The organism is Planomonospora corallina (assembly GCF_042650625.1).
GTDB lineage: Bacteria > Actinomycetota > Actinomycetes > Streptosporangiales > Streptosporangiaceae > Planomonospora_B > Planomonospora_B corallina.
The window spans coordinates 81,272-131,108 of record NZ_JBHSBM010000040.1; the positions used below are offsets into that span (position 1 = coordinate 81,272).

Consider the following 49,837-nt stretch of genomic DNA (forward strand, 5'->3'; position numbering starts at 1 on the left):
CCGTCGCGGACGCCGGACGCCACCGGCCCGCGGGCCCGGGCGTCGGCTGCGAGGAACAGCAGCGGCGGGACGGCCAGCAGGAGGGCGAGCCGGCCGCTCGCACCGGCGGCGTCGAGGGCGCCGATGGCGGGCGGGCCGAGCAGGGCGCTGACGCTCGCGGCGGCGTTGGCGCGGGCGAGACCGGCCGCGGCGTCCGGGCCGCGCAGCAGGGCGGGCGTGACCAGGACCAGGCCGGCCGCCCCCAGGCCCAGCAGAAGTGCCCCGGCCGCGACCGGCGGCGCGGCGGACGCGGTGGCGAGCAGCGCGGCCCCGGCGGCGGCGAGCAGGGCGGAGGCGAGCAGCGCCGGTCGCGGACCCGGCCGGAGGACCGGCCGTCCGGCGGCTCCGACCACCAGCAGACCGACCCCGAAGGACGACGACAGCCACGCCAGCTCGCCGGGAGGCGTGCCGAGGTCACGGGCGAGCAGCACCAGGCACGCGCCGAGGCTGTTGACGGTGAACCCGAGCGCCGCCTGCGCGAATCCGACCTGCCGGACGACCCGCCGTCGTTCCCGTGCGCCTCCGTGCCCGCCCGGCACGGTCTCATCCCCGCCCGATGCGGTTCCGTCACCGTTGCGCACGGCGTCCCCGCCGAGGCCCGGTGCGGTCCCGTGTCCGCTCCGTACGGCCTCCGCGCCGGGGTCCGGTCGTCGTCGCACAGGGTCTCCCTCCGATAAACTCGTGGCGCGAGGATAAAGGGGGTGACCGTACCCGTGGCAAGTCCCGCGGACCGCAGGCCGTCCGTCCGCACGTCGTCCGTCCGCGCCCGGGACGCCCGCTGGCGCGGCGCGCTGGCGGTGCTGGAGGAGATGCGCAGGGAGCCGGGCGTCACCCGGGCGCGCGTGGCGCAGCGGCTCGGCCTGACCACCGGCTCCGCCACCGAGATCACCGCGCGCCTGCGCGAGCTGGCGCTGCTCTCCGAGGCCCCGGCCGCCGCCTCCGGACGGGGACGGCCGACGACCGTGCTGCACCCGCATCCGGACGGCCCGGTCGTCATCGCGGTCGACATCCGGCAGGAGGACTGGCGGATCGCGGTCGCGGCGCTCGACGGCAGGCCCCGCGTCGCGGAGGAGGGCACGCACGCCAGCCGGGACCCCGGCCGCGTGGCCGAGGCGATCGCGGCGGCGGTGCGGCGCCTCCACGGACGCCTCCACGGACGGCTCCCCGGACGCCACGGCGGCCGCGTCCGGGCCGTGTCGGTGGGCGTCGCCGCGACCGTCCGGAACGGCGGGGTCACGCAGTCCGCCGCGCTGGGCTGGGACGCGGTGGACCTGGCCGGGCTGCTACCGGATCCGCGCCTGCCGCTGTTCGTCGGCAACGACGCGACGCTGGCCGGCGCCGCCGAGGCCCGCTACGGCGCCGCCGCCGGAGCCGGCACGGCGCTGCACGTCACGATCGAGGTCGGCGTGGGCGGCACCCTGGTCCTGGACGGCCGCCCCGTCGCGGGCGCGACCGGCGCCGGGGGCGAGTTCGGCCACCTGCCGTTCGGCGACCCCGCGCTGCGTTGCCCGTGCGGCGCGTCAGGCTGCTGGGACCTCACCGTCGACGGCCGGGCCATCGCCCGCCACCTCGGGGAGCCGCCCCCCTCCGACCCGCGCACTTACGCGCAGGCGGCCCTGGCCCGGGCGGCGGAGGACCCGGCCGTCCGGTCCGCGGTGGGCCGCGCCGCGGCCGGGTTCGGGCGCGGGCTCGCCGGGCTGGTCAACGCCTTCGACCCCGAGATCGTCACCCTCGGCGGTTTCGCCGGGCCGTTGCGCGCCGCGGCCGCTTCCGAGTTCGAGGCGGCCGTCACAGGCGGCCTGATGCGGTTCCACCGTGAGGCCCCGCCGCCCGTGGTGCCCGCGGCGCTCGGCGGGGACGGCGTGCTGTACGGAGCCGCGGCCACCGCGCTCGACCACGTCCTCACCGAGGAGGGGCTCAGCGCGTGGGCGGCCGGAAGGGGACGGCCTCACAGCGAGTCGTCCAGGGCGAAGGAGAGGTAGCGGTCGGCGGAGCGGCGCACGGCCTCGGCCCCGTCGGTGCGCACGACCCGCTTCCACCAGCCGCCGTAGACGCGCTCGAAGCGGTACGGCTCCAGCAGCGCCAGCGCCCGGCGGACGGTCCGGGGGCGCTCCGGGATGAGGTTCGGGTAGCTGTACATGAAGCTCACCCAGCGGCGGTCGGGGACCACCTGGAGGATGTCGCCGGACAGCAGCGCGCCCCGCCCGTCCCCGCCGTCGCGCCAGTGCAGCACCTGGCCGCCCGCGAAGTGCACGCCCGCGTTGACCAGCGTCAGCCCGTCGAGGATCTCCAGCGTCTCTCCCTCCCAGAAGACCACCGAGTCGTCGGGCCGGGCCACCCACTGCGCGTCGGCGGCGTGGATGTGGACCGGCGTGTCGAAGGCGTGCGCCCACTCGACCATCGAGCCGTAGAAGTGCGGGTGGCTGATCGCGATCGCGTCGATCCCGCCGAGCTCGTTCACCTGGTGGACCAGGTCGTCGTCGAGGTGGCTGACCATGTCCCACAGCACGTTCCCGGCGGGCGTGCGGACCAGCAGGGCCCGCTGGCCGATGGCGGTGGCGGGGTCGGTGCCGATGCCGACCACGCCGGGCCCCTCCTCGGCGATCCGCATCCGGTGGCCGGAGGCGCGCAGCTCGTTCAGGGAGGTCCAGCGCTGGCCGTCCCAGCCGACGTACTGCCTCTCGTCCTCGCAGATCGGGCAGTTCTCGCGCGGGGCGCCGTACTGGACACCGCAGGTCACGCAGATGGGCAGATCGTTCACGGCGCCTCCCCGGCCCGGTGTCACTCGGTCACCGGGCCATGGTCCCACCGGCGCGCCGGATCCCGCCGGACCCCCGGACGGGCCGGGTGTCGGAGCCCTTCCGGTCACCCGGCTGGACCCGGGCGCCGGTGGTCACTTCCGGGCGTCACCGGTCGCGCCCGGGTACCGGTGGTCGCGCCCGGGCCGCTCGCGGAGTTCCTTCCGGCCGCCCGGCCGGGCCCGGGCCGCCTACAGGCCGCCCAGGCGTCCGGTGACGTCGCGGATCGCCGTCTGCAGCCCGGCGTCGCCGGGCACCTCCTCGATGAAGTACCACCAGAAGCCACCGCCCAGGCTCCACTCGTAGCCGAGCGCGGCCGCGTAGTAGTGGCCCGCCAGTGCGCGCCGGGCCGCCGCGGTGTCGCCGGGGTCGAAGGCCCAGAACGCCTTGGTGGTGTCCTCGCTCCAGTAGCCCAGCTCGCCGAGCGCGATCCGCTGGTCGGGGAACTCGGCGTGCAGGGTGTTCATCACCTGGTCGAAGGCGAGTCCCATCGGCGCGTCCTCGGCGTAGACCGAGAGCGCGACCACGTCGATGTCCCCCCGGACCTCGGCGGGCAGGTTCTCCCTGGCCCAGGTGAAGACCGACCACTCGGCCGCGTCGGTGCCCAGCTGCCAGTAGAGCGTCACGACGGTCTGCGCCTGCGGCCGGGTCGCGCGCACGTAGGCGGCCGCGTCGGCGACCTTGTTCGCGATCCGGTCGTCCTCCTCGACGGCCTTCCCGTCCTGGCAGTCGCCGTCCACCCAGCAGCCGTTGACCTCGTTGCCCACCTCCCAGGCCTCGATGTCGGGGTAGGCGTCGACGTAGGCCTTGACCCGCGCCAGGTAGGCGGCGCGGCTCAGCTCGTGGGCGTAGTCGGAGTCCACCGGCTGGCCGAGCACCTTCAGCCCGGCCGCGTGGGCGGCCTGGACCGCGGCCCGGTAGTGCTCGACGTTCCCCGCGTCCTTGTCCGGCTCGAAGATGATCCGGACCCAGCCGTTCGCGCCGGTCAGCCACTTGGCGAGCCCCGGCCAGCTCACCGGCGTCCTGATGTCGGCCACGGTCAGCCCCATCCAGGGCCCGGCGCCGCGCGCCGCGGCGGAGGCGGGGCCGTACTCGCCGAGCATCAGGTCGCCGGCCGTGTGCACCGCGTCCAGCGCGCGCTGGCCGTACTTGCCGCGCCCGGCGTCGGTGGCGGCGGCGCGGGCCCGGTCCAGCTCGGCGGCGACGGTGGCGTAGGCGCGTTCGAACGCCTCCGAGCGCCGGTAGTCACCTCGTACGGCCAGCGCCGCGTCGAGCCTGCGCTTGGCGTCCAGCGCCGCCTGGTAGTTGAAGACGACGGCTCCCTGGCCGGTGAACCCGGTGCCGCCGTTGTCGACGATCACGGTGGAGTAGCCGCGCGAGGTCGGCCAGTTGACGGCGAAGGCCACGGGCCGGCCGGGGACGTCGAAGCGCCAGCGGAGGGGGGTGCCGCCCTCGTAGAGCGGCCACTCCTCGACCACCTCCAGGGTCGCCGGGTCGAGCAGCGCGTCGCTCTCGGAGCCGTCGCTGCCGTTCATGGCCTGCCTGACGGTCTGGCCGGTCAGCTCGGTGCCGTTCCCGGCCGTGTCGTAGAACTTCAGGACGACGGTCTCGGGGCTACGGGTGAACACCACGATCCCCGCGACGAGCAGGAGCAGCGCGGCCAGGAGTGCGCGCAGGGCCGGCGAACGGCGGCGGCCCGGCCGGGTGGCCCTGCGGTGGCGTCGCCGGGGCGGGGCGGCCGTCTCCAGAGCGGCCGTCTCCGGGGCGGGCACGCGGCGGCCGGCGGAACGCGGGGAGCGGTGGTCGCGCATGCACTTCGATCTCCCGGTCTCGGCGATGACCGATGCATGTTATGCGTTAATACCGTTTAGTCCTATTTGACCTTGTTTGTCGAGAATTTAAGAGAGCAGTCGCCCCGGTCAGTGCACCCGCTCCCCGCCGACGAAGGTCATGGCCACCCGCGTCCGCCAGATGTCCCCGGGCGGCTCGGTGAACGGGTCGCGGTCCAGCACGACCAGGTCCGCCCGGTTGCCGGCCGCGATCGAGCCCGCCTCCCCGTCGTGGTTGACCCACGCGGACCCGGCCGTGTAGGCGGTCAGCACCGTGGCCAGGTCGAGCGCCTGACCCGGCAGGAACGGCGTGCCCGCCGTCGGGTAGTCCGCGTGCACGGACCCGCCCGGCTCGGTCCGGTTGACCGCCACGTGCATGCCCTGGACCGGGTCGGCGGTGGAGACCGGCCAGTCGCTGCCCGCGCACAGCCGGGTGCCCGCCCTCAGCAGGTCGGCGAAGGGGTACTGCCAGGCCGACCGCTCCTCGCCCAGGAACGGGATGGTCAGCTCGTCCATCTGGGCGTGGTGGGTGGCCCAGAGCGGCTGCAGGTTGGCCGCCACGCCGAGGCGGGCGAAGCGCGGCACGTCGTCCGGGGTGACGATCTGCAGGTGCGCGATGTGGTGCCGGCGCTCGTGCCGGGTGGCCGGGTCGGTGCCCTCCAGCGCGTCCAGCGCCTCCCGCACCGCCCGCTCGCCGATCGCGTGGAAGTGCACCTGGAAACCGTGCCGGTCCAGCTCGGCGACGTACCCCTTCAGCGCCTCCGGGTCGACGTAGGACAGGCCGGTCCCGCCGCACCGGCAGTAGGGCTCGATCACCGCGGCGGTGAAGTTCTCGGCGATCCCGTCCTGCATGATCTTCACCGAGGTGGCGCGGAACGTCTCCAGCCCCTCGGCGGCCTTCCGCCGCTCCAGCAGCTCGCCGATCTGCTCGGCGCCGCGCGTGCGGTCCCACCAGAGGGCGCCCACCACGCGCGCCTTCAGCCTCCCGGAGGAGGCGGCGGAGAGGTAGGCGGGCAGCTGGTCGTCCGAACCGGCGTAGGAGCCGACGATCGCGTCCTGCCACCCGGTGATGCCCAGGGAGAACAGGTACGACTGGGCCGAAAGCAGCGCGTCGACCAGGTCCTGCCCGGTCGGGCGCGGGGTGAGCAGGCCCACCAGGTCCATCGCGCCCTCGTGGAGCACGCCGCTGGGGGTGCCGTCGGCGTCGCGCTCGATCCGGCCGTCGGCCGGGTCCGGGGTGTCGCGGGTGATCCCGGCGATCTCCAGGGCCCGGCTGTTCACCCAGGCGGCGTGGTGGTCGCGCTGGATCAGGTAGACCGGCCGGTCCGTGAAGTCGAGCTGCGAGCGGTGCGGCAGCCCGCCGGGGAAGGCCGACATGTCCCAGCCGCCGCCGTCGATCCACTCCCGCTCCGGGTGGGCCGCCGCGTAGGCGGCGACCTTCTCCACGTAGGCGTCCAGACCGTAGACCTCCGCCAGGTCGCACCTGGCCCGCTCCAGCCCGGCCTGGACCGGGTGCAGGTGCGCGTCGGTGATCCCCGGGACCAGCAGGCCTCCGTCCAGGTCGACGGTCTCGCAACGGGGGGCCGCCAGCCGCGCCAGGTCGGCCTCGGCGCCCGCGGCCGCGATCCGGCCGCCGCGGACCAGCACGGCCTCGGCGAAGGCGCCGCCGGGCAGGAAGGCCCGGCCGCCCCGGAACAGCAGGTCCGTCATGAGTCCACCCTCCGCGTGCGCGTTCTCGTCCCGGCGGCCATGATCTCAGCATCCGGCCCGTGGCCGTCAGGTCCGCCGAAGGCCGGTCCGCCGCCGGCCGGTCAGAGCCGGTCCGCCGGCGGCCGTGACCCGGTGCCGGGCCCGCCGGCGTCGTGTCCCGGCCGCTCCGTCAGCGCCCGGAGACGGAGTCGGCCAGCCGCGCCAGCAGCGAGGTACGGCCCAGCCCGGCCCGCTCCCGGGCGTCGGCCCGGCGGTACAGGTCGTACATGGCGTGCACCCCGGCCCAGCGCAGCGGCTCGACCTCCCAGTTCCGCACCCGGCGGTCCACCCACGGCAGCGCCGCCTCCTCGGTCCCGCGCCGCAGCACCAGGTCCCGCAGGGTACGGCCGGCGAGGTTGGCGGCGGCCACCCCGTGCCCGGTGTAGCCGCCCGCCCAGCCGATCCCGGTGGCGTGGTCCACGTGCACGGTCGCGCACCAGTCGCGCGGCACGCCCAGCACCCCGGACCAGGCGTGGGCCACCCGCGAGGCCCGCACCGCCGGGAACATCTGCGTCAGCAGCTCCCACAGCGCCTCGACCGTCCAGTCGTGCGTGCGCCCCCGGTCGTCCACGCGCGAGCCGTACAGGTACGGCCTGCCGCGCCCGCCGAAGGCGATCCGCCCGTCGGCGGTCCGCTGGGCGTACATGTAGTAGTGCGCCATGTCGCCCAGGAGCTCGCAGCCCTGCCAGCCGATCTCGTCCCAGATCCCGCCGAGCGGCTCGGTGACGATCATCGAGCTGTTCATCGGCAGCCACGCCCGGTGGTACTGCCGCATCTCCGCGGTGAACCCCTCGGTGGCCCGGATGACGTAGTCCGCGCGGACCGTCCCGTACGGCGTGCGCGCGGCGCGCGGCGCGATGCCGGTGACCGGGGTGCCCTCGAAGACCTCCACCCCGAGTCCCCGCACGACGTCGGCCAGGCCCCGCACCAGCTTGGCCGGCTGGAGCCGGGCGCAGTGCGGGCTCCACACCGCGCCGACCGCCCCGCTGACCCGCAGGCGCCGCTCCCGCTCGTCCGGCTCCAGCGGGCGCAGGTCCTCCTCGGTCCAGCCCCAGCGGCGGGCGTGCGCGACCAGCTCGTGCAGGCGCCGCTCCTGGGCGGCGTTGGTGGCGACCGTGGTGACGCCGCCCTTGACCACGTCGGCGTCGACGCCCTCGGCCGCGGTGACGGCGACGACCTCGTCGACCGCCTCGAACATCACCCGCTGGAAGCGCCGGGCCGCGTCCGCGCCGTGCGTGGCGGCGTAGCGCTCCGGCGTCCCGGCCAGCTCGCCGACCAGCCAGCCGCCGTTGCGGCCGGAGGCGCCGTATCCTGCGAACTCCTTCTCCAGGATCACGATCCGGAGCGCGGGGTCCGCCTTCTTCAGGTAGTACGCGGTCCACAGGCCGGTGTAGCCGGCGCCGACGATCACCACGTCGGCGTCGCGGTCCCCTGGGAGGGGAGGGCCCGCCTCGGGGAGACCCGGAGAACGGAACCAGAAGGAAACGTCACCATTGACGAAGTCCGTAGAAAGGGGGACACGCGTACTCATGGCGTCATATCCTGCTATATCCGTCGGGCTCGCCGTGCCTTCCGACGGAAAGCGTTGCGCAACCGCGTCATGAACGATCACCGCAGACGTAACGGCGGCCTCACTCCCGTGTAGCAGTGCCGTAACAACCCTCCGGCATGATTTCCGCAGATGGAGGGAGTGGTTGCGATGGGGTTCCTGCGGATACGGACGACGGTGGACGAGCGACCGGGACGGCTGGCGTCGCTGGCCGCGGCCCTCGCGGAGAAGGGCGGCAACATCCTGGGCCTCAGCGTCCATCCGGACGCCGACGGCACGGTGGACGAGTTCGTCGCGGAGATCCCCGCCGCCCCCGAGGCCGTACGGCAGGCGCTGGAGGCGGCCGGCGGCCGCCGGGTCCAGGTCGTCCCCGCCACCGCCCACGAGCTGACCGACGAGCCCACCCGGGTGCTCCTGCTCGCCTCCCGGCTGCGCGCCACCCCCTGGCGCCTGCCGGAACTGCTCAAAGAGCTGCTCCGCGCCGACGACGCCCGCTGGGTCTACGGCACCGAGATGAGCGACCTGCCCGACCCGACCATGCTGACCGTGCCGGTGGCCTCCCGCCGCGCGATCCGGCTGCGCCGCGCCGAGCTGCCCTTCACGCTGACCGAGGCGGCCCGTGCCGCGTCCTTCGTCCGGCTGGCGCAGCCCCCGGCCGAGGAGCCGGGCTCCACCGAGCGGGTCGTCAAGCTCTCCGACGGCACCGAGACCGAGGTCAGGCCGCTCACCTCGGGCTACCGCGAGGCGGTCCGCGACCTGCACGAGCGCTGCTCGCCGGAGACCCGCCGCTTCCGCTACTTCACCGCGATGCCCGCGCTGCCGCGCAGCGTCTTCGACCGGCTCTGCGACCGCGGCCGCGGCCACTCCGTCGTCGCCGGACGGGACGGGCAGGTGGTCGCGCTGGCCAGCCTGATGTTCACCCCCGACCCCGGCATCGCCGAGCTGGCCTTCCTGGTCGAGGACCGCTGGCAGGGCAGAGGGCTGGGCGCCGCGCTGGCGCGGATGCTCGTCGCCGAGGCCCGCGACCTGGGCTTCGCCGAGGTGAAGGCGACCATGCTCTCCGACAACGCGCGCATGCGCAGGCTCATGCTCTCGCTCGGCGCGACCCTGAGCTACACCGATGACCCCGGCGTGGTGGAAGCCAGGCTGGCCGTGGGCGTGATGGCGACGGCGTCCCCGAGCTGAACCCGTCACACCGTGCCCCTGGTCCGAGGGGGGCTCAGGGCCCCTCGGACCAGGGGCACGATCCTGTCCCGGCGCGTGCGGTCTGATGGGCGCGATCTGATGGGCGCGGTCCGTCCGGCCCGCCGAGGCGAAGCTCACATCTTTCTGTCAGATTCGACCTCTCAGCCTGTCTTCGTCCGGTCCGGCGTGCGTATGGTCGCGGCATGAAGATCCATGACTTCATCGACGCGCTGCCCAAGGCCGAGCTCCACGTCCATCTCATCGGCTCCGCCTCCGTGCCGACGGTCCTGGAACTGGCCCGCCGCCACCCCGGCGGCCGCGTGCCGACCACAGAGAAGGAACTGCGGGCCTTCTACGCCTTCCGGGATTTCGCCGACTTCGCCCGGGTCTACGGGACGGTCAACGCGCTGGTCCGCGAGCCCGAGGACGTGGCGACCCTGGTGACCGGCCTGGCCCGCGACCTCGCCGGGCAGAACGGCCGCTACGCCGAGGTGACCGTCACGCCGTACGCCCACCACGTGGTCGGCATGCCGCGCAGGGCCGTCACCGAGGCCCTGGACCTCGCCGCCCGCCAGGCCCTCGACGAGCACGGCGTCCGGATCGGCTACATCTTCGACATCCCCGGGGAGTTCGGCGCCGAGGCCGCCCGGATCACCCTGGAGCACGCCCTCACCGAGCCGCCGCAGGCGCTGGTCGCCTTCGGGCTGGCCGGGATCGAGCAGGAGCGCGTCCACCACCGCGACGCCTTCCGGGACGCCTTCCGCGCCGCCCGGGCCGCCGGTCTGCACAGCGTCCCACACGCGGGGGAGATGACCGGCCCCGAGACGATCTGGGAGGCCGTCGAGCACCTCGGCGCGGAACGGATCGGCCACGGCATCTCCTGCCTGGACGACCCCCGCCTCGTCGCCCGCCTGCGAGCCGAGCGCATCCCCCTGGACGTCTGCCCCACCTCCAACGTGCGCACCGGCCAGGTCGCCCGGATCGAGGACCATCCGCTCCCGCGCCTGCTGGCCGAGGGCCTGACCGTCACGCTGGGCAGCGACGACCCGCCCATGTTCGCCACCACGCTGACGAACGAGTACCGCGTGGCCGCCGACGTCTTCGGTCTCGACCGCCACGCCCTCGCCTCCCTCGCCGGGAACGCCGTCACCGCCTCCTATCTCGACTCCGAGACCAAGAAGACCCTCCTCGCCGAGATCGACGCCCTGCTCTGACCGGTGACTACGGAGCCCGCCCGTCCGTCTCCGGCGGACCGCACTCACCCAGGTAGGCGTCCAGATGCTCGGCCACGAAGCGCTCGGCGTCCCAGTCGTCGGGGGCCGCCGCCGCGGGATCGACGGTGACGTAGGCATGCCCCCGCCGCCCGTCCGTCAGCTCGACGGGCCGCAGCTCGTACATCGGGCCCTCGTACTCGTCCAGGACACGCCACTCGGCCGCGGTCAGACCGGTGATCAGCAGTCCGCGGGCCGTCCCCTCCCCGGCGGGCACGAGCACGGGATAGACCTGGCCCGGCAGGCGGGCGGCCCGCCACCCCTCGGCCACCGCCGGAGCGCTCTCCGGCACCCGGCCGAGCAGCGCCCGCAGCACCTCGGGGAACATCAGCGTCCCGTACACGAACAGCGCCCGCTCCTCGGCGGACTCCCCGGAAGGCCCGCGCCCCATGTCTCCCGCGCCTCCAGCGCCCACCCGCACCTCCCCGGCGTCCTGCACGCCCCGGCATCCTAGACGGGACGGGCGGTGGAGCGGGCGACCGCGCCGGGGACCGGCCCGTTCCGCGCGGACCCCCGTACCGGTGCGACGCCGTCCCCCGGCGTGCCCGGGCCGGCGGCCGGCGCCGGTCCCGATCCGGTCAGCTCGGCGGGGGCTGCTGACGGTAGGAGGCCAGGGGCGCGGCCGTCCTGGTGGCGAGGAACTCGGTGATCCGGTAGTCGGCCACCTTCTCGACGCTGAAGGGGTCGGTCGCCACGAGGGCCTCGACGGCCGCGCGGTCCTCCCCGACGGCGACGATCACTCCGCCGTCGCGCGGGACCTTGCGGCCCGAGGCGATGAAGACCCCGGCCTCGTACTGCTCGTCCAGCCACGTGACGTGGTCCGCCAGGACGGCGTCGACGCGTTCGAGGGGGGCGGTGTAGGTGAGCTCGAGGATGAACATGGCCGCCAGACTAGCCAGGTCGCCCGGGCCGCCCGGCGCCGGCTCGGCCCCCGCCCGCCCGGAGGGGCCGGCCGGGAGGGGGAGCGGCTCAGGGGGAGGAGATCCGGCCGAGCGAGGCGGGGATCTTCGCGGCGGAGGCCCGGTCCAGCAGGAACAGGGTGCGCTGACGCCCCCGCGCCCCGGCCGCCGGGACCTGCACCGGCCCCGAGTCGTCCGCCAGCGCCAGCCGTACGGCCCCCGCCTTGTCGGCGCCCGCCGCGACCACCCACACCTCGCGAGCCCCCTGGATGACCGGCATGGTCAGCGAGATCCGGGTGGGCGGCGGCTTGGGGGAGCCGTGCACGGCCACCGCGGGCCGGGTGTCGTACAGCGCGGGCATCTCGGGGAAGAGCGACGCGACGTGGGCGTCCGGGCCCATGCCCAGCAGCAGCACGTCGAAGGCGGGCGCCGGCGCGTGGTCCTCCGGCCGGGCGGCCCGGCGCAGCTCCTCGGCGTAGGCGTCCGCCGACTCCTCGGCGGACATGCCCGAGTCGGGGCCGCGCATCACGTGCACGCGGGCCTCGTCGACGTCGACGTGGTCGAGCAGGGCCTTGCGGGCGCCGGTCTCGTTGCGCTCCGGATCGCCGGAGGGCAGGAAACGCTCGTCGCCCCACCAGATGTCCAGGTTGCGCCAGTCGACGGCGTCACGGGCCGGGCTGGCGGCGATCTCGGCCAGCGTGGCGATGCCGACGGTGCCGCCGGTCAGGACCAGCGAGGCCGAGCCCTTGGCCGACTGGGCGTCGACCAGGCGGGTGATCACCCGGGCGGCGACGGCCTTGGCGAGCATGTCGGCGTCGCGGTGGACGACGACGTTGGGAACACTCACAGCGCGATCTCTCTGACTCGGGAGCTCAACGACTCGGGGAGCTCGAGGACTCGGGGACAGGGAACGGGCCGCCCGCCCGGGCGGGCGCCCGGGGGGGCGGCCCCGCGGCGCGCTCCGGGCGCGCCGGACGGGCCCGTCAGGGCTTGTGCGTGCGGGCCACCCGCCGGATCGCGGCCTCGTAGATCTCGTCCGGGTCCAGGCGGCGCAGCTCCTCGGCGAGCAGCTCCTCGGTCGGCCGCCGGGCCAGGGCGACCTTGCGGTCCGGCTGGCCCGGCCGGGAGAACGTGGCCAGGAGGGCGTCGGAGCGGCTGATGGCGATGTCGCCGTCGGAGGTGGTCAGCCGGACGCAGGTCAGGCCGGGACCGCCGGACTCGGCGACCTTCACCGGCGCGCCGAGCCGCTCGCCCAGCCAGGCGGCCAGCAGCGGGGCGCTGGCGTGGTCGGCGGAGGCCTCCACCACCCCCTTCCTGACCTTGCCCACCGGCTGGTCGAACGCGGCGGCCAGCAGGCTCCGCCACGGCGTCAGCCGGGTCCAGGCCAGGTCGGTGTCGCCCGGCACGTAGGAGCGGGCCCGGCCCGCGATGGCCCGCACCCGCTCCGGGGCCGCCCGCGCGTCGAGGATCCGGCGCTGGGCGAGCGCCCCGATCGGGTCCTTGGCCGGGACCTCCGGGCAGCTCTTCGGCCACCAGGCGACCACCGGCGTGTCGGTGAGCAGCAGCGGGCTGACCACCGAGTCGGCGTGCCCGGTCAGCTCGCCGTACAGGCGGAGCAGGAGCACCTCGCCCGGCGTGGTCTCCCCGACGCGCAGCTCCGCGTCCAGCCGGTTCGGCTCGGCGGGGTCGCGGGTGATGACGACGAGGATCCGGGACGGGTGCGCGCGGGCGGCCTCGGTCGCGGCGCGCGTCGCGTCGTACTGGCTGGCCTCGTCGCAGACCACCACCAGCGTCAGCACCATGCCGACGGCGGGGCTGCCCAGCTGGTGGCGGAGGTGCGTGAGATGGGCGGAGATCTTCGACGCGGTGGTGTCGGTGAGCATGAAGCTCGGCATCTACAGCCTCCTCCAGACGCGCCCGTCGCGGGCCATCATCTCGTCCGCCGAGGCGGGACCCCAGGTGCCGGCGGGGTAGTCCTCCGGCGGGCCCTGCGTGGCCCAGAACTCCTCGATCGGGTCGAGGATCGTCCACGACAGCTCCACCTCGCGCTGGTGCGGGAAGAGCGGCGGATCGCCGATCAGCACGTCCAGCAGGAGCCGCTCGTAGGCCTCGGGGGAGGACTCCATGAACGACTCGCCGTAGGCGAAGTCCATCGAGACGTCCCGAACCTCCATCGCGGTCCCCGGCACCTTCGAGCCGAACCGCACCGTGACGCCCTCGTCCGGCTGGACCCGGATGACCAGCGCGTTGTGCCCGAGGATCTCGGTCTCGTCCTTGCTGAACGGCAGGTGCGGCGCCTTCTGGAACACCACGGCGACCTCGGTCACCCGGCGGCCCAGCCGCTTGCCGGTGCGCAGGTAGAACGGGACCCCGGCCCAGCGGCGGTTGGCGATCTCCAGCTTGATCGCGGCGTAGGTCTCGGTGACCGAATCGGCTCCGATGCCCTGCTCCTCGGTGTAGCCGACGACCGGCTCGCCGCCCTGCCAGCCGGCCGCGTAGCGCCCGCGCGCCGTACTCGCCGCCAGGTCCTGCGGGAGCTGCACCGCCCGCAGGACCTTCTCCTTCTCCCGGCGCAGCGCGTCGGCGTCGAAGGAGGTCGGGTCCTCCATCGCCACCAGCGCCAGCAGCTGGAGCAGGTGGTTCTGGATCACGTCGCGGGCCGCGCCGATGCCGTCGTAGTAGCCCGCCCGGCCGCCGATGCCGATGTCCTCGGCCATCGTGATCTGGACGTGGTCGACGTACCCGCGGTTCCAGATCGGCTCGAACAGGTTGTTGGCGAACCGCAGCGCCATGATGTTCTGGACGGTCTCCTTGCCCAGGTAGTGGTCGATGCGGAACACCGAGCTCTCCGGGAAGACCGCGCTGGTGATCTCGTTGAGCTCCCGGGCGCTGGCCAGGTCGTGCCCGAAGGGCTTCTCGATCACCACCCGGCGCCAGGACCCGGCCGGGCCGTGCGCCACGCCGGTCCGCTTGAGCTGCTCGACCACGACCGGGAAGAACTTCGGCGGCACCGACAGGTAGAACCCGTAGTTGCCGCCGGTGCCCCGGGTCTCGTCGATCTCGGTGAGCATCATCGACAGCGCGTCGAACGCGCCGTCGTCGGTGAACTCACCGGGGCAGAAGAAGATGCCCTCCGACAGCTGCTTCCAGACCTCCTCGCGGAACGGCGTGCGCGCGTTCGCCTTGACCGCGTCGTAGGTCAGCTGCGCGAAGTCCTGGTCCTGCCAGTCGCGGCGGGCGAAGCCGACCAGGGAGAAGCCCGGGGGCAGCAGCCCCCGGTTCGCCAGGTCGTAGATCGCGGGGAGCAGCTTCTTGCGCGCCAGGTCGCCGGTCACGCCGAACAGAACCAGCACGCACGGCCCCGCCACGCGGGGCAGGCGCTTGTCCCGCGGATCGCGCAGCGGGTTGGCCGCCACGCGCTCCTCGGTGGTGGCGGCGACCGCGGCCGCCGAGGCGGCGGCCACGCTCTCCTCCGCCTCTCGCGCCTCTCCCGCCGGGCCCGCCTGCCCGGTCTGCTCCTGATCCGTCATCGGACCTCCCGCTCCTCCCCGGTCGTCGCACGCTCCGCCCCCGCGCCGGCCATCAGACCTCCCGCGCCGCCTCGAGCAGCCGCGCCACCCCGGCCACCCGGTCGGACAGGTGCAGCCGCACGGTCGGGCGGCCCCGGCCGGTCAGCGCGCCCTGGTCGCCCAGGGCCTGCGCCAGCTGGAGCCGGCCCAGGGTGTAAGGCCTGCCCGGGACCTCCAGGTCGACCGGGTTCTCCCCGGTGATCTGCAGGAACACCCCGTTCTGCGGCCCGCCCTTGTGGTACTGGCCGGTGGAGTGCAGGAAGCGGGGCCCCCAGCCGAAGGTGACGGGCCGCTCGGTCCGGACCGCCAGCAGGCCGCGGAGCGTGGCCGGGTCGGCCGCGCTCCAGGCGTCGGTCATGGCGTCGAACGAGGCGCCCTCGGCCACGGGGGCGTCGAAGGCCGCCTCCCGGTCGAGGTAGGCCATGACCGCCAGGTAGCCGTCGTCCGGGATCGCCTGCAGCAGCCGGGTGAGCACGTCGGACAGGTCCTTGGCGTCGGCGAGGCCCTCGCCGTACACCTCGACCGGCCCGTCGACCAGCGCGGGCGTGCCGAGGGGGAGGTCACCGGCGGCCAGCAGCCTGCTGGTGTTCTCCTTGGACTCGGTCACGTTCGGCTGGTTGAACGGGTCGATGCCGAGGACCCGGCCGGCGACCGCCGTGGCGTACTCCCAGACGAGGAACTGCGCGCCCAGCGGGCCGGCGACGGTCACCGAGCCGTCGGAGTCGATCCCGGCGACCAGCTCGTCGCCGGTCTCGTTCGGGTCGGCGCCGACGACCGGCAGGATGCCCTTGCCGGACTTGCCGGTGGACTCGGCGACCAGCTGCTCGATCCAGTCGGGCAGGCCGTTGATCTCCGACATGCCGTCCTCGAGGACGAGCTTGTCGCGCCCGGCCAGCGCGGCGGCGCCCAGGGCGGCGCCGAGCTCCAGGCCGGGGTTGCCCTCGGCCTGCGCCAGCAGCGGCCGGACCGCGTCGGCGTCGTCGAGGAGCTTCAGCACGTCGGCCCCGGCCAGCGCGCTGGGCACCAGGCCGAAGGCCGACAGCGCGCTGTAGCGCCCGCCCACGTTGGGGTCGGCGAGGATGACCGGGTAGCCGGCGTCCATGGCGGCCTGCTCCAGCGGCGAGCCCGGGTCGGTGACCACGACGATCCGCTCGGCCGGGTCGATCCCGGCGTCCCGGAAGGCCTGCTCGTAGACGCGGCGGTGGCTGTCGGTCTCGACCGTGCCGCCGCTCTTGCTGGCCACCACGACGATGGTCCGCTCGAGCCGGTCGTTCAGGGCGCGGCGGACCTGGCCGGGGTCGGTGGTGTCGAGCACGGTCAGCGGCACGTCGGCGCTGGCGCAGATGACCTCGGGGGCGAGCGAGGAGCCGCCCATGCCGGCCAGCACCACGTGGTCCAGGCCCTGCGCCCGGGCCCGCTCGACCAGGATGCCGATCTCGGGGAGCAGCTCCCGGCTGGTGAGGGGGAGGTTGAGCCAGCCGAGGCGGACGGCCGCCTCGGCCCGGGCCTCCTCGCCCCACAGGGTGGCGTCGCCCGCGGCCAGGCGCTCGTGGACCCGGTCGGCCACCAGCGCCCTGACCGTCTCGGCGGCCTGCCCGGCCAGGCGCTCCTCGTTGAACGTCACGGACACTGCCATGGGCGTCACGCCTTCCCCAGCTCGGCGCTGACGGTGGCCAGGAGCTCGGTCCAGGACGCCTCGAACTTCTCCACGCCCTCCTCCTCCAGCACCCGCACGACGTCGTCGTAGTCGATGCCGGCCTCCTTCAGCGCGGCCATGGTGTCCCACGCCTGCCGGTAGGAGGCGCGGACGGTGTCGCCGGTGATCCTGCCGTGGTCGGCGACGGCGTCCAGGGTCTTCTCCGGCATGGTGTTGACCGTGCCGGCGGTGACCAGCTCGTCGACGTAGAGGGTGTCGGGGTAGCTGGGGTCCTTGGTGCCGGTGGAGGCCCACAGCGGGCGCTGGGGGCGGGCCCCGGCGGCCTGCAGCGCCTGCCAGCGCGGGGAGTTCACGACCTCCTCGAAGGCGGCGTAGGCCAGGCGGGCGTTGGCGACGGCCGCCTTGCCCTTGAGGGCCTTCGCCTCGGGGGTGCCCGTCTGCTCCAGGCGCTTGTCGATCTCGGTGTCGACGCGGCTGACGAAGAAGGAGGCGACCGACTCGATGGCGGCCAGGTTGAGCCCGGCGGCCTGGGCCTGCTCCAGACCGGTCAGCCAGGCGTCCATCACCGCGCGGTAGCGCTCCAGGGAGAAGATCAGCGTGACGTTGACGCTGATGCCCTCCGCGATGGCCCGGGTGATCGCGGGCAGGCCCTCGACCGTCGCCGGGATCTTGATGAACAGGTTGGGCCGGTCGACCATCCACCACAGCGCGCGCGCCTCGGCGATCGTCTTCTCGGTCTCGCGGGCCAGGCGCGGGTCCACCTCGATGGAGACCCGGCCGTCCACGCCGCCGGTGGCGTCGTAGACCGGGCGCAGCACGTCGGCCGCCCAGCGGATGTCGTAGGTGGTGATGGCGCGCACCGCCTCCTCCACGCCGATCCCGCGCACGGCCAGGTCGTGCAGCTGGGTGTCGTAGGCGTCGCCCTTGCTCAGCGCGGAGGCGAAGATCGTCGGGTTGGAGGTGACGCCGACCACGTGCTTGTCGCGGATCAGGGCGGCCAGGTTGCCGCTGCGCAGGCGCTCGCGGCTGATGTCGTCCAGCCAGACGGACACGCCCTGACCGGAGAGGGTCTTGAGGATCTCGCTCATGATGATCAGTTTCCCGTCGTCTCGCCCTTGTCGGCCCCGGTCTTGGCGAGGCTGCCCTTGGCGGCCGCGACCACGCGCTCCGCGGTGAGGCCGAACTGCTGGAAAAGGGTGCGGTAGGGAGCGGACGCGCCGAAGTGCTCAAGGCTGACCACTACCCCGTCGTCCCCGACGAACTCGCGCCAGCCGAGCGCGATGCCCGCCTCGACGGCGACGCGCGCGCGCACCGACGGCGGCAGCACGGTCTGCCGGTAGGCGGCGTCCTGGGCGTGGAACCACTCGACGCACGGCATCGACACGACCCGCGTCGGCACGCCCTCGGCCTCCAGGGCCTTGCGCGCCTCGACGGCCAGCTCGACCTCCGAGCCGGTGGCGATCAGGATGACCCTAGGCTGGCCGTCGGAGGCGTCCTGGAGCACGTAGCCGCCCCTGGCGACCTTGCGGTGGTCGCCGGTGCCCTCGTAGACCGGCAGGTTCTGCCGGGTCAGCGCCAGCGCGGCCGGGCGGTCGGTGTGCTCCAGCACGACCCGCCACGCGGCGGCGGTCTCGTTGGCGTCCGCCGGGCGGACCACGTCGAGGCCCGGGATCGCGCGCAGCGACCACAGGTGCTCGACCGGCTGGTGGGTCGGGCCGTCCTCGCCCAGGCCGATGGAGTCGTGCGTCCACACGTAGGTGACCGGCAGCTTCATCAGCGCCGCCAGCCGTACGGCGGGGCGCATGTAGTCGCTGAAGACCAGGAACGTGCCGCCGTAGGGGCGGGTGCCGCCGTGCAGCGCGATGCCGTTGAGGATCGCCCCCATGCCGTGCTCGCGGATGCCGAAGTGCAGCGTGCGCCCGTACGGGCCGCCGGGGAACGCCTTGGTCTGGTGCTCCTCGGGGATGAAGGACGGCTCGCCCTTCATCGTGGTGTTGTTGGACTCGGCCAGGTCGGCCGAGCCGCCCCACAGCTCCGGCAGGACCGGGGCCAGGGCGCTGAGCACCTCGCCGGAGGCCTTGCGGGTGGCCACCGAGGAGCCGGGCTCGAAGACCGGCAGCGCCTTGTGCCAGCCGTTCGGCAGCTCCCGCTGGGAGATCCGGTCGAACTCGGCGGCGCGCTCCGGGTTGGCCTCACGCCAGGCATGGTAGGACTTGTCCCACTCGGCGCGGGTGGCGCGGCCCCGCTGCACGACGCGGCGGGCGTGCTCCAGCACCTCGTCCGGGACGTCGAAGGACTTCTCGGGGTCCATGCCCATGACCTTCTTCGTCGCGGCGATCTCCTCGTCGCCGAGCGCCGCGCCGTGGACCTTGCCGGTGTTCTGCTTGCCCGGCGAGGGCCAGCCGATGATCGTGCGCAGCCGGATGAAGGACGGCTTGTCGGTGACGGCGCGGGCCGCCTCCAGCGCGTCGTACAGCTCCTGGACGTCCTCGACGTACTCGCCGGTGCGGGTCCAGTCGACCGTCTGCACGTGCCAGCCGTACGCCTCGTAGCGCTTGACGATGTCCTCGCTCAGCGCGATCTGGGTGTCGTCCTCGATGGAGATGTGGTTGCTGTCGAAGACGACGACCAGGTTGCCGAGCTTCTGGTGGCCGGCCAGGGCGCTGACCTCGTGGCTGATGCCCTCCTCGATGTCGCCCTCGGAGGCGAAGCACCAGATCATGTGGTCGAACGGGGAGGTGCCGGGGGCCGCGTCCGGGTCGAACAGGCCGCGCTCGCGGCGGGCCGCCATCGCCATGCCGACCGCGTTGCCGATGCCCTGGCCGAGCGGGCCGGTGGTGGTCTCCACGCCGGCGGTGTGGCCGTACTCGGGGTGGCCGGGGGTCAGGCTCTCCCACTGGCGCAGCATCTCGAGGTCGTGCAGGGTCAGCCCGTAACCCGACAGGTAGAGCTGGATGTAGAGGGTCAGGCTGGAGTGCCCGCAGGACAGCACGAAACGGTCCCGCCCCGCCCAGCAGGTGTCGGACGGGTCGTGGCGCATCACGTGCTGGAAAAGCAGGTATGCGGCGGGGGCCAGGCTCATCGCGGTGCCGGGGTGGCCCGATCCCGCCTTCTCTACCGCGTCCATCGCCAGGGCCCGTACGACGTCGACCGCCCGACGGTCGAGGTCGCTCCATTCGAGGGCTGGCACGAGTTCGCTGCTCAAGTGCTCGATCTCCGGATCTAGTCGTGTTGGTGGCGCCGGTTGGCATTTCCCGCCCACAACGGACCCTAACGGTTCGACCTTGCTACCGTGGCGTAGGCCCAGCCGGGGCGGGGCCGAGGAAGTTGTGAGCAGCAGGGATGGGATACCCCGCCGCGCGGCGCTCCACCGCGGCTCCGTCGCGCGGCGCGCGACCCCCGTGCCGGGACCGGCCCCTCCTGCAACTACAGTGAATCCTCACGGCCGCACCGTCGGCCCGCATTTCCCGATCCGCGTCGATCAGAGGTAAGCGTTGACCCCGCACGTGCTGGAAGCGCCTTAGATGGTGCTGACCGACAAGCAACCGACGGCCCCGCTGCGCGCGGGCGCGACGCCGGGCGGCGCGCCGCGCTCGTTCGGTGACGTCGTCAAGGCATACGTCGCCCTGACCAAGCCGCGGATCATCGAGCTGCTGCTGATCACCACGCTGCCGGTGATGTTCCTGGCCGCCAAGGGCCTGCCGCCGCTGTGGACCGCCGTCAACACCCTGGTGTTCGGCACCCTCTCGGCGGGCAGCGCGAACGCGCTGAACTGCTACATCGACCGCGACATCGACGCCGCGATGCGCCGGACCCGGCGCCGCCCGCTCGCGCGCGAGCAGGTCCCGCCGTTCAACGCGCTGGTCTTCGGCGTGGTCCTCGGCGTGCTGTCCACGCTCGGCCTCGGGCTGACGGTGAACTGGCTCGCGGCCGGGCTCTCGCTCGCCGCGAACCTCTTCTACGTCTTCGTCTACTCGATGATCCTGAAGCGGCGCACCTCGCAGAACGTGGTGTGGGGCGGCATCGCGGGCTGCATGCCGGTGCTGATCGGCTGGGCCGGGGTCACCGGGAGCCTCGACTGGGCGCCGGTGGTGCTGTTCGGCGTGGTGTTCTTCTGGACGCCCCCGCACACCTGGACCCTCGCCATGCGCTACAAGGAGGACTACGCCGCGGCGAAGGTCCCCATGCTCCCGGTGGTCGCCACCGAGCGCCGCGTGGTCCTGGAGAGCATCGCCTACACCTGGGCGACCGTGCTCTGCTCGCTGCTGCTGTGGCCGGTCGCCGGCACCACCCTCCTCTACCCGGCGGTGGCCGCCGTGCTCGGCGCCGCGTGCCTGTGGGAGGTGCACGGCCTGCTGGGCCGCGTCAACGCCGGCAAGACCGGGGTGGACCTGCGCCCGATGCGCTTCTTCCACTGGTCGAACGCCTATCTGGCCCTGCTCTTCCTCGCCGTCGCGATCGACTCGATGCTCGTCTGACCCGGCGGCCGCGGGCCGCCGGAACGCGAGGGGACAGGCCCGGGCCGATCGGTTACGGTTTCCCCATGATGAGCCGCGATCCCCGATGGGTGTTCAAGGACCGCCCTTCCGTGGGGCTGATCGCCGGGCTCCTCGTGACCGGATCGTGCGCGCTGGTGTCGTTCTCCTTCGACCTGGTGGACGGCGACCCGGTGCGCTTCGTCATCGCGCTCGCGCTGGCCCTGGCACCGGTCCCGGTGCTGCTGGCGGCGGTCCTCGCGCTGGACCGCATGGAGCCCGAGCCGCGCAGCAACCTCGCCTTCGCCTTCGGCTGGGGAGCGGGCGTGGCCGTCCTCGTGGCGGGCGTGGTCAACTCGGTCAACCTGATCTACCTCGGCCGGGCCGCCATGATCGAGGAGTCCGAGGCCTACAACCTCGCCGCCACGTTCGGCGCCCCCGTGGTCGAGGAGACCATGAAGGGCCTGGTCCTGCTGGGCCTGCTCCGGTTCAGGCGGGCCGAGCTCGACGGGCCCACCGACGGCGTCATCTACGCGAGCATGGTCGGCCTCGGTTTCGCGATGAGCGAGAACGTCAGCTACTACGTGGCCGCCCTCGACGAGACGGGCGCGCGGGGCCTGGCGGTGACCGTGGTGCTGCGGGGCGTGCTCTCGCCGTTCGCGCACCCGCTGTTCACCTCGATGATCGGCGTCGCGGTGGCCTACGCGGCCCAGCGCCACCGCCCCGGCCAGGTCGGCGTCATCGCGGCGGGCTGGCTCGGCGCGATGCTGCTGCACGGCATCTGGAACGGCTTCACGCTCTACCTCGGGCTCACCGGGCTGGCCCTCGCCTACCTGCTGCTGATGATCGTGCTGTTCGTGCTCATCGGCATCGTCGTGCGCGACCGGCGGCGCATCGTCGCCCTGATCCAGAGCTATCTGCCCGCCTACCACGCCACCGGGCTGGTCACCCCGGCCGACGTGCACATGCTCTCCTCGCTGCCCGGCCGGCGCCAGGCCCGGCACTGGGCCAGGGAGAACGGCGGGCGCGGCGGCCTCCAGGCGATGGTCGACTACCAGCTCGCCGCCACCGAGCTCGGCCTGCTCCACGAGCGGGCGGCCCACCGGACGATCGGCGAGCGGACCTTCGACGAGGAGCAGCACGCGCTGCTGCGGTGCATGGCCGAGGCCCGGCGCAGCCTGCCGCTCCCGTCCTGGCCCTCGGCCCCGGCCGACGACCGGGCCGAGGGGCGCGCCGGAGCGCCTCCCTGGAACCCGCCCGGCGGGCCCGCCCGGTAGCGGCCCCGGCCGGGGCGCCTCAGGGCCCGCATCTCCCCGGACCGCATCTCCCCGGGCCGCATCTCCCCGGGCCGCGTCCTCCGGTCTGACGGAAAGACGCGCGGAAGGCGGGCCCTGCCCTCCGGCGCTCAGTCCTCCGGCCGGAGCGCGGCCTCCAGCAGGCCGGTCTCCCGGGGGCCGGGGAAGACCGGCTCGGAGTCCAGGACCACCGCGTCCATGAAGCCCTTGGCCGCGGCGCCGAACTCGCGGAGCGCGTAGACGTAGGTGGTGCCCGCCCACCGCCGGCTGGAGTCGTCGCCGACGCCGGAGGCGTCGAGGCCCGCCGTACGGCACAGCGCCACGGCCCGGGGCAGGTGGAAGAGCTGGGTGACCACGGTCAGCCGGGTGGCGCCGAACACGTCGCGGGCGCGCACGCACGAGTCCCAGGTGTCGAAGCCCGCGTAGTCGAGCACGATGACCCGGCCGGGCACGCCGCGCGCGATCAGGTGGTCGCGCATCACGCTCGGCTCGTCGTAGCCGGCCCGGCCGTTGTCGCCGGAGAGCAGCAGCGCCCGCACCCGGCCCGTCCGGTACAGCTCGGCGGCGATGTCCAGCCGGCCGGCCAGCATGGGGGAGGGGCGGCCGTCGTGCACGGCGGCGCCCAGCACCAGCGCCACGGGGGCCTGCGGCACCCCGGCCGTCCAGCCGGGCGAGGAGCCGGCGACCACCCGGTGTCCGGAGCTGACCAGATGCGCCCAGGTGATCGGGGCCAGCGCCAGCACGCTCAGCGCCACCGCCGCCCGGTAGCAGCGGCGCAGCGCCGTGCGGGACGGCCGGCGCGGGGCGGGACTGCGGGACGGGGACGGGGACGGCACGGGCTCCTCCACGGGGCCGCGGGGGGTCCGAGGGCCGGGGCGGTCCGGGGTCATGAGGTCAGGCGGGCACCGCGGCGGGCACGGCCGCCGCGGTGGCGGGCGCGCCGACCGGGCCCCGGGAGCGCAGCGCGAAGACCACCCGGAACGTGCAGATCCACACCAGGGTGGAGCCGAGCACGTGCAGGCCGACCAGGAAGGCGGGCACGGCCAGGAAGTACTGGACGTAGCCGATGACGCCCTGGGCCAGCTCCACCGCCAGCAGCGTCAGCGCCGCCCGCCGCGCGGGCGCGGGGGCGCCCGTCACGTGGAGCGCGAACACCAGCGCGAACGTCAGCCCCACCACGAGGTAGGCGGCGTCGGCGTGGATCCTGGCCACCGTCTCGATGTCGAACGGGAAACGGGAGGCGATCACGTCGCCGGAGTGCGGGCCGGTGCCGGTCACCACCATGCCCGCCAGGATCAGCACGAGCACGGCGCCGGTCAGGACGTGCCCGAGCGTGCGGATGCGGGGATGGACCAGGGCGCGCGGCGGCGTGTCGCCCTCACCGGAGCGGGCGTACAGCGCGCAGGCCGCGGCGATCATGCCGACGGAGAACAGGAAGTGCACGTTCACGGTGACCGGGTTGAGCGCGCTGTGCACCACCACGCCGCCCCAGAACGCCTGCACGGCCACGCCGAACGGCTGGATCCAGGCCAGCCGGACCAGGTCGCGCCGGCGCTCCGGCTGCCGGAGCGCGGCGAGCACGCAGGCGACGGCCACGACCAGCACCAGGAAGGTCAGCAGGCGGTTGCCGAACTCGATCGCGGTGTTGAGCGGGGAGATCCCGTCGTGGGCGGCGGGGACGAAGCTGTCCGGGGTGCACCGGGGCCAGGTGGGGCAGCCCAGCCCGGAGCCGGTCACCCGCACCACCGCGCCCGTCACCGTGATGCCCGCGTTGACGACCACCGCGGCCAGGGCCCAGCGGCGCATGGAGGCGGGTGTGGGCGACCACACCGACGACAACACGGAGCGCGGCAGGGCGGTGGCGGAGGGGCGGGGCCGCTCAGGGAGCTGGTTCACGGCTCACATCGTAGGCGGCGGGGGCGGTGGTCCCTCCGCTGGCCCGGCCGTGCGGGGACCGGCCCGCCCGCGCGGGGCCGGGGTCCCGGCGCGGGCGCGTCGTCCGCGCCGGGCGGTGGGCGGCGGTGGGCGGTGGCGGGCGGTGGGCGCGGCCTTCCGGCGCCTTCCGTCAGCGTGACGAGCGGGTCGCGCCCACGCTGGCGACGACCACGCAGCCGATGGCGGCCCACTCGCGCGCGTGCAGGATCTCGCCCAGGACCAGCAGGCCGACGAGGGCGGCCGCGGCCGGCTCCAGGCTCATCAGGATGCCGAAGACCCGCTCCGGCATCCGGCGCAGCGCCTCCAGCTCCAGCGTGTACGGGATCACCGACGAGAGCAGGGCGACGCCCAGGCCGATCAGCAGCACCTCCGGCCGGAGCAGGTCGGCGCCGCCGCTGGCGATCCCGACGGGCGCGGCCAGCAGGCAGGCGACGACCATCGCGAACGACACGCCGCCGGTGCCCGGGAATCGCCGGCCCACCGCGGCCGAGAGCAGGATGTAGGCGGCCCAGCAGGCCCCGGCGGCCAGGGCGAAGCCGATCCCGGCCCAGTCCAGGCGGGAGGTCTCGCCCCAGGGCGCCAGAAGCGCGATGCCGGAGGCGGCCAGCACCACCCAGAGCAGGTCCAGCCGGCGCCGGGAGGCGGCCACCGCGACGCCGAGCGGGCCCAGGAACTCGATCGCGACCGCGATGCCCATGGGCAGCCGGGCCAGCGCCTCGTAGAACGACATGTTCATCAGGCCCAGCGCCGCGCCGAACGCGACCCCCACCCCCAGGTCGGCGCGGGTCAGCCCGCGCAGCCGGGGTCGGGCGACCAGGCACAGCACCAGCGCGCCCAGTCCGATGCGCAGGAGCACCACGGCGCTCGGCGGCAGCTGGGTGAAGAGCTCCTTGGCGAAGCCCGCGCCGATCTGCACCGACAGGATCGCCAGCATCACCAGGCTGGAGGGCGGGACCGCGCCCGTGGCGGCGCGGATCAGGGCTCCGGGGCCGCGCCGGCCCGGCCCCGAGGCTCCCGGCAGGGCGTCGGCGGTCACAGGCCCCCCTTTTTTTCAGGTGCTATCCAGACCTGCGCACCTTACTTGAGAGGGCGGGTCATTCCCAGCGGAAATTCGCGGGGCCGGGTCATTCCCAGCGGAACGTCCGCGATGCGAGACCCAGCGAGACCACCGCCCAGACCGCCAGGACGGCCGCGGAGGCGAGCGGGAAGGCCGCGCCGTCGGCCAGGACCGAGCGGAGCCCTCCGGTCAGCGCCGAGATGGGCAGCAGCTCCAGCACCGGCTCCACCCGGTCGGGGAAGAGCGAGAGCGGGAAGACGACCCCACCGCAGCCGAGCAGGACGAGGTAGACCAGGTTGGCCCCGGCCAGCGTGGCCTCGGCGCGCAGCGTGCCGGCCATCAGCAGGCCCAGCCCGCTGAACGCGGCGGTGCCGAGCACGACCAGCGCCAGGGCGGCCAGGGGGGAGCCGGCGGGCCGCCAGCCGAGCGCGAGCGCCACCCCGCAGATGACCGCGACCTGCACCGCCTCGACCGCGACCACCGCCAGCGTCTTGGCCAGCATGAGCCCGGCCCGGGAGAGCGGGGTCGCGCCCAGCCGCTTCAGCACGCCGTACCGGCGCTCGAAGCCGGTCGCGATGGCCTGCCCGGTGAAGGCCGTGGACATCACCGCCAGCGCCAGGACGCCGGGGGTCATGAAGTCCACCCGGGATCCGCCGCCGACGTCCACCAGGGGCGCGGCGGAGAAGCCGACGAGCAGCAGCACCGGGATGATCAGCGTGAGCAGCAGCTGCTCGCCGTTCCGGAGCGTCGCGCGGATCTCCGCCCCGGCCTGGGCCAGCACCATCGCCGGCAGCGGCGCGGCGCGGCCGGCGGGGGTCAGGTCGGGGCCCGCGGGCTTCGCGGGGTCGGCGGAGGTCGTCATCGCAGCTCCCGGCCGGTCAGTTCGAGGAAGACGTCTTCCAGGGTGCGGCGCTCGATGCTGAGGTCGTCGGCGGTGACGCCCTCGGCCGCGCACCAGGCGGTCACGGTCGCCAGCAGCTCGGGACCGACCTGCCCCTCGATGATGTAGTGCCCCGCGGGGGACTCCTTGGCGGCGCTGCCCGGCGGCAGCGCGGTGAGCAGCTCGTCGAGGGCGAGCCCGGGCCGGGCGCGGAAGCGCAGCTGCCGCTCGGCGCCGGTGAGCGAGGCGGGCGTGCCCTGGGCCACCACGCGGCCGTGGTCGATGACCACCACGTGGTCGGAGAGCTTCTCGGCCTCGTCCATGTGGTGCGTGGTGAGCACCACGGACACCCCGGCGGCCCGCAGGTCGTCCACCAGCTCCCAGCAGGCGCGGCGGGCCTGCGGGTCCAGCCCGGCGGTCGGCTCGTCGAGGAAGACCAGCTCGGGGCGGCCGATCACCGCCGCGGCCAGCGAGACGCGCTGCTGCTGGCCTCCCGAGAGCCTCCGGTACGGCGTGCGGGCGTGCTCGGTGAGGCCGAGCCGGTCCAGCAGCGCCGCCGGGTCGAGCGGGTCGGAGTAGAAGCGGGCCATCAGCCGGAGCCACTCCCCGCAGCGCATGGCCGGCGGCACGCCCCCGGACTGGAGCATCACGCCCACCCTGGCGCGCAGCTCCGGCCGGGCCGGGTCGAGCCCGAGCACGCTGACGGTGCCGCCGTCCGCGCGCCGGAACCCCTCGCAGATCTCGACGGTGGAGGTCTTGCCGGCGCCGTTGGGCCCCAGGACGGCGGTGACGGCCCCGCGGGCGGCGTTGAAGGTGAGGCCGTCGATCGCGGTCGTGCGGCCGTAGCGCTTGACCAGATCGATGATCTCGACGGCTGGGGAGTCCATGGCCACGAGTTTAGGGACTCCCCGGGGCGGTCCCGTTCGCGACCTTCCGCCCGGACCGCCCGTCCCCGGTAAAGGCTCGGGCGGACCCTGCCAAGTCATGCGATAGCTCCCAGATCAGCCCCAGATCAACCCAGGACCGGCCTCGGACCGGTTCCGGATGAACCCCGGACCGGCCCCGGACCGGTCCGGGCGCGGGCGCCCCCGCTCCGGAGACATCTCGTGGAAATCCCATATGCGGAATATCGGATGACCTGATCTCGTTAGGGTGCTCCGGCCCGGCAGGGCCCGCTGTGACCCGACTGTGGCCCGCAAGGAATGGGAGACCCCGGATGACCGCCGGCGCCGTACGACCGGAAGAGACCGTGCACCCGCCGGGACGGCGCAGGACGCTCCTGCTGCTCGTCCTCGGCGCGCTCTCGGCGATCGGCCCTCTCTCCATCGACATGTACCTGCCCGCGCTGCCCGCCATCGCGGGGGAACTGGGCACCGGCCAGGCGCAGGTGCAGCTCACCCTCACCGCCTGCCTCGTCGGCGTCGCCGTCGGCCAGGTCGTCGCCGGCCCGCTCAGCGACGTGCGGGGGCGCCGGATCCCGCTGCTGGTCGGGATCGTCGCCTACGCCGCGGCCTCGCTGCTGTGCGCGTTCTCGCCGTCGGTGTACGCGCTGGTCGGCTTCCGGCTGCTCCAGGGGATCGCGGGCGGCGCCGCGCTGGTGATCGTGCGCGCGGTCGTCCGCGACCTGTACGAGGGCGCCGCCATCGCGCGCATCTTCGCCACCCTGATGCTCGTCAGCGGGCTCGCGCCGATGCTGGCCCCGATCCTCGGCGCGCAGGTGCTCGCCCACACCTCCTGGCAGGGGATCTTCGCCGTGCTCAGCGCCATGGGCCTGGCGCTGCTGGCCGCGGCGCTCTTCGGGGTGCGCGAGACGCTCCCCGCCGACCGGCGCGAGGGCGGCGGACTCCGGCACACCCTGACCGCCTTCGGGCGGTTGCTGCGCGACCGCTCCTTCATGGCCGCGGCGCTCGCCGCCGGCCTGGGCTTCGCCGGCATGTTCGCCTACATCTCCGGTTCGTCGTTCGTGCTCCAGGAGGTGTACGGCGCCTCGGCGCAGACCTACTCCCTGGTCTTCGCGCTCAACGCGCTCGGCTTGACCGCCGCGGCGCAGGTCGGCGGGCGGCTCACCGGGAGCAGGCTGAGCCCCGAAGGGATGATCATGGCGGGTCTGCTCCTCTGCTTGGCCGGGGCCGGGGCCTCGGTCGCCGTCGCGCTGGCGGGCCTGCCGCTCGGGGCGCTGGTCGCCGCCCTGTTCGTGATGATGTGCGGTGCGGGCCTGGTCATCCCGGGCGGCGGCGCGCTCGCGCTGGCCGGACAGTCCCAGCAGGTCGCCGGGAGCGCCGCGGCGCTGGTGGGTGTGCTGCAGTTCGCGCTCGGCGGGCTGGCCGCCCCGCTGGTGGGGCTCGGCGCCGACGGCTCGGCCCGCGCGATGGCCTTCGTCCTGGCCGGCTTCGCCCTGGCGGCCCTGGTCGCCTTCACCCTCCTGCGGCGCGGCATCCGGGACGTTTCCGCAGGTTAGGTAAGCCTTTCCTGGGTGATGCATTGCATTGGCAATGAAGCGCCCTCCGGTTTGGCAGGCGGGAAGCAATTACGCCACACTGATGTTGTGAAATACGTGCCCCGGATGAAGGACGCCCAGGAAGCCGCCTCCGCGCGGCCCTCCGCCGTGTCCGCCGAGACCGGCACGCGCGCGCGCGTGGCCCGGCTCATCCTGGAGCACGGACCCATCACCGCCGCCGCCCTCGGCGAACGGCTCGGGCTCACCCCCGCGGCCGTCCGCCGCCATCTGGACGCGCTGCTCGCCGACGGGATGATCGAGCCCCGTACGGCGCGCCCGCGCGGCCAGCGCGGACGGGGACGGCCGGCGAAACTGTTCGCCATCACGGACGCCGGCCGCAGCGCCTTCGAGCACGCCTACGACGGCCTGGCCGGGAGCGCGCTGCGCTTCCTGGCCGACCGGCTGGGCGAGGAGGCGGTGACCGACTTCGCCCGTTCACAGGTGTCCGGCCTCGTCGGCCGCCTGCGGACGGCGATGCGGGACGTGCCCGCCTCCGAGCGGGTCCGTGTCCTCGCCGAGGCGCTCTCGGCCGACGGCTACGCCGCCTCGGCCAGCAGGGCGGCCCTCGGCGGTGAGCAGCTGTGCCAGCACCACTGCCCGGTGGCGCACGTGGCCGCGGAGTTCCCGCAGCTGTGCGAGGCCGAGACGGAGGCGTTCGCGCAGATCCTCGGCACTCCCGTGCAGCGGCTCGCGACCATCGCCCACGGCGACGGAGTGTGCACCACCCACGTGAGCCCGCCCCGTCCACAAACGATCGACGAAACGAGCAAGGAGACCGGAAGGTGACTGTCACCGACCGCCCGGAGCTGGAAGGCCTCGGGAATTACAAGTTCGGCTGGGCCGACTCAGATACGGCTGGCGCCGCGGCTCGCAGGGGCCTGTCCGAGGAGGTCGTCCGCAACATCTCCGCGCTCAAGAACGAGCCGGAGTGGATGCTGGACCTCCGCCTGAAGGGCCTGCGCCTGTTCGACAAGAAGCCGATGCCGTCCTGGGGCTCCGACCTGTCCGGCATCGACTTCGACAACATCAAGTACTTCGTGCGCTCCACCGAGAAGCAGGCCGCCTCCTGGGACGAGCTGCCGGAGGACATCAAGAACACCTACGACAAGCTCGGCATCCCCGAGGCGGAGAAGCAGCGCCTCATCGCCGGCGTCGCCGCCCAGTACGAGTCCGAGGTCGTCTACCACAAGATCCGTGAGGACCTCGAGGAGAAGGGCGTCATCTTCGTCGACACCGACACGGGCCTGCGCGAGCACGAGGAGCTCTTCAAGGAGTACTTCGGCACCGTGATCCCGGTCGGCGACAACAAGTTCGCCGCGCTGAACACCTCCGTCTGGTCGGGCGGCTCGTTCATCTACGTGCCGAAGGGCGTGCACGTGGAGATCCCGCTCCAGGCCTACTTCCGGATCAACACCGAGAACATGGGCCAGTTCGAGCGGACCCTGATCGTCGTCGACGAGGACGCCTACGTCCACTACGTCGAGGGCTGCACCGCGCCGATCTACTCCTCCGACTCGCTGCACAGCGCGGTCGTGGAGATCATCGTGAAGAAGGGCGCCCGCTGCCGCTACACGACCATCCAGAACTGGTCGAACAACGTCTACAACCTGGTCACCAAGCGCGCCGTGGCCTACGAGGGCGCGACCATGGAGTGGATCGACGGCAACATCGGCTCCAAGGTCACGATGAAGTACCCGGCCGTCTACCTCATGGGCCCGCACGCCAAGGGCGAGACGCTGAGCGTCGCCTTCGCCGGTGAGGGCCAGCACCAGGACGCCGGCGCCAAGATGGTGCACCTGGCTCCGCACACCTCCTCCACCGTCATCTCCAAGTCCGTCGCCCGCGGCGGCGGCCGCACCTCCTACCGCGGCCTGGTCCAGATCGAGGAGGGCGCGCACGGCAGCGCCAGCACGGTCAAGTGCGACGCGCTCCTGGTCGACCAGATCAGCCGCTCCGACACCTACCCCTACGTCGACGTCCGCGAGGACGACGTGGCGATGGGGCACGAGGCCACGGTCTCCAAGGTCTCCGAGGACCAGCTGTTCTACCTGATGAGCCGCGGCCTGGACGAGGACGAGGCGATGGCGATGATCGTGCGCGGCTTCGTCGAGCCGATCGCGCGCGAGCTCCCGATGGAGTACGCGCTGGAGCTGAACCGCCTGATCGAGCTGCAGATGGAAGGGGCCGTCGGCTGATGGGTCTGGAAACCAAGCCCCTGTCGAGCCTGCACGCGAAGTCGTCCTACGACCCGGCCGACTTCGGGGTTCCGACCGGCCGCGAGGAGGAGTGGCGCTTCACTCCGCTCTCGCGCCTGAAGGGCCTGCACGACGGGACCGCCGCCGTCACCGGCAACGTGCTGGTGACCGTGGACGCGGCCCCCGAGGCCACCGTGGAGACCGCCGGCCGCGGCGACGCCCGGATCGGGGCGGCCTACGTGCCCGAGGACCGGGTCAGCGCCCAGGCCTACGCCTCCTTCGAGAAGGCGACCGTGATCACCTTCCCGCGCGAGGCGGTGGCCTCCAAGCCGACCGTGATCACCTTCGCCGGCTCGGGCGAGGGCGCGGCCTACGGCCACACCGTCGTCGTGCTGGAGCCGATGGCCGAGGCCGTCGTCGTGCTGGAGCACACCGGCAGCGCGGTCTACGCCGACAACGTCGAGTTCGTCGTCGGCGACGGCGCCACGCTGAAGGTCGTCAGCCTCCAGGACTGGGCCGACGACGCGGTGCACGTCTCGCACCACCACGCCCAGCTGGGCAAGGACGCGACCTTCCGCAGCTTCGTCGTCACCCTCGGCGGCGACCTGGTACGGCTCTCGCCGTCGGTCTCCTACACCGCCCCCGGCGGCGACGCCGACCTGACCGGCCTGTACTTCGTGGACGCCGGCCAGCACCTCGAGCACCGCCTGCTGGTGGACCACTCCCAGCCCAACTGCAAGAGCAACGTGGTCTACAAGGGCGCGCTGCAGGGCGAGGACGCGCACGCCGTCTGGATCGGCGACGTGATCATCAGGGTCGAGGCCGAGGGCACCGACACCTACGAGCTCAACCGCAACCTGCTGCTGACCGACGGCGCCCGCGCCGACTCGGTGCCGAACCTGGAGATCCTCACCGGCGAGGTCGCCGGGGCCGGCCACGCCAGCGCCTCCGGCCGTCTGGACGACGAGCACATCTTCTACCTGCAGGCCCGCGGCATCCCGTTCGACGAGGCCCGCCGCCTGGTCATCCGGGGCTTCTTCGGCCAGCTCCTGGAGAAGATCGAGCTGCCCGAGCTCCGCGAGCGGGTCTCGGCCAAGGTCGAGGCGGAGCTGGAGCGGTGACGTTCGAGAAGGTCTGCGCGCTCGCCGACATCCCCGACGGAGGAGTGATCGGCGTCGAGGTCGGTGACACCCCCGTGGCCCTGGTCCGCAAGGGCGAGGAGGTGCACGCCCTGCACGACGTGTGCTCCCACGCCGAGGTCAAGCTCAGCGAGGGCGAGGTCTACGACGGCACCCTGGAGTGCTGGCTGCACGGCTCGTGCTTCGACCTGCGCTCCGGCAAGCCCACCGGTCCGCCCGCCATCAAGCCCGTTCCCGTCTACCAAGTGAAGATCGACGGCGACGACGTCCTCGTCTCGCTCTCGAAGGAGTCATAGTGTCTGATTCGAGCCGAGTCCGCTCGGGGTCCACTCTTGAGATCCGCGACCTGCAGGTCGCCGTCGAGGACAAGCAGATCCTGCGCGGTGTGAACCTGACCGTGAAGGCCGGCGAGACCCACGCCATCATGGGCCCCAACGGCTCCGGCAAGTCCACCCTCGCCTACGCGATCGCCGGCCACCCGAAGTACACCATCACCGGCGGCCAGGTGCTGCTGGACGGCGTCGACCTGCTGGAGCTGGGCGTCGACGAGCGCGCCCGGGCCGGCCTGTTCCTCGCCATGCAGTACCCGGTCGAGGTCCCCGGCGTCTCCGTCTCCAACTTCCTGCGCTCGGCGGTCACCGCGGTGCGCGGCGAGGCCCCCAAGCTCCGCGAGTTCGCCAAGGACCTGAAGGCCGGCATGGACGCCCTGTCCATCGACCCCGCCTTCGCCCAGCGCAACCTCAACGAGGGCTTCTCCGGCGGTGAGAAGAAGCGCCACGAGATCCTCCAGCTGGAGCTGCTCAAGCCGAAGATCGCCGTCCTCGACGAGACCGACTCCGGCCTGGACGTCGACGCGCTGCGCGTCGTCTCCGAGGGCATCAACCGCTTCCGCGCCACCGGCGAGACCGGCGTGCTGCTGATCACCCACTACACCCGCATCCTGCGCTACGTGAAGCCGGACTTCGTCCACGTCTTCGCCGCCGGCCGGGTCGTCGAGGAGGGTGGCCCCGAGCTCGCCGAGAAGCTCGAGGCCGAGGGCTACGAGCAGTACACCAAGGCGACCGCCTGAGAGACGGTGCGGGCCCGCCGGGCCCGCACCGCCGTCCCCCCGCCCAAGCGAACCAGGAGTGATGAGGGCTTGATGGACACCGAGTTCGACGTGGAGAGGATCAGGAAGGACTTCCCGGTCCTCTCCCGCGAGCTGCCCGGCGGCAGGCCTCTGGTCTACCTCGACTCGGGCAACTCCTCGCAGAAGCCCACCCAGGTGATCGAGACCATGCGCGAGCACCTGGCGATGCACTACGGCAACGTCGGCCGCGCGATGCACGTGCTGGGGTCGGAGTCCACCGAGGCCTTCGAGGACGCCCGCGACAAGGTCGCGGCCTTCGTCGGCGCGCCGAGCCGCGACGAGATCGTCTTCACCAAGAACGCCTCCGAGGCGCTCAACCTGGTGGCCTACGCCTTCGGCAACCCGATCGGCGCCGACCCGCGGTTCGCGCTGGGCCCGGGGGACGAGATCGTCATCTCCGAGATGGAGCACCACTCCAACATCGTGCCCTGGCAGCTGCTCGCGCAGCGGACCGGCGCGACGCTGAAGTGGTTCCCCGTCACCGACGACGGCCGCCTGGACCTGTCGGGCCTCGAGGAGCTGGTCACCGAGCGGACGAAGATCGTCTCGATCACGCACCAGTCGAACGTGCTCGGCACGGTCAACCCGGTGGACCTCGTCCTCGCCCGGGTCCGCCAGGTCGGCGCGCTGATGATGCTGGACGCCTCCCAGTCGGTCCCGCACAAGCCGGTCGACGTGGCCGCGCTGGGCGTGGACTTCCTGGCCTTCACCGGGCACAAGGCCGTCGGCCCGTCCGGGATCGGCGTGCTGTGGGCCCGGGCCGAGCTGCTGGAGGCGATGCCCCCGTTCCTGGGCGGCGGCGAGATGATCGAGGCGGTCTGGATGGACCGCGCGACCTACGCGCCCGCGCCGCACAAGTTCGAGGCGGGCACCCCGCCGATCGTCGAGGCCGTCGGCCTGGGCGCCGCGCTGGACTACCTGTCCTCCGTCGGCCTGGAGGCGATCGCCCGCCACGAGCGCGAGCTGACGGCCTACGCGCTGCAGGCGCTGCGCGAGATCCCCGGCCTGAAGGTGATCGGCCCCGAGGACCTGGTGGACCGCGGCGGTATCGTCTCCTTCACCGTCGCAGGCATCCACCCGCACGACATCGGGCAGATCCTGGACGACGAGTTCGGGGTGGCGGTGCGCGTGGGGCACCACTGCGCCCGCCCGCTCCACCTGAGGTTCGGGATTCCCGCCACCACGCGGGCGTCCTTCTACCTCTACAACACGACGGCCGAGATCGACGCCCTGGTCCGCGGCCTCCACCACGTGCAGAAGGTGTTCGCCTAGCCATGCCGGAGCCGTCGGGCCGGCGGGCGGGCGTCCCGCCGCGCGCAGCGAACGAGAAGGTGAACGCGAACCGATGATCGCCGAGTCCATGTACCAGGAGCTGATCCTGGAGCACTACAAGCACCCGCAGGGGCGCGGCCTGCGCGACCCCTTCGACGCCGAGGTCCACCACGTGAACCCGACCTGCGGTGACGAGATCACCATGCGGGTGAAGCTCGGCGACGGCGGCAAGGTCGAGGACGTCTCCTACGACGGGCAGGGCTGCTCGATCAGCCAGGCCGCCGCCTCCGTCCTGCACGAGCTGGCCACCGGCTCGACCGTGCAGGAGACGCTGGAGGTGGTGGACGAGTTCACCCGCCTCATGCAGGGCAGGGGCAAGGTCGAGCCGGACGAGGAGGTGCTGGGGGACGCGGTGGCGTTCGCCGGCGTCGCCAAGTTCCCGGCCCGGGTCAAGTGCGCGCTGCTGGCCTGGATGGCCTACAAGGACGCGGTCGCGAGGAGCGCGTGACGATGAAGCCGATCACGAACACGGAGTCCGTCCCGCTCGGACACCGCGAGGAGGAGGTCCGATGAGCAAGCCGGTGGAGACGCCCACCGGGGCGTACGACGGGGAGACGACGCTCGAGGAGGTCATGGAGGCCCTCAAGGACGTCGTGGACCCCGAGCTCGGGATCAACGTCGTGGACCTGGGTCTGGTCTACGGGGTCAACCTCGACCCCGCGGGGGAGGGCGCGGCGCCGGTCGCGACCATCGACATGACGCTGACCAGCGCGGCCTGCCCGCTCACCGACGTCATCGAGGAGCAGGCGCACTCGGCGCTCGACGGCATGGTCTCCGACGTGAAGATCAACTGGGTCTGGCTCCCGCCGTGGGGCCCGGACAAGATCACCGACGAGGGACGAGACCAGCTCCGCATGCTGGGCTTCAACGTCTGATCCCTCCCCGTACGCGGCCCGTGGCCTGTAGGCTGCGGGCCGCATGCGAAATGTGTGAGAGAATGCCCGTGCCGGGAAGAGATCCCCGGCGCGGAGCGTTGCTCCACCGTCGGACAAGCGCCCGCCCCACGGCGAGCGCCCCGACCGCCCCGGCACTGCGAACGCCGGGAATGCTTGATCGTGGTTTGACTGCGTGCGGGTAGGATTGACCCGCCCCGTGCGGTGCGCCTCGACTTGCACCGCACCACCGCCCCTCGACGCGGGCGTCGATCGAGCGCGGCCCGACCGGCCGCGCGCTCCAGGCTCGTCCTTTCGCAGAAGTGACGTGCCGCGTTCTTCTACCGAAAGGCACGACTCTTCGTGACCATGCTTGACGCTGCCCTGCCCGAGAACCTCGATCTCCCCGAGGCCGCTCCCGGCGTGTCCGAGTTCACCCTGCTGGGCCTGCCCCGGCCGCTGGTGACCGCGCTCGCCCGCCAGGGCATCGAGGCCCCCTTCCCGATCCAGCGGGCCACCATCCCCGACATCCTCTCCGGCATCGACGTGCTCGGCCGGGGCCAGACCGGCTCCGGCAAGACGCTGGCCTTCGGCCTGCCCATGATGACCCGCGTCGCCGGCGTCAAGGCCGCCCCCGGCCGCCCGCGCGCCGTCGTCCTGGTGCCCACCCGCGAGCTGGCCATGCAGGTGACCGACGCGCTCGAGCCCCTCGGCCGCGGCCTCTCCCTGCGCATGAAGACCGTGGTCGGCGGCATGTCCATGGGCCGCCAGATCGAGGCGCTCCGCCGCGGCGTCGAGATCCTCGTCGCCACCCCCGGCCGCCTCACCGACCTCATCCAGCAGGGCGAGTGCTCCCTGGCGGACGTCCAGGTGACCGTCCTGGACGAGGCCGACCACATGTGCGACCTCGGGTTCTTCCCGGTGGTCAGCGCCCTGCTGGCGCAGACCCCGGCCGGCAGCCAGCGCCTGCTGTTCTCCGCCACCCTCGACGGCGACGTGGACAAGCTCGTCAAGCGCTTCCTGGCGGACCCGGTGACCCACTCCCTGGCCCCGGCCACCTCCCCGGTGGACACCATGGAGCACCACCTGCTGGAGGTCCACCGCGACGACAAGTTCCCGGTGACCGCCGAGATCGCCAACCGCGAGGGCCGGACGATCATCTTCGTCCGCACCCAGCACGGCGTGGACCGCCTGTGCAAGCAGCTCGCCCAGGTCGGCGTGAAGGCGGGCGGCCTGCACGGCGGCAAGCGCCAGAACCAGCGCACCCGCATCCTCGCCGAGTTCAAGGAGGGCGCGGTCGACGTCCTGGTCTGCACCGACGTCGCGGCCCGGGGCATCCACGTCGACGGCATCAGCCTCGTGCTCCACGTCGACCCCCCGCAGGACCACAAGAGCTACCTGCACCGCGGCGGCCGTACGGCGCGCGCCGGGGAGAAGGGCACCGTGCTGACGCTGGTGCTTCCCAACGAGCGCCGCTCCACCGACGCGATGGCCCGCCGCGCCGGCATCAAGCCGTTCCGGCTCAAGGCCGCCCCGGGCCACCCGCGCCTTTCGGAGGTCGCCGGGGCCCGGCGGCCGAGCGGCGAGCCCATCCCGGTCTGGGAGCCCGCGGCCCCCGCCGCCAAGCAGCGTCCGCGCCGCGACGGCGGCGGAGGCCGGGGCCCGCGCCGCTTCCGCGACCGGTACGACGGCGAGGGCCGCGGTGAGCGCCCCTTCGGCGACGGCGGCTCCGGCGGCGAGCGCGGCGGGGAGACGGGCGGCCCGCGCGGCCGCTACCGCTCCGACCGTCCGGCCGGGTACCGGGGCGGGGAGCGGCGGGAGCCGTTCCGCGGCGACCGGCCCGGCGGGTTCCGGTCCGAGCGCCCGGCCGGCGAGCACGACTCCTTCCGCGGCGACCGCCACCAGGGCGGCGGATACCGCGGGGAGCGGCGGGAGCCGTTCCGGAACGGCGAGCGCCCCGGCGGACACCGCGCCGACTCCTTCCGCGGCGACTCCTTCCGCGGCGACTCCTTCCGGGGTGAGCGCTCCGGTGACTCCTTCCGGGGCGAGCGCTCCGGTGACTCCTTCCGGGGCGAGCGCTCCGGCGATTCCTACCGTGGCGACTCCTTCCGGGGTGAGCGCTCCGGCGAGTACCGCGGTGAGGCGTTCCACGCGGAGGGCCGCCCCGGCCAGGGCGACTTCCGGGGCGGCGAGCGCCGCTCCGGCGGCCCGCGCGGCGGCTTCCGCGGGAACCGCTCGTACGGCGAGCACCCCGGCGGCCCGCGCCGCGGTCACTGACGGCGGGCGGCCGGCTCCGGCCGCCCTCTGACGAGCACGCACCACCGGTGAGAGCCCGGCCCGGTCCCAGCGGACCGGGCCGGGCTCTTCGTATTCCGCCAGGTCACCGCGGAAACCCTGGTTGAACCGGTTAGGCGGTGTCGTGCCGGCCTCCCCGCCCGGTGGACGGGTACGGAGCATAAGGCCCGGGATCGGCTCCGCGCCCCCGCCTCGGCCCCGGGAGTCCCGGAGGCATCGGCGCTCCGGTCCGGCGGCGGAGTTGTGGGAGCGATCCCACCGGGGGAGCGGCGCGCCGTGCGTATCGAACATGTCACGGCTATTGACGGAGAGGTTAAGGGGAATCTACGTTCACCCTACTTATCCGGTTCAGTGCAGCCGGTGCAGGTGGTGCGGCGGGTGTCCCGCCCGCCGTGCCGCCGGCCGGGGATGCCCGCCACCGGGTGGCCCCTGTGCGGGGGTGGGCACCTCCGCACATGTGGGAGCGCTCCCAGGTCCGGGGGGCCGTGCCCCCCGGACCTTCCATCGGGGACTGTGACGACGTTCGTACCTCCGCCGCGGCGGGGGAAGGAGAGACACGATGCGAAACCGGGTGCGGATCATGGTCCCGCTCCTGGCGGCGGGCCTGGCCGCCGCCGCGTGCTCGACCGGGGGGGCCGCGCCGGCCACCCAGGGTCCCCAGGCGGCGAGCGCGCCGGCCACCGACGGAGGAGCGCTGCCCCGCAACGAGACGCTCTACACCAGCGGCACCCAGTGGGGGCCGCCCGCCAACTTCAACCCGCTGCGCGAGTGGGACTACGCGACCGGCACGGAAGGGCTGGTCTACGAGCACCTGTTCCACTTCGACGGCAACGCCGGCAAGCTGGTCCCCTGGCTGGCCGAGAGCGGCGCCTGGGTCGACGAGACGACCTACGAGCTCAAGCTCCGCCAGGGCGTCACCTGGTCGGACGGCAAGCCGTTCACCGCCAAGGACGTCGTGTTCACCTTCGAGCTCGGCAAGATGGAGACCGTCCCGTTCCACAACATCTGGGAGTGGCTGAAGAGCGCCGAGGCGGTCGACGACCACACCGCGCGCTTCACCTTCTCCAAGGCCAACTACCAGGAGTGGGACTTCCAGCTCTACAGCCGGGCGATCGTCCCGCAGCACGTCTGGGACGGACGCTCCGAGCAGGAGGTGCTGGACGGCGAGAACGAGAACCCGATCGGCACCGGCGCCTACACCTACAAGAGCCACGACCAGGACCGCGTCGTCTGGCAGCGCCGCGACGACTGGTGGGGCAAGACCGCGCTCAAGATGGAGCCCAAGCCCAAGTACATCGTCGACATCGTCAACTCCAGCAACGAGGTGGCGATGGGCCTGCTGCTGCAGAAGGGCATGGACCTCAGCAACAACTTCCTGCCCGGCGCGGCCAACCTGGTCAAGGGCAACTTCGGCATCACCACCTACTATCCCGAGCCGCCGTACATGCTCTCGGCCAACACCGCCTTCCTGGTGCTGAACACCACCAAGAAGCCGATGGACGACCCGGCCTTCCGCAAGGCCCTGGCCCACTCGATCGACCTCAAGAAGATCGTCGAGGGCGTCTACGGCAACCTGGTCAAGCCGGCCAGCCCGACCGGCCTGCTGCCCCAGTGGGAGCAGTACGTCGACCAGCAGGTCGTCGCCGACAAGGGCTTCACCTTCGACGTCGCCAAGGCCAAGAAGCTGCTGGCCGACGCCGGCTACAAGGACACCGACGGCGACGGGTTCGTGGAGAACAAGGACGGCTCGAAGATCGAGCTGGACATCATCGTGCCGTCCGGCTGGACCGACTGGATGGAGTCCATCCGGGTCATCGCGGCCGGCGCCAAGGAGGCCGGGATCAACATGACCCCCGACTTCCCGGACTTCAACGCCCTGGTCGACAAGCGTGGCAAGGGCGACTTCGACCTGCTGATCAACAACGAGCGGCAGCTGTCGAACACCCCGTGGACGTACTACGACTACATGTTCCAGCTCCCGGTCCGGAAGACGCAGAACACCGTCAACTTCGGCCGGTACGAGAACAAGAAGGTCTGGGAGCTGGTCCAGCAGCTCGACCAGGTCAAGACCGACGACGCCGAGGGCATGAAGAAGGTCATCTCGGAGATCCAGAAGATCCACCTGGACGAGCTGCCCATCATCCCGCTCTGGTACAACGGCCTGTGGTCCCAGGTCAGCAACGCGGCCTGGACGAACTGGCCCTCCTCGGCCGGCGGCACGCCCAAGACTCCGCCCACGATGTGGCGCAACTGGATGGAGCTGGGCGGCTTCGAGACGCTCACCCAGATCAAGCCGGTCTCCTGACCGCCTGACCGCGACCCCGCCTCCCTCCCGCGGGAGGGAGGCGGGTCCCTTTCACCGGGAGAGCTTCTCGTGCGTCGTTACTTCGGCAGGAAACTGCTGGTCTACGGGCTGACGTTCTTCGTCGCCGTCACGGTCAACTGGATGATCCCGCGGTTCATGCCCGGTGACCCCGTCTCGAGCATGATCGCCAGAGCGGGGGCGAGCAACCCCGGCGCCGTGGAGACCATGAAGGCCTACTACACCGGCCTCTTCGGCTTCGACCAGCCGCTCTGGAAGCAGTACCTGAACTTCTGGGGGGCGATGCTCCAGGGGGACTTCGGCATCAGCATCTGGGCTTTCCCCTCCCCGGTGGGCGAGATCATCCTGAACGCGGTGCCGTACACGCTGGGACTGATGATCCCGTCGGTGCTGCTCAGCTGGGTCGTCGGCAACTGGGCGGGCGCCTTCGCCGCGCGGCGGAAGCTGCTGGACAACACGGTGCTGCCGGTCGGCTACATCCTCACCGCCATGCCGTACATGTGGCTGGCGGTGCTGCTGGCCTGGTCGCTGGGGGCCGTCGCGGGGGTCTTCCCGGTCGCCGGCGGCTACAGCTTCTCGCTCCAGCCGAGCTGGTCGGCGGACTTCCTGCTCGACCTGCTCCACCACTGGACGCTGCCGTTCGCCTCCCTCTTCCTCGTCGCGCTCGGCGGCTGGGCGATCGGCATGCGCAACATGATCATCTATGAGCTCGAGTCGGACTACTCGAACTACCTGTCCGCGCTGGGGGCGCCGCAGCGGCTGATCCGCCGCTACGCCTTCCGCAACGCGGTGCTGCCGCAGATCACCGGCCTGGCCCTGCAACTCGGCGTGCTGGTGGCGGGCGCCCTGGTCACCGAGATCGTCTTCTCGTACCCGGGGCTGGGCAGCCTCATCCTCAAGGCCATCCAGAACCAGGACTTCTTCCTGCTCCAGGGCACGTTCATGTTCATCGTCCTCGGCGTGCTGATCGCCAACTTCATCATCGACATCGTCTACGTCGTGGTCGACCCGCGCACGCGGGCGGGAATGGCGGGTGTGCAGGCATGACGGCCCTCACCGAGACCCCCGCGGCCGAGGCCGCGCCCGGCGGCGGGGTGCGCCGCGAGGCCCTGTACTTCGCCCTCCGCAACGGCAAGCTCGTGACCGGCTTCGTCATCGTCGCGGCCCTGCTGCTGCTCGGCCTGGCCGGCCCGGCCGTGTTCGACCTCGCCGACCCCGGCGCCTACGGCACGCGGCCCATGTCGCCGCCCTCGGCCGAGCACTGGTTCGGCACCACGACGTTCGGCCAGGACGTCTTCGCGCAGTTCGTGTACGGCCTGCGGACCACCTTCGCGGTGGGCGCGCTCGGCGGCGGCATCGCGGCGGTCATCGCGATGGCGGTCGGCTTCACCGCCGGCTACCGGGGCGGGCTGGTGGACGAGATCCTCAACATGCTCACCAACATCGTCCTCGTCATCCCGACGCTGGCCGTCCTGCTGATCATCAACGCCTACCTGGGCATCCGGAGCGTCGCCGTGCAGGCGCTGTTCATCGGGCTCACCTCCTGGCCGTGGGCGGCGCGGGCGATCCGGGCGCAGACGTTCTCGCTGCGCACCCGCGACTTCGTCGCCCTGGCCCGGCTCAGCGGCTCGACCACCCGGAAGATCATCGTCCGGGAGATCGCGCCGAACATGAGCTCCTACCTGTTCATGACGTTCATCCTGCTCTTCGGCGGCTCGATCCTGATCGCCTCCTCGCTCGACTTCATCGGGCTCGGCCCCACCGAGGGCGTCTCGCTGGGGCTGATGCTGCAGAACGCCAACCAGTGGAGCGCGATGCAGCTCGGCCTGTGGTGGTGGTTCCTGCCCCCGGGAGCCGGGATCACCGCGATCGTCGGGGCCCTGTACGTGGCCAACGTCGGCCTCGACGAGGTCTTCAACCCGAAACTGAGGGAGACATGAGTCTGCGGGTCAGCGATCTGAGGGTGTACTACCGGACCCTCAAGGGCGACGTGAAGGCGCTCGACGGCGTCTCTTTCACGATGGACGACGGGGAGATCCTCGGCCTGGCCGGCGAGTCGGGCTGCGGCAAGACCACGCTGGGCAAGAGCCTCATCCGCATGGACGGCCGCATGCGGCACATGGGCGGCACGGTCGAGCTCGACGGGCGGGAGCTGCCCGTCGGCGACGACCGGCGGATGAACGACTTCCGCTTCCGCGAGGTCTCCCTCATCCCGCAGTACTCCATGAGCGCCATGAACCCGACCCGGAAGATCGGGAAGATGGTGGCCGAGCTGCTCCGCTCCCGGGGCGCCACCCTGGACCGCGGGGAGCTGGAGACCCGGCTGGAGCTGGTCGAGCTCCCCACCGAGGTGCTGGAGCGCTATCCCATCGAGCTGTCCGGCGGCATGAAGCAGCGCATGGTCATGGTCATCTCCACGCTGCTCGACCCGTCGCTGCTCATCGCCGACGAGGTCACCTCCGCGCTCGACGTCTCCACGCAGAAGGCGGTCGCCAGGGCGCTGCTCGGCTTCCGCGACGCCGGGTTCGTCAAGAGCATGATCTTCGTCACCCACGACCTCGCGCTCACCTCCCACCTCGCGGACACGATCATGGTCATGTACGCGGGGAAGCTGGCCGAGAAGGCGCCCGCCAGGACCGTCGTCACGGCGCCGCGCCACCCGTACACCAAGCTGCTGGTCGACTCGCTGCCCGAGGTCGGCGTGCGGCACGCCGACAAGAAGCTCGCCGGCATCGCCGGCAGCCCGCCCTCGCTGCTCGACCCGCCCGCCGGCTGCCGCTTCCGGGAGCGCTGCCCGATCGCCGGGGACGAGTGCGGGCAGGAACCGCCGGTGACCGAGGTCGGGCCCGGCCACCTCGTCGCGTGCTGGAGGGCCTGATGCTCCGACTCGACAACGTCACGAAGGTCTACAAGGTCGGGGCCTTCGGCGGGAAGACCTTCACGGCCGTGGACGGCGTGAGCTTCGACGTGCGCTCCGGCGAGGTCGTCTCCCTCATCGGGGAGAGCGGCAGCGGCAAGAGCACGATCGGCAAGATGATCCTCGGCCTGACCCCGGCCACCGGCGGGTCGATCACCCTCGGCGGCGCGCCCGTCAAGGCCGGCAGGGAGTACTACCGGCACGTCCAGGGCGTCTTCCAGGACCCCTTCAGCTGCTACAACCCGGTCTTCAAGGCCGACCGGGTCTTCCAGCTGATCAAGGAGTCCTACTACCCGGAGGTCTCCCGGGCCGACTGGGACGAGCGGGTGCGCACCGCGATCCGGGACGTGCGGCTCGACCCCGGCCAGGTCCTCGGCAGGTACCCGCACCAGCTCAGCGGCGGCCAGCTGCAGCGCCTGCTCATCGCCCGGGCACTGCTGCTGGAGCTCAAGCTGCTGGTCGCCGACGAGATCACCAGCATGCTCGACGCCTCCACCCGCATCGACGTGCTCAACCTGCTGGCCGAGCTCAAGGAGCGCGGCCTCGGCGTGCTGTACGTCACGCACGACCTGTCGCTCGGCACCTACCTGGCCGAGCGCACCGTGGTGCTCCGGCACGGCACGGTGGTCGAGATGGGCCTGACGGAGAAGGTCTTCGGCGACCCCCTGCACCCCTACACCCGGCAGCTGCTGGCCGCCGTGCCCCGGCTGCACGCCCCCTGGGAGGACGCCGAGCCCACCGTCACCTGCCACTACCACGCCGGCGGGGCGTCCGGCGGGCTCTTCGAGGCGGAACCCGGCCACTCGGTGGCCTGCGCCGGCCTCGCGGACTGCCCCCGATGACGAGCCCGGTGACGAGCCCGGCGAGCAGGCAGGGACCGGGCCGGGGACGTCCGGTGAATCCGGAGACCGGGCGCGCCCCGGCGACGCGCGACCGCTAAGGAGATCCACTTGAGTTCGTACCGTCCGCTGCACGACGGCTGGACCCTCACGGCCGTCTCGCGCGGCGTCGAGGTCACGGGCGTGCCGGCGAGCGTGCCCGGCTGCGTGCACACCGACCTGCTCGCCGCCGGGCTCATCCCCGACCCCTACCTGGACGACAACGAGACCCGGCTGGCCTGGATCGGCCGGACCGACTGGGTCTACGAGACCACCTTCGACTGGAGCGACGACGGGCACCAGCGGACCGACCTGGTCTGCGAGGGGCTCGACACGGTCGCCACGGTCCTGCTCAACGGCGTGCAGGTCGCCACGACGGCCAACCAGCACCGCTCCTACCGCTTCGCCGTGCGGCACCTGCTGCGCGAGGGCGCCAACACGCTGACCGTGCGCTTCGACTCGGCCTACGCCTACGCCGAGGCGCAGCGGGCCGCGCTCGGGGAGCGGCCGGGCGCCTACGCCGAGCCGTACCCGTTCATCCGGAAGATGGCCTGCAACTTCGGCTGGGACTGGGGGCCGACGCTGGTCACCGCCGGCATCTGGCGGCCGATCGGCCTGGAGTCCTGGAGCGGCGCCCGGCTGGCCGAGGTGCGCCCGCTGGTCACCCTGGAGGACGGCGCCGGCGGGCCGGCGGGGCGCGTGGCCGTGCACGTGCGGGTCGAGCGGGCGGCCGAGGAGCCGCTCACGCTCACCGCGCAGGTCACCGGGGCCGCCGGAAGCGCCGGGGCCGCCGGGGTGACCGCGCGGGCGGAGCTCCCCCCGGGCGGGCGGGAGGCCGTACTGGAGCTGACCGTGCCGGAGCCGGAGCTGTGGTGGCCGCGCGGGTACGGCGCCCAGCCCCGGTACGACCTGCTGGTACGGCTGGGCGACGGCGGCGGTCCGGACGGAGGGGGCCCGGACGAGGGCCCGGACGGCGGAGGAGGCCCGGACGGCGCTCTGGATAGCGCTCTGGACGGCGGTGCTACGGACGGCGGCGCTCCGGGTGCCGGCGGCGCGGGCGGCGGGCCGGCCCCGCGGCGCTGGCACGGCAGGATCGGCTTCCGCGCGGTCGAGCTGGACCGCGACGGCGGCGCCTTCACCGTGAAGGTCAACGGCGTGCCGGTCTTCGTCCGCGGCGTCAACTGGATCCCCGACGACTGCTTCCCGCACCGCGTCACCCGCGAGCGCCTGGCCGCCCGGTTCGCCCAGGCGACCGGGATGGGCGTCAACCTGCTGCGCGTGTGGGGCGGCGGCCTGTACGAGAGCGAGGACTTCTACGACCTCGCCGACGAGCTGGGCCTGCTGGTCTGGCAGGACTTCCCGTTCGCCTGCGCGGCCTACCCGGAGGAGGAGCCGCTGCGCTCGGAGGTGGAGGCCGAGGCCCGCCGGCACGTGGCCAGGCTGGCGCACCGCCCGAGCCTGGTGCTGTGGTGCGGCAACAACGAGAACATCGAGGGCCACGCCGACTGGGGCTGGCGCCGGGAGCTGGCCGGGCGGAGCTGGGGGGCGGGCTTCTACTACGGCCTGCTCCCGGCGGTCGTCGCCGAACTCGACCCGACCCGCCCCTACTGGCCGGGCAGCCCCTACTCCGGCGCGCCCGACCTGCCGCCCAACGATCCGGCGCGCGGCACGGTCCACATCTGGGACGTGTGGAACCGCGAGGACTACACCCGCTACGCCGCCTACACCCCCCGCTTCGTGGCGGAGTTCGGCTTCCAGGGGCCGCCGGCGTACGCGACGCTGCGCCGCGCCGTCGGCGGCGAGCTGGCCGCCGACGCGCCGCTGGTGCTCCACCACCAGAAGGCGGCCGACGGTGCCGCCAAGCTCCTGCGCGGACTGGGCGCGCACCTGCCGCAGCCGGAGGGCTTCGACGACTGGCACTACCTGACCCAGCTCAACCAGGCCCGCGCGATGGCCTTCGGCGTCGAGCGCTTCCGGGCGCTGGCCCCGCACTGCGCGGGCACGATCGTCTGGCAGCTCAACGACTGCTGGCCGGCCGTCTCCTGGTCCGCCGTCGACGGCGACGGCCGGCGCAAACCGCTCTGGTACGCGCTGCGCCGCGCCTACGCCGACCGGCTGCTGACCGTGCAGGACGGCGAGGTGGCGGTCGTCAACGACACCGCCGAGCCGTGGCGCGGCGAGCTGGAGCTGGTACGGCACGGCCTCGACGGCCGCCCGCTGGCCAAGGAGACCGTCCGGGTCGAGGCCGCCCCCCGCTCGGTGGCCCGGGTGCCGCTCCCGGAGACGGTCGGCGTGCCCGGCGACCCGGCCGGGGAACTGCTGGCGGCGCGGCTGGACGGGGTCCGCGCGCTGTCCTTCTTCGCCGAGGACGCGCGGGCGGCCCTCCCCGAGGCGGCCTACGACGCCTACGCCGAGCCGGTCGGGGACGGGTACCGGGTGACCGTGACCGCGCGCACGCTCGTGCGCGAGCTGGCCCTCTTCCCGGACCGGCTGGACCCGGACGCCCGGGTCGACGACATGCTGGTGACGCTGCTGCCGGGCGAGAGCGCGGTCTTCCACGTCGCCACCGGGCGGACGCTGGACGCGGAGCGGCTGCTGGCCGCCCCGGTCCTGCGCTGCGTGAACGAGGCCCACCCGGTGTGACCGGGACCCGCCCGCCTCTGAAGAGGCGGGCGGGTCCCGGTGGGTGGACATGCGCACGGCCACAGGGCACGGGCCATTAGGCTGGGTGCGCATATCCGACGACGCCGAGAGAGATCATGAAGACCTTCGAAGAGCTGTTCGCCGAGCTGTCCGACAAGGCGCGCACCCGCCCCGAGGGGTCGGGGACCGTGGCCGCGCTGGACGCCGGAGTCCATGCCATCGGCAAGAAGGTCGTGGAGGAGGCCGCCGAGAGCTGGATGGCGGCCGAGCACGAGTCGAACGAGCGGGCCGCCGAGGAGATCTCCCAGCTTCTCTACCACGTGCAGGTCCTCATGATCGCCAAGGGGATCGGACTGGACGAGGTCTACAAGCATCTTTGACGTCCTCCCGCGGTGGAAGACCGGGGATTCCAGCACCCGGCCTTCCGGCGGGCCTGTCGGTTCGCGGTTCACAGGCCGGGCAACCCCGAAGCCTCCCCGCGCGGACACGGCACGTCCTGCCGCGTTTCGAACAGAACAGACTGCGCATGCCCCGCTTGGCTCTCGCGGAACACCCTGACCCCACCGGACCTGACCGGATCGGACCGTGGAAAGCGGTAGTACTCCCTCCGCGGCCTGAAAGGGCGGCTCTTCAGTGAGCCGGTGTGCGGTTCCCGTGCTTTCACTGTGCAGACCCGACCCGTCCAGACAAGGAATCCTCCCGTCATGCTGCGTCTCGCCGTCCCCAACAAGGGCGCCCTCGCCGAGGGCGCGCAGACCGTCCTCAAGGAGGCCGGATACCGCGTCCGCAAGGACAGCAAGGAGCTCGTGGTCATCGACCCCGACAACTCCTGCGAGCTGTTCTTCCTGCGGCCCAAGGACATCGCCGTCTACGTCGGCGAGGGCACGCTGGACGCCGGGATCACCGGCCGCGACATGCTCTCCGACTCCGGCGCCCGGGTCGAGGAGATCCTCCCGCTCGGCTTCGGCCGCTCGACCTTCCGCTTCGCGGCCAACCCGGGGGAGTTCTCCTCCGTCGCCGACCTGAAGGGCAAGCGGATCGCCACCGCCTACGCCGGCCTGCTGGAGCGCTATCTCGCCGAGCAGGACGTCGAGGCCCGGGTGATCAAGCTGGACGGCGCGGTCGAGACCGCCATCCGGCTGGGCGTGGCCGACGCCGTCGCCGACGTCGTGGAGACGGGCACCACGCTGCGCAACATCGGCCTGGAGGTGTTCGGCGAGCCGATCGCCCGCTCCGAGGCCGTGCTGATCCAGCGGGTGGACGCGGTGGAGAGCCCGGCCCTGCGGCAGCTCGTCCGCCGCCTGCAGGGCGTGCTGGTGGCGCGCGACTACGTGATGATGGACTACGACATCCGCGCCGAGCGGATCGAGGAGGCCATCGCGCTGACCCCCGGCATGGAGGGCCCCACGGTCTCCCCGCTGCACCGGGAGGGCTGGGTCGCGGTGCGGGCCATGGTGCCCCGCACGGGGCACCAGCAGGTGATGGACCAGCTCTGGGAGCTCGGCGCGAAGGCCATCCTGGTCACCGCCATCTACGCCTGCCGCCTGTGAGGACCCGGCCCCGGAGGTGAGGTCCGGGGTCTTCGCCCGGCCGGGCCTCCGGCACGCCGTCGCCCGCGGGCCGGGACGGGAGCCCGCCCCGGCCGCGACGGCCGGGGCCGGGGAGCGCCGTGCGCGGGGACGTCAGGAGGCGGCGGACCGGGAGGCGAGCACGGCGGCTTCCTCCTCCTCGACCTGCCGGTTCCAGTCGCGCTTGGAGGACTGCCAGCCGTCCTCGTTCCGGCCGAGCCGCCAGTAGCCGGAGATGGACAGCGCCGAGAGCGGGATCCCGCGCTCGGTCCGCAGGTGGCGGCGGATCTCCCGGACGAAGCCGGCCTCGCCGTGCACGAAGGCGTGCGGGTCGCCGGCGGGGAAGTCCAGTGCGCGGACCGCGGCGACCAGCCGCTCGCCGACCGGCGCGCCGCCCCGGTGGATCCAGGTGAGCTCCACGTCGCCGGGGGAGTCCAGCGGCTGCTCCTCCTCCGCCCCGGCCACCTCCACGAACACGTGGGCCCTGGCTCCGGCGGGAAGGCGCTCCAGGGAGGCCGCGATGGCGGGCAGCGCGCTCTCGTCACCGGCCATCAGGTGCCAGCCGGCCTCGGGGGAGGGGGCGTAGGCCCCTCCGGGGCCGAGGAACCAGATCTCCTCTCCCGGCCGGACCCGGGCCGCCCACGGCCCGGCCAGGCCGCTCTCACCGTGGTGGACGAAGTCCAGCGTGAGCTCGCAGAGGTCCGGGTCCCAGGCGCGGATCGTGTAGGTCCGGGTGGTGGGCCACTGCTCGCGGGGGAGGTCGTTGCGGATCGCCTCCAGGTCGAACGGCTGCGGGTACGTCACCCCCGGGGGAGCGAACAGCAGCTTCACGTAGTGGTCGGTGAACTCGCCGGCGGGCAGGTCCCGCAGACCCTCGCCGCCGAGCACCACCCGGACCATGTGCGGGGTGAGCCACCGGGTGCGCACCACCTCGCCGCGCCTCGCCCGGCGGACGGGCCTGCCTTCTGCCATGTGTGCTCCCCACGAGATCAAATTAGGTAAGGTATGCCTAATTTCTAGCATATGCCCCGGGCGTGTTCCGCCGCCATGGCGGTCCCGGTTCCCCGCGCGGATGGACCGAAACTCAGGGGGTGGGGGGCGGGAGGAGCGAGCGGGGAGGCGGGTGGGGGCCGCGGTCCGGAGCCGCGGAAGGCCGGAGGCCGGGGTCGGGCGCCGGGGTCGGGCGCCGGGCTCAGGGGCCGGGGTCAGGGGCCGGGGTCAGGGGGCGGGCCAGCCGAGGGGGTGGTCGCCGCCCACCGGTGGTTCGCCGCCCGCCCGGGTGAAGGCGGTCATCGCCGAGACCAGGGCGCGGCACTGCCCGGGCGACATCCGCGAGACGATCGCGGTGATCTCCTCGTAGCGGCGCGCCGTCACCTCGTCGACCGTGCGCCGCCCGGCCGGAGTGAGCCGGATCAGGCTCTCCCGCCGGTTGTGCGGGTTGACCTCGCGCGCGACCAGTCCCGCCGCGGCCAGCCGTTCGGCCATCCGCGTCGCGGTCGAGGGGTTGACGCCGAGCCGCTCGGCCAGCGTGACGAGCTTGGTCTCCCCGTGGGTGGCCAGGACGACGAGCATGCGGAACTGGGGCAGCGTGACCCTGTCCTCGACGGCGCCGAGGGAGCGGGCGGCGATGGCGACCAGCAGCCGCGAGCCGGTCAGGACCGCCGAGGTCACGGCGGCCAGTTCCTCGCCGCTCAGCTGTTCCGTCCGCTGCTCCGTCACAGGCACCGTTTCTACACGGTCCGCCGCATGCATGAACCACCGCGCAGGGGGAAGAGAAGGTCCGCCCCGGGGCGCCCGGACCCGGTACGGCCGGCCCTCCGGCCGTCACACCCCCGCCCCCGCGCCCTCATCCATGCCCTCGG

42 protein-coding genes and 1 pseudogene are annotated in these 49,837 nt (G+C 73.1%); 23 read left to right on the top strand and 20 right to left on the bottom strand.

The window, feature by feature from the left end; translation table 11 throughout:
- Positions 1-698, bottom strand: a pseudogene (locus tag ACFOWE_RS27225) (hypothetical protein); the annotation flags it as partial.
- Positions 699-740: 42 nt separating this feature from the next.
- On the opposite strand from ACFOWE_RS27225, the gene ACFOWE_RS27230 reads away from it, so the two are divergent.
- Positions 741-2,021 carry an ROK family transcriptional regulator gene (locus ACFOWE_RS27230; protein WP_377292724.1) on the top strand — a complete coding sequence of 427 codons (1,281 nt, stop codon included), beginning with the start codon at positions 741-743 and terminating at the stop codon, positions 2,019-2,021.
- Here the strand turns inward: ACFOWE_RS27230 and ACFOWE_RS27235 are convergent.
- From ACFOWE_RS27235 to ACFOWE_RS27250, 4 genes are all read right to left on the bottom strand, one after another.
- On the bottom strand, positions 1,988-2,800 hold the full coding sequence (locus ACFOWE_RS27235) for an MBL fold metallo-hydrolase (RefSeq protein ID WP_377292726.1): 813 nt from the start codon (positions 2,798-2,800) through the stop codon (positions 1,988-1,990). The genes ACFOWE_RS27230 and ACFOWE_RS27235 overlap by 34 nt on opposite strands.
- A 228-nt stretch (positions 2,801-3,028) precedes the next feature.
- Positions 3,029-4,648, bottom strand: coding sequence for a hypothetical protein (locus ACFOWE_RS27240; RefSeq protein ID WP_377292728.1), 1,620 nt, complete (start codon positions 4,646-4,648; stop codon positions 3,029-3,031).
- A gap of 108 nt (positions 4,649-4,756) precedes the next feature.
- The gene (locus tag ACFOWE_RS27245; protein ID WP_377292730.1) at positions 4,757-6,376 is read right to left on the bottom strand and encodes an amidohydrolase; all 1,620 of its coding nucleotides are present in this window, start codon (positions 6,374-6,376) and stop codon (positions 4,757-4,759) included.
- Between the two features lie 169 nt (positions 6,377-6,545).
- On the bottom strand, positions 6,546-7,946 hold the full coding sequence (locus ACFOWE_RS27250; protein WP_377292732.1) for an NAD(P)/FAD-dependent oxidoreductase: 1,401 nt from the start codon (positions 7,944-7,946) through the stop codon (positions 6,546-6,548).
- A gap of 150 nt (positions 7,947-8,096) precedes the next feature.
- On the opposite strand from ACFOWE_RS27250, the gene ACFOWE_RS27255 reads away from it, so the two are divergent.
- Both ACFOWE_RS27255 and add read left to right on the top strand, forming a co-directional pair.
- Entirely contained in the window at positions 8,097-9,149 is a 1,053-nt protein-coding gene (locus ACFOWE_RS27255) for a GNAT family N-acetyltransferase (protein WP_377292734.1), read from the top strand.
- Between the two features lie 203 nt (positions 9,150-9,352).
- Positions 9,353-10,363, top strand: coding sequence for an adenosine deaminase (gene add / locus ACFOWE_RS27260; RefSeq protein WP_377292736.1), 1,011 nt, complete (start codon positions 9,353-9,355; stop codon positions 10,361-10,363).
- Between the two features lie 7 nt (positions 10,364-10,370).
- On the opposite strand, the gene ACFOWE_RS27265 is transcribed toward add, so the two are convergent.
- From ACFOWE_RS27265 to tkt, 8 genes are all read right to left on the bottom strand, one after another.
- A complete protein-coding gene (locus ACFOWE_RS27265) occupies positions 10,371-10,859 on the bottom strand; it encodes a gamma-glutamylcyclotransferase family protein (RefSeq protein ID WP_377292738.1) in 489 nt (162 codons plus the stop codon).
- A 139-nt stretch (positions 10,860-10,998) separates the two neighbouring features.
- The gene (locus ACFOWE_RS27270; protein ID WP_377292740.1) at positions 10,999-11,301 is read right to left on the bottom strand and encodes a YciI family protein; all 303 of its coding nucleotides are present in this window, start codon (positions 11,299-11,301) and stop codon (positions 10,999-11,001) included.
- A gap of 88 nt (positions 11,302-11,389) precedes the next feature.
- Positions 11,390-12,166, bottom strand: a complete 777-nt coding sequence (gene pgl / locus ACFOWE_RS27275) for a 6-phosphogluconolactonase (RefSeq protein ID WP_377292742.1) — start codon at positions 12,164-12,166, stop codon at positions 11,390-11,392.
- A 136-nt stretch (positions 12,167-12,302) separates the two neighbouring features.
- Positions 12,303-13,214, bottom strand: a complete 912-nt coding sequence (locus ACFOWE_RS27280; RefSeq protein WP_377292744.1) for a glucose-6-phosphate dehydrogenase assembly protein OpcA — start codon at positions 13,212-13,214, stop codon at positions 12,303-12,305.
- A complete protein-coding gene (zwf, locus tag ACFOWE_RS27285; RefSeq protein ID WP_377292746.1) occupies positions 13,215-14,849 on the bottom strand; it encodes a glucose-6-phosphate dehydrogenase in 1,635 nt (544 codons plus the stop codon).
- A 52-nt stretch (positions 14,850-14,901) separates the two neighbouring features.
- On the bottom strand, positions 14,902-16,524 hold the full coding sequence (locus tag ACFOWE_RS27290; protein ID WP_377292748.1) for a glucose-6-phosphate isomerase: 1,623 nt from the start codon (positions 16,522-16,524) through the stop codon (positions 14,902-14,904).
- A 5-nt stretch (positions 16,525-16,529) separates the two neighbouring features.
- Positions 16,530-17,633, bottom strand: a complete 1,104-nt coding sequence (gene tal / locus ACFOWE_RS27295; RefSeq protein ID WP_377292750.1) for a transaldolase — start codon at positions 17,631-17,633, stop codon at positions 16,530-16,532.
- A gap of 5 nt (positions 17,634-17,638) precedes the next feature.
- Positions 17,639-19,672, bottom strand: a complete 2,034-nt coding sequence (gene tkt, locus ACFOWE_RS27300; RefSeq protein WP_377293163.1) for a transketolase — start codon at positions 19,670-19,672, stop codon at positions 17,639-17,641.
- A 397-nt stretch (positions 19,673-20,069) separates the two neighbouring features.
- Between tkt and ACFOWE_RS27305 the strand changes: the two genes are divergently transcribed.
- Both ACFOWE_RS27305 and ACFOWE_RS27310 read left to right on the top strand, forming a co-directional pair.
- On the top strand, positions 20,070-21,023 hold the full coding sequence (locus tag ACFOWE_RS27305; protein WP_377292752.1) for a heme o synthase: 954 nt from the start codon (positions 20,070-20,072) through the stop codon (positions 21,021-21,023).
- Between the two features lie 65 nt (positions 21,024-21,088).
- Complete coding sequence (locus ACFOWE_RS27310; protein WP_377292754.1) at positions 21,089-22,297, top strand: PrsW family intramembrane metalloprotease; 1,209 nt, start codon at positions 21,089-21,091, stop codon at positions 22,295-22,297.
- 128 nt (positions 22,298-22,425) lie between these two features.
- On the opposite strand, the gene ACFOWE_RS27315 is transcribed toward ACFOWE_RS27310, so the two are convergent.
- From ACFOWE_RS27315 to ACFOWE_RS27335, 5 genes are all read right to left on the bottom strand, one after another.
- Complete coding sequence (locus ACFOWE_RS27315) at positions 22,426-23,151, bottom strand: SanA/YdcF family protein (protein ID WP_377292756.1); 726 nt, start codon at positions 23,149-23,151, stop codon at positions 22,426-22,428.
- Positions 23,152-23,209: 58 nt separating this feature from the next.
- The gene (locus tag ACFOWE_RS27320) at positions 23,210-24,211 is read right to left on the bottom strand and encodes a COX15/CtaA family protein (RefSeq protein ID WP_377292758.1); all 1,002 of its coding nucleotides are present in this window, start codon (positions 24,209-24,211) and stop codon (positions 23,210-23,212) included.
- Between the two features lie 169 nt (positions 24,212-24,380).
- Positions 24,381-25,286, bottom strand: coding sequence for an EamA family transporter (locus ACFOWE_RS27325; RefSeq protein ID WP_377292760.1), 906 nt, complete (start codon positions 25,284-25,286; stop codon positions 24,381-24,383).
- Positions 25,287-25,374: 88 nt separating this feature from the next.
- Complete coding sequence (locus ACFOWE_RS27330) at positions 25,375-26,169, bottom strand: ABC transporter permease (RefSeq protein ID WP_377292762.1); 795 nt, start codon at positions 26,167-26,169, stop codon at positions 25,375-25,377.
- Complete coding sequence (locus tag ACFOWE_RS27335; protein ID WP_377292764.1) at positions 26,166-27,074, bottom strand: ABC transporter ATP-binding protein; 909 nt, start codon at positions 27,072-27,074, stop codon at positions 26,166-26,168. The genes ACFOWE_RS27330 and ACFOWE_RS27335 overlap by 4 nt, the downstream gene beginning before the upstream one ends.
- Before the next feature lie 329 nt (positions 27,075-27,403).
- On the opposite strand from ACFOWE_RS27335, the gene ACFOWE_RS27340 reads away from it, so the two are divergent.
- The 18 genes from ACFOWE_RS27340 (at position 27,404) to hisG (ending at position 47,957) form a co-directional block, all read left to right on the top strand.
- Complete coding sequence (locus ACFOWE_RS27340) at positions 27,404-28,645, top strand: multidrug effflux MFS transporter (RefSeq protein WP_377292766.1); 1,242 nt, start codon at positions 27,404-27,406, stop codon at positions 28,643-28,645.
- Positions 28,646-28,750: 105 nt separating this feature from the next.
- Positions 28,751-29,470, top strand: coding sequence for a helix-turn-helix transcriptional regulator (locus tag ACFOWE_RS27345; protein WP_377293165.1), 720 nt, complete (start codon positions 28,751-28,753; stop codon positions 29,468-29,470).
- Entirely contained in the window at positions 29,467-30,879 is a 1,413-nt protein-coding gene (sufB, locus tag ACFOWE_RS27350) for a Fe-S cluster assembly protein SufB (RefSeq protein ID WP_377292768.1), read from the top strand. The genes ACFOWE_RS27345 and sufB overlap by 4 nt, the downstream gene beginning before the upstream one ends.
- A complete protein-coding gene (sufD, locus tag ACFOWE_RS27355) occupies positions 30,879-32,000 on the top strand; it encodes a Fe-S cluster assembly protein SufD (RefSeq protein ID WP_377292770.1) in 1,122 nt (373 codons plus the stop codon). Before sufB ends, sufD begins: the two co-directional genes overlap by 1 nt.
- The gene (locus tag ACFOWE_RS27360) at positions 31,997-32,314 is read left to right on the top strand and encodes a Rieske (2Fe-2S) protein (protein ID WP_377292772.1); all 318 of its coding nucleotides are present in this window, start codon (positions 31,997-31,999) and stop codon (positions 32,312-32,314) included. Before sufD ends, ACFOWE_RS27360 begins: the two co-directional genes overlap by 4 nt.
- Before the next feature lie 41 nt (positions 32,315-32,355).
- Positions 32,356-33,087, top strand: coding sequence for a Fe-S cluster assembly ATPase SufC (sufC, locus tag ACFOWE_RS27365; RefSeq protein ID WP_377293167.1), 732 nt, complete (start codon positions 32,356-32,358; stop codon positions 33,085-33,087).
- A 72-nt stretch (positions 33,088-33,159) separates the two neighbouring features.
- Positions 33,160-34,419, top strand: a complete 1,260-nt coding sequence (locus ACFOWE_RS27370) for a cysteine desulfurase (RefSeq protein WP_377292774.1) — start codon at positions 33,160-33,162, stop codon at positions 34,417-34,419.
- A gap of 73 nt (positions 34,420-34,492) precedes the next feature.
- A complete protein-coding gene (gene sufU / locus ACFOWE_RS27375) occupies positions 34,493-34,927 on the top strand; it encodes a Fe-S cluster assembly sulfur transfer protein SufU (RefSeq protein WP_377292776.1) in 435 nt (144 codons plus the stop codon).
- Positions 34,928-34,988: 61 nt separating this feature from the next.
- Positions 34,989-35,354 (top strand): metal-sulfur cluster assembly factor, encoded by a 366-nt coding sequence (locus ACFOWE_RS27380; protein WP_377292778.1) that lies wholly within the window; start codon positions 34,989-34,991, stop codon positions 35,352-35,354.
- A 366-nt stretch (positions 35,355-35,720) separates the two neighbouring features.
- Complete coding sequence (locus tag ACFOWE_RS27385; protein WP_377292780.1) at positions 35,721-37,628, top strand: DEAD/DEAH box helicase; 1,908 nt, start codon at positions 35,721-35,723, stop codon at positions 37,626-37,628.
- Positions 37,629-38,205: 577 nt separating this feature from the next.
- A complete protein-coding gene (locus ACFOWE_RS27390; RefSeq protein WP_377292782.1) occupies positions 38,206-39,951 on the top strand; it encodes an ABC transporter substrate-binding protein in 1,746 nt (581 codons plus the stop codon).
- 69 nt (positions 39,952-40,020) lie between these two features.
- On the top strand, positions 40,021-41,016 hold the full coding sequence (locus ACFOWE_RS27395; RefSeq protein WP_377292784.1) for an ABC transporter permease: 996 nt from the start codon (positions 40,021-40,023) through the stop codon (positions 41,014-41,016).
- Positions 41,013-41,909, top strand: a complete 897-nt coding sequence (locus tag ACFOWE_RS27400) for an ABC transporter permease (RefSeq protein WP_377292786.1) — start codon at positions 41,013-41,015, stop codon at positions 41,907-41,909. The genes ACFOWE_RS27395 and ACFOWE_RS27400 overlap by 4 nt, the downstream gene beginning before the upstream one ends.
- Positions 41,906-42,847 (top strand): ABC transporter ATP-binding protein, encoded by a 942-nt coding sequence (locus ACFOWE_RS27405; protein ID WP_377292788.1) that lies wholly within the window; start codon positions 41,906-41,908, stop codon positions 42,845-42,847. Before ACFOWE_RS27400 ends, ACFOWE_RS27405 begins: the two co-directional genes overlap by 4 nt.
- Positions 42,847-43,728: an ABC transporter ATP-binding protein gene (locus ACFOWE_RS27410; protein ID WP_377292790.1), complete on the top strand. Its 882-nt coding sequence runs from the start codon at positions 42,847-42,849 to the stop codon at positions 43,726-43,728. Before ACFOWE_RS27405 ends, ACFOWE_RS27410 begins: the two co-directional genes overlap by 1 nt.
- Positions 43,729-43,836: 108 nt before the next feature.
- Entirely contained in the window at positions 43,837-46,407 is a 2,571-nt protein-coding gene (locus ACFOWE_RS27415) for a glycosyl hydrolase 2 galactose-binding domain-containing protein (protein ID WP_377292792.1), read from the top strand.
- Positions 46,408-46,523: 116 nt separating this feature from the next.
- Positions 46,524-46,787, top strand: a complete 264-nt coding sequence (locus ACFOWE_RS27420) for a phosphoribosyl-ATP diphosphatase (RefSeq protein WP_344863292.1) — start codon at positions 46,524-46,526, stop codon at positions 46,785-46,787.
- Positions 46,788-47,111: 324 nt separating this feature from the next.
- The gene (hisG, locus tag ACFOWE_RS27425; RefSeq protein WP_377292794.1) at positions 47,112-47,957 is read left to right on the top strand and encodes an ATP phosphoribosyltransferase; all 846 of its coding nucleotides are present in this window, start codon (positions 47,112-47,114) and stop codon (positions 47,955-47,957) included.
- Positions 47,958-48,089: 132 nt separating this feature from the next.
- Here the strand turns inward: hisG and ACFOWE_RS27430 are convergent, their stop codons facing one another.
- Both ACFOWE_RS27430 and ACFOWE_RS27435 read right to left on the bottom strand, forming a co-directional pair.
- Positions 48,090-48,947: a siderophore-interacting protein gene (locus ACFOWE_RS27430; protein ID WP_377292796.1), complete on the bottom strand. Its 858-nt coding sequence runs from the start codon at positions 48,945-48,947 to the stop codon at positions 48,090-48,092.
- 246 nt (positions 48,948-49,193) lie between these two features.
- Entirely contained in the window at positions 49,194-49,694 is a 501-nt protein-coding gene (locus ACFOWE_RS27435) for a MarR family winged helix-turn-helix transcriptional regulator (RefSeq protein WP_377292798.1), read from the bottom strand.
- Positions 49,695-49,837: the final 143 nt, after the last annotated feature.

What these genes read in the sequence shown, in the direction of transcription:
- ACFOWE_RS27240 (WP_377292728.1), bottom strand. Translation starts at nt 4,648, where the DNA reads ATGCGCGACCACCGCTCCCCGCGTTCCGCCGGCCGCCGCGTGCCCGCC.
- ACFOWE_RS27245 (WP_377292730.1), bottom strand. Translation starts at nt 6,376, where the DNA reads ATGACGGACCTGCTGTTCCGGGGCGGCCGGGCCTTCCTGCCCGGCGGC.
- ACFOWE_RS27250 (WP_377292732.1), bottom strand. Translation starts at nt 7,946, where the DNA reads ATGAGTACGCGTGTCCCCCTTTCTACGGACTTCGTCAATGGTGACGTT.
- ACFOWE_RS27255 (WP_377292734.1), top strand. Translation starts at nt 8,097, where the DNA reads ATGGAGGGAGTGGTTGCGATGGGGTTCCTGCGGATACGGACGACGGTG.
- add (WP_377292736.1), top strand. Translation starts at nt 9,353, where the DNA reads ATGAAGATCCATGACTTCATCGACGCGCTGCCCAAGGCCGAGCTCCAC.
- ACFOWE_RS27270 (WP_377292740.1), bottom strand. Translation starts at nt 11,301, where the DNA reads ATGTTCATCCTCGAGCTCACCTACACCGCCCCCCTCGAACGCGTCGAC.
- ACFOWE_RS27280 (WP_377292744.1), bottom strand. Translation starts at nt 13,214, where the DNA reads ATGCCGAGCTTCATGCTCACCGACACCACCGCGTCGAAGATCTCCGCC.
- zwf (WP_377292746.1), bottom strand. Translation starts at nt 14,849, where the DNA reads ATGACGGATCAGGAGCAGACCGGGCAGGCGGGCCCGGCGGGAGAGGCG.
- ACFOWE_RS27290 (WP_377292748.1), bottom strand. Translation starts at nt 16,524, where the DNA reads ATGGCAGTGTCCGTGACGTTCAACGAGGAGCGCCTGGCCGGGCAGGCC.
- tal (WP_377292750.1), bottom strand. Translation starts at nt 17,633, where the DNA reads ATGAGCGAGATCCTCAAGACCCTCTCCGGTCAGGGCGTGTCCGTCTGG.
- tkt (WP_377293163.1), bottom strand. Translation starts at nt 19,672, where the DNA reads ATGGACGCGGTAGAGAAGGCGGGATCGGGCCACCCCGGCACCGCGATG.
- ACFOWE_RS27305 (WP_377292752.1), top strand. Translation starts at nt 20,070, where the DNA reads ATGGTGCTGACCGACAAGCAACCGACGGCCCCGCTGCGCGCGGGCGCG.
- ACFOWE_RS27310 (WP_377292754.1), top strand. Translation starts at nt 21,089, where the DNA reads ATGATGAGCCGCGATCCCCGATGGGTGTTCAAGGACCGCCCTTCCGTG.
- ACFOWE_RS27330 (WP_377292762.1), bottom strand. Translation starts at nt 26,169, where the DNA reads ATGACGACCTCCGCCGACCCCGCGAAGCCCGCGGGCCCCGACCTGACC.
- ACFOWE_RS27335 (WP_377292764.1), bottom strand. Translation starts at nt 27,074, where the DNA reads ATGGACTCCCCAGCCGTCGAGATCATCGATCTGGTCAAGCGCTACGGC.
- ACFOWE_RS27340 (WP_377292766.1), top strand. Translation starts at nt 27,404, where the DNA reads ATGACCGCCGGCGCCGTACGACCGGAAGAGACCGTGCACCCGCCGGGA.
- ACFOWE_RS27345 (WP_377293165.1), top strand. Translation starts at nt 28,751, where the DNA reads ATGAAGGACGCCCAGGAAGCCGCCTCCGCGCGGCCCTCCGCCGTGTCC.
- sufD (WP_377292770.1), top strand. Translation starts at nt 30,879, where the DNA reads ATGGGTCTGGAAACCAAGCCCCTGTCGAGCCTGCACGCGAAGTCGTCC.
- ACFOWE_RS27370 (WP_377292774.1), top strand. Translation starts at nt 33,160, where the DNA reads ATGGACACCGAGTTCGACGTGGAGAGGATCAGGAAGGACTTCCCGGTC.
- sufU (WP_377292776.1), top strand. Translation starts at nt 34,493, where the DNA reads ATGATCGCCGAGTCCATGTACCAGGAGCTGATCCTGGAGCACTACAAG.
- ACFOWE_RS27380 (WP_377292778.1), top strand. Translation starts at nt 34,989, where the DNA reads ATGAGCAAGCCGGTGGAGACGCCCACCGGGGCGTACGACGGGGAGACG.
- ACFOWE_RS27385 (WP_377292780.1), top strand. Translation starts at nt 35,721, where the DNA reads ATGCTTGACGCTGCCCTGCCCGAGAACCTCGATCTCCCCGAGGCCGCT.
- ACFOWE_RS27390 (WP_377292782.1), top strand. Translation starts at nt 38,206, where the DNA reads ATGCGAAACCGGGTGCGGATCATGGTCCCGCTCCTGGCGGCGGGCCTG.
- ACFOWE_RS27400 (WP_377292786.1), top strand. Translation starts at nt 41,013, where the DNA reads ATGACGGCCCTCACCGAGACCCCCGCGGCCGAGGCCGCGCCCGGCGGC.
- ACFOWE_RS27405 (WP_377292788.1), top strand. Translation starts at nt 41,906, where the DNA reads ATGAGTCTGCGGGTCAGCGATCTGAGGGTGTACTACCGGACCCTCAAG.
- ACFOWE_RS27410 (WP_377292790.1), top strand. Translation starts at nt 42,847, where the DNA reads ATGCTCCGACTCGACAACGTCACGAAGGTCTACAAGGTCGGGGCCTTC.
- ACFOWE_RS27420 (WP_344863292.1), top strand. Translation starts at nt 46,524, where the DNA reads ATGAAGACCTTCGAAGAGCTGTTCGCCGAGCTGTCCGACAAGGCGCGC.
- hisG (WP_377292794.1), top strand. Translation starts at nt 47,112, where the DNA reads ATGCTGCGTCTCGCCGTCCCCAACAAGGGCGCCCTCGCCGAGGGCGCG.
- ACFOWE_RS27430 (WP_377292796.1), bottom strand. Translation starts at nt 48,947, where the DNA reads ATGGCAGAAGGCAGGCCCGTCCGCCGGGCGAGGCGCGGCGAGGTGGTG.